This is a genomic window from Roseovarius aestuariivivens, from assembly GCF_004761875.1.
Classification (GTDB): domain Bacteria; phylum Pseudomonadota; class Alphaproteobacteria; order Rhodobacterales; family Rhodobacteraceae; genus Roseovarius; species Roseovarius aestuariivivens.
Genome location: NZ_SJEY01000011.1, coordinates 1 through 57671 on the forward strand (window position 1 = coordinate 1; position 57671 = coordinate 57671).

A 57671-nucleotide genomic window follows, 5' to 3' on the forward strand; every position below is an offset into this window, starting at 1 on the left:
GTACTCGTCCGAGCCGGGCCCGCCGCTGTAAAGATCAAGCCCAGCCCCGCCATCAAGCCGGTCATCCCCGCCTCCGCCCACAAGCGTGTCGTTGCCGGCTCCGCCAAACAAGACATCCCGGGCCTCGCCGCCGGTGATGCGATCGGCGGCGAGGCTGCCCGAGGAGGCGGCCGCCATGACCTCGGTCTGTTCCGGCCACACGGGCAGAAAGCGGTCGCCGTCCAGAAACCCGGCGGACAGGACCTCGTCGGCTGTCAGCGCATCGCCCGAGGCGCTCTGGACCCGCAGCACTTCGTTACGAAAGGCGATCTCGATCCTGTCGGGCCGGGCGTGGAAGGTCAACTGCCCGGCGTTGCGCAAAAACGTCCAGCCCGACAGGTCCAGCCGGTCGAGCCCGGGCTGGAAATCGGTGATGACGTCAGTCGCGCCATCCGCGGCGAAAACGAAGACATCCGCCCCGGCGCCGCCCGCAAGCGTATCCGCCCCGGCGCCGTCGGTCAGCACGTCGCCACCGGCGCCGGATATCAGCCGTTCGGACGCCGCGCCACCCGCGAGAATATCGTTGCGCGCGCTGCCCCGCAGCGCGCCGGAAGCGTCCGGGACCGTCACGACGACGCCGGCGGAACCCGGATTTGCTAGCAGCCAGGTCAGGCCCGGCTCTGTCGCGCTGGCCACTGCGAGGCCCAGCGCGCCGTCTACATCGCCGGCGGCCAGAGCCGAGGCATCGGCAAGGCCGGTGTCGGTCGTGTCGGCGAGCGTCGAGACATGCAAAAGCCGCCCCCCGGGCAGAAGTTGCAAAACGCTGACGCCGTCCTCATCCCCAGATGCGACGACATAGGCGGCATCGCCCACCTTGGCGACCTCTAACTGGCTGACCTGGCCGAAGCGCGTTCCGGGACCGTCGAGCAGGTGATCGACCGGGTCCAGCCGCCCGGTGTCGGTCACCCGGAACACGCTCAGCGAACTGCTGTCGCGGGCGGCGACGATGGCATAGGTCTCGCCCGCCATATCTATTGTGCGCAGCTCGACCGGCTGGCCAATGCCAAGCCCGTCGTCCTGTCGGTGGCGTCCCGCAAGGCTGAGCGAGCCATCGGACGACACGGCAAAGGAGGACAGGATATCGTCGCCGTCCGAGAGCGCGAGCACGAAGCTGCGCCCGCCGGCCTGCGCCTGACCGAGGGCGATGAGCGTATCCCCGGCGTCGGAAAGTCCCGCGGGCTGCGCGGCGAGGGCCGTCAGACGCCCGTCGGACGCGATCTGCCAGCGCTGAATCTGGGTCGCGGCAGCTGTGATGCCGAGAAGCTCGGACCCTGCGTCGGTATGACGGATCACGGTGTCGGTCAGGTCTTCGGGCAGGGCCGCGCCGGGCAGGGCCTGCCCGGCTGTCGCGAACCGGCCCTGCCCGTCTAACGCGTGCAGCCAGAGGCCCGCCTTGTTGATGCCTGTCACGCCCAGCGCCAGCGTGTCGCCGAGCCTGTCCAGCACGAGTTCGCTGGTCTGTCCGATCTGGATGGATCCCGGCAGTGTGATCGCGTCGACCCAAGTGAGCGCCGTTTCGGTGACGTGATAGGCGGACAGGCCGCCACCCTCGCCCCGCGTCGTGCCATAGAGCACGGGAATATCCCCCGAAACGTGAAGTTCGAGATCGCTCAGTCCGGTCAGCCGGAGGTCATCGGCCGCGTTCAGCCAGAGCGGCCGCGCCCATGTCACCTGCACCATGCCCACACTCCTTTCCCACGCGGGGAAAGATGCAGAAGGGCCGTGATCGGGATGGTGAGACTTTGTGGCGGAACCGGGGCTCTTGCCGAGATTTTATCTCAACTCTTTCCCGGATCCGCGCGGGGCATTGGCGCCGCTTAACAGGTCAGGCGCGACCGCTGGCCAGCGCCTGGAGATATTTGCCGTAAGCGTTCTTGGAGAATTTCTCGGACCGCCGCAGCATCTCTTCCTGGTCGATCCAGTGCATCTGAAAGGCGACTTCGTCCGGGCTGCCGACCTGCTGGCCCTGCCGTTCGGTCAGGGTGCGCACGAAATTTCCGGCATCCAGAAGCGAGCCGTGCGTGCCGGTGTCGAGCCACGCATAGCCCCGGCCCATACGCTTAACGCTGAGCAGACCGTCTTCGAGGTAGCTTTCCAGAAGCGTGGTGATCTCGAGCTCGCCGCGATCGGACGGTGCGACGAGCTTGGCCCGCTCGGGCGCGGAGCCGTCGAGAAAGTAAAGCCCGGTGACGGCGTAGTTCGACGGTGGGACCTCGGGTTTCTCGATGATCTGCGTCACGTTGCCGGCGGCGTCGAAAGCGACCACGCCATAGCGTTCGGGGTCGGCGACATGATAGCCGAACACGGTGCCGCCACCAGTTTGCCGGTCGGCCTCTTCCAGCATGCGGGGCAGGCCGTGGCCGTAAAAGATGTTGTCGCCCAGCACCATCGCCGAAGGCGCTCCGGCAAGATAGTCTTCGGCTAGGATATAGGCCTGGGCCAGCCCGTCCGGCGAGGGCTGCACGATATAGGTGAGCGAAATGCCCCACTGGCTGCCATCGCCCAGCGTGCGCTGGAACTGCGCCTGATCCTCGGGCGTTGTAATCATCGCGATCTCGCGGATCCCCGCGAGCATGAGCACCGAGAGCGGGTAGTAGATCATCGGCTTGTCATAGACCGGCAGAAGCTGTTTCGAGACACCCTGCGTGATCGGGTAGAGCCGCGTGCCCGAGCCACCGGCCAGGATGATGCCTTTGCGTTGTGTCATGCTTTCAATGCTCCAAGATCTGCAAGAATTTTGGCGAGGCCCACGCGCCAGTCGGGCCGCGCAAGGCCGAATGCCGTCTCCAGCCCGGTATTGTCCATACGCGAATTGAGCGGACGCGCCGCCGGGGTGGGAAAATCGGTGGTTAGGATATCCACCACCTCGGGAGAAAGACCGGCCTGCGCGAAGATTTCACGCGCGAAATCCGCCCAACTGACATCCGGCGCGCCGGAGAGGTGATAGGTGCCGGATTTTTCCGGCGTATCGCGCAGCTGTGCCGCGATTGCCAGGCAGGTCGCCGCGATATCGGCGGCGCAGGTCGGCCCGCCGATCTGGTCGGCCACGATGGTCAGCCGGTCGCGTTCCGCCCCAAGCCGCAGCATGGTCTTGACGAAATTGTTGCCATGCGCCGAGACGACCCAGGACGTGCGCAGGATGGCGTGCACACCGCCGGCGGCGCGCACGGCCTCTTCGCCCGCGAGCTTGGAGCGGCCATACGCATTTTGCGGCGCAACCGGATCGGACGGCCGCCACGGCAGAGTGCCGTCGCCGGCAAAGACGTAATCGGTGGAAATATGCAAAAATGGAATGGCCTTGGCGGCACAGGCCCGGGCCATGGCGCCGGGCGCGTCGCCGTTGATCACCGTCGCCTCTTCCTCGTGGTCTTCGGCCCTGTCGACGGCTGTCCAGGCGGCGGCGTTGATCACCATGTCGGCGTCGCTGTCGGCGATGCGCGCCGCGCAGGCCGCGGGATCCGACAGATCGGCGGTGTCCCGACCCAGCGCGGTGACACGCGCCTGGGCCTGCAATTCGGTGGCCACCTGGCCGGTCTGGCCGAAGACCAGCACGGTCGGCTCAGTATCTGGTCGGGGCGTCGCGGTCATAGCCGAACCTTTCATAGTCTTTTTTGTACATGTCATAGATGCGGGCGCGATCCGCCTCACCCACGCGAAACGCAGCTTCCGGCATTTCCTTTGCGGCGAAGCGCAGGCTGCGGGCCTGCTTGAGAGGTATCTGACGCGGGCCGTCGGACTGTCCCAGTTGCGCATCGAGCCACGGGACCAGCGTTTCAAGACCGTCCTCCAGCCGGAAGACCTTTGCCAGCCCCGCCTTCTGCGGGATGAAGTCGCTGATCGGGCGCACGTGATTGTCGTAGGCGAATGGACTGCGCGCGCGCAGCGTCTCGACGCGGTCCAACCATTCGGAAAAGGAGGTGCCGGGGTCGATCTCGCGCTCGACCTCGAGCTTGAAAAGATAGACCGAGGCCAGACGGTCGACCGGGTGCCGGGTGATCCCGAAGATGGCATCGAAGAGATGCAGCGGGAAGATACGCTTGAGCTGTTCCAGCGGGATGTGCTGCGGCGAGCTTTTGGACCACCGCTGACGCGCCGGTACGGAATAGAACTTGTTATCCAGGAACGCCAGGCGACCAAAGCGCGATTGCAGATAGGTCTCGACCGCGCTGCCCGCGCATTTCGGCACGTGGATAAAGTAGATCAGTCGGTTATGAGCGCGCAGGATCGGCATGGTCTACGGCATATCCTTCAACGTCGAACCGGCCCGGGGCGGCGATCACGCCTTGACCCCCAGGCGTTCACCGACACCGTGGCGCGCCTGTAGCGGACGCCACCAGGCTTCGTTGTCGAGATACCATTGCACAGTACGCTCCAGCCCCTCTTCCACCGTCACCGAGGGTCGCCAGCCCAGCTCGGTGCGGATGCGGCTGGGATCGATGGCGTACCGCGCGTCATGGCCGGGGCGGTCCGTCACGAAGGTGATCTGATCGGCGTATGAACCGTTGGGCTTGGGACGTTTCAGATCGAGAATCCGGCACAGGGTCTGCACCAGTTCGAGATTGGTGCGCTCGTTTTCGCCGCCGATATTGTAGCTGCGGCCCAGTTCACCCTTCTGGACCACGAGCAGAAGCGCGTCGGCGTGATCCTCGACGTAAAGCCAGTCGCGGATGTTGTCGCCCTTGCCATAGATCGGCAGCGGCTTGCCGGCCAGTGCATTGAGGATGACCACGGGGATCAGTTTTTCCGGGAAGTGGTAGGGCCCGTAATTATTCGAGCAATTGGTCAGCACGACCGGCAGTCCGTAGGTTTCGTGCCAGGCGCGCACGAGGTGATCAGAGGCGGCTTTCGAGGCGGAATAGGGACTGCGCGGGTCGTAGGGCGTTTCTTCCGTGAATTTCACCTCCGGGTCGGGCGGCAGGCTGCCGTAGACCTCGTCGGTCGAGATATGGTGAAACCGGAACGTGCCGGGCTTGCCCTGCGCCGCCCAGTATCCGCGCGCGGCCTCGAGCATGTTGTAGGTGCCGGTGATGTTGGTTTCGATGAAATCGCCGGGCCCGTCGATCGAGCGATCCACATGGCTTTCGGCGGCGAGATGCATGACGGCGTCGGGCGCGTGCGCCTCGAAAACCCGGTCAAGCGCCGCGCGGTCGCGGATATCGACATGTTCGAAGGCGTACCCGGGCGTCTCGGCCACCTCGGCCACGTTCTCGAGACAGGCGGCATAGGTCAGGGCATCCACGTTGACCACGCTGTGACCCTGCGCGATGGCGCGCCGCACCACGGCCGATCCGATGAATCCGGCCCCGCCGGTGACCAGCAGTTTCATGCCGTGCCCTCCAGCGTGAAGGGGCTGTCATACCCGGCGATGCCCGGCGCGGCGGCGTCCTTGTCCGAGATCACCGGTGTGATGCCCGAGAGCGGCCACTCGATCCCGATATCGGGATCGTCCCAGCGCAGGGCGCCCTCGGTTTCGGGGGCGTAATAGTCGCTGCATTTATAGATGATCTCGGTGTCGGGCATGAGGGTCATGAAGCCATGCGCGAAGCCGGCCGGAACCAGAAGTTGCCGCCCGTTGTCGAAGCTGAGTTCGTAGCCGACCCACTGCCCGTAGGTCGGACTGCCCTTGCGAATGTCAACGGCTACGTCGAACAGGCTTCCCTTGCCGCACCGCACCAGCTTGTCCTGGGCGTGGGGCGGGGCCTGAAAATGCAGGCCACGCACCGTCCCCTGCGTGGAGGACAGCGAATGATTGTCCTGCACGAACTCAATATCGATGCCCGCGTCCGCCAGTTTCGCGCGGCTGTAGCTTTCGGAGAAAAAGCCCCGATGGTCGCCGAAACGCGGCGGAGTGATCAGTTTGACGCCATCGAGCGGGGTGTCTTCAACCTGCATGGGAATGCCTTGGCTTTCTCAAAAAACATCGGGACCGGTCAGTCGGGATGCTCTTAGCATCGGTCCACACCGGTGTCACGCCTTGCAGGCGCAGTGTTCCGCCGCGAGTCGGAAAGGCGCGGCTGTCGGGTCGGAGTGGCGGGGTGTTGCGCGTCGCGCGGGGCCGGCGGACGGTCGTCTCAAGTCCGGTTAACCCTCAATCCGTAGCGTGGCCCGAAGTGATAACTCACCGGGAGGCCCCGCCGATGTCCGACACTTCACCCGTTCTGTCGCTGCCGCTGATACAGCCATCGCAGGCGCAGAAGCACGTGACCCACAATGAGGCGCTGCTGCTGCTCGACGCGGCAGTGCAACTGGCCGTGGCGGACCGGGACCGAACCTCACCGCCGGCGCTGCCGGAAGCCGGTCAGCGCCACATCGTGGCCCCCGGGGCCACGGCAGAATGGGCCGGACAGGATGGTTTACTTGCGCTTTGGGATGGCGGCGCGTGGCGCTTCGTGACACCGCTTGTGGGCTGGCGGGCCGAGGTTCTGTCCTAGAGTGTTGCCGTTCTGTTCGACGGGGCCGAATGGCAGGAACGGCAGATGGATCTCGACAACCTCGACGGGGTCGGGATCGGGGCCGCGTCTGACGCCGTCAACCGGCTGGCGGTGGCGTCCGACGCATCGCTGTTCAGTCATGCCGGGTCGGGACACCAGATCAAGATCAACAAGGCGGCAAGCGGCGACACGGCCGCGCTGCTCTACCAGTCGGGCTGGTCGGGCCGGGCCGAAATGGGCCTGAACGGATCGGACCAGTGGTCCATCAAGGTCAGCCCCGATGGCGCGGCATGGACGACCGCGCTTGCGCTTGATCCTGACACCGGTCTGGCCAGCGGCGCCGCCGTTCAAAGCGATCCGGAAGACGCGACGCCCGGACGGGTGATGACGGTGGGCGCCTTCGGGCTTGGCGATGCGCCGCTTGACGCCGGCGCGAAACCCGCCTTTTCCGAATATGGCACTGTCACGGGGTTCGTGCAGGCCGGGTCGGCCACGGGTGGCGCGGCGGACAGACCGGTGCCGGCGCAGGATCACTGGGGCTGGACCGCCAACGCCGATGCGCAGAACGGCGCGCAATTCCTGATCGAAGGGTCCAACCGGGCCTTTCTGCGGACCAAGACCGATGGCAGTGGCGGGGCCTATTCCGACTGGGTCGAGTTCTGCACGCGCGCCGATATTCTGGGCGTGGTCGGTCAGGCAGGGGGCGTGCCGACAGGGGCGATCATGGAATCCGGATCGAACACCAACGGCGAATACGTGCGGTTCGCGGACGGCACGCAGCTCGTGAAAATCGTCGAGCCGTCGTCGAACGGGCTTAACGCGACATCGGGGCTTGGCAGTCTTTTCGTGTCCAGCGCGCCCTATGACTGGGTTTTCCCGGCAGCCTTTCAAGCCGCGCCGACAGTCTTTGGCTGCGTGCGATCCAGTGATCCTTGCTGGATCTCCGCCCGGCCGGTCAGCCCGCTGGCGGCGGAAGCCCGGCTGATCTCGCCCACGACGCTGGGCACGCGCGGCTTTGATCTTGTCGCGTTCGGACGCTGGTTCTGAGGAAAGGAAGCCCCATGATCCTGAATTTCACACCACAGCGCGGCGATCACGATCTTTCTGTCGAGCGTCACGGCGATCGCCTTGTCCTGAACGGTCAGGAGATCGACCTGTCCGATCTGGCCGAGGGCGAGACGCGCAGCGCCGAAGAGATTGGCAACGCGTGGATCGCCGGCCGGGTGCAGCGGCAGAACGGGCAGCTGACGCTGACGCTGATCGTGCCGCATGGCGCAGGCGACCCGGTCGCGGATGCGCCGCCCGCGCCCCTTCAGGTGGCGCAGGATGGTCTCGTGCCGCTGCCTGCAAAACAGAGCCGGCCCGGGTCATACGCCGCCGCCCGCGCAGCCGCGAAAAGCCGGGCCGGATCGGTCAGTCCTTGCCGAAAAGATCGCGGGTGAAGACCTTGTCGGTGACATCCGCCAGTTCATCAGTGTGGCGGTTGGCGATGATCACGTCGGCACGGTCTTTGAAGGCGTCCAGGTCATGGGTGACCTCGGAGCCGAAAAAGTTGTCGTCGTGCAGGGCCGGCTCGAACACTAGCACCTCGATGCCCTTGGCCTTGATGCGCTTCATGATGCCCTGGATCGAGCTTTGCCGGAAATTATCCGAGCCTTGCTTCATCACCAGCCGGAAGATGCCGACGCATTTCGGGGCTTGCCGGATGATCACCTCGGAGATGAAATCCTTGCGCGTGCGGTTGGCATCGACGATGGCGCGGATGAGGTTCTGCGGCACCTCAGAATAGTTCGCCAGAAGCTGCTTTGTGTCCTTGGGCAGACAATAGCCGCCATAGCCGAAGGACGGGTTGTTGTAGTGGCTGCCGATGCGCGGATCGAGGCAGACGCCGTTGATGATTTGCCGGCTGTCGAGCCCGTGCGCCAGCGCATAGCTGTCGAGTTCGTTGAAATAGGCCACGCGCATCGCGAGATAGGTGTTGGCAAACAGCTTGATCGCCTCGGCCTCGGACGGGCTGGTGAAGAGCATTGGAACGTCCTCGGCCAGCGCGCCGTCCTTCAAGAGGTTTGCGAATTCGCGGGCCCGGTCGCTGTCTTCTCCGACGATGATCCGCGAGGGGTAGAGGTTGTCATAGAGCGCCTTGCCCTCGCGCAGGAATTCCGGGCTGAAGAGAATCTTGTCGCTGCGAATCTTGCTGCGCATGGCCTGGACGTAGCCCACCGGCACGGTCGACTTGATGACGATCACGGCCTCTGGCGCGATCCGCGACACGGTTTCGATCACGTGTTCGACCGAAGAGGTATCGAAGAAATTGGTTTCGGGATCGTAGTTGGTGGGTGTCGCCACCACCACGTAGTCGGCGCCTCGAAAGGCCTCGGCCGGGTCGGTGGTGGCGGTCAGATCAAGGGTCGCGGTGGCCAGATACTCTTCCAGCATGTCGTCGACGATCGGGCACTTGCGATCATTCAGCATGCGCACCCGGTCTTCGCTGACGTCCAGCGCGCGCACGCTGTTGTTCTGCGCCAGAAGTACGGCGTTCGACAGACCGACATACCCGATCCCGGCGACGGCAATCTTTCTTCCAGACATGATCTGCCCTCTATTCAGCGTAATCAAATGCGTCCGAGCCGATACCCCAGTCAGGCGGCTTGTTCCACAATGAAAAGGGTGGGATCAAGAGGCCAGACGCCGGCGCGCGGCGATCCGGTCGACCATCATGACGATTTCGGATGCCCGGTGATCAAAGGTGTGGGCCGCCATGACGATGTCATGGGCGCGCCGGGCCTTTTCGAGGAAGGGAGCGGGATCGGCCATGCATTGCGCGACGATGGCGGCGAAGTGTTCGGCATCGCCCGCCTCAGAAATCGCGTCGCCGAAAACATCGGCCAGCCCCGCGACCGGATCGGTCAGGATCGGTGTCGCCACGCCCGAGCCGTCGAAGAGCCGATTCGACAGGAACCCGTTGTCGCGCATGCTGTCCCAGTGGTCGTTCAGCAAGAGAAGATGACCGCGATAGAAATCAGGCAGATCGGCATTGGCGATCGACGTGCCGCGCACCATGCCGGGTGGCAAGATGCCCTCCCAGCCGCCGCCGTAGAGCGCCAGAGGCAGATCGCGTTCGATGCACCAGCGCACCATGGTGCGATATTCGCGCCGCGAATTGCCGACGAAGAGACAGGTCGGATCGCGCTCGGCCTCCGGATCGGGAAAGAACAGGCTCGAATCCGTCGCCTGATGCAGCACGCTGACCGATGGCAAGCCGCGCGCGCGCAGTTCGGCCGCGTAGATGTCAGAGGCGACGAACACGTGATCGTAATCGTCGTACTCGTCTTCCGGAATGCGGTCGGGATGCGAGATGATCCACATCAGGTTGATCTTTTCAGGATCGGTCTTGACCCGGTGGCGCCCGCGGATCGTCAACACCACGTCTTCCTGCGCCGCCTGTTTGTACCAGACATCGGCCGTGTCGACGCTGGCCTGCAGACCCTGGCCCTGGAACGAGGCGGTGAGCGAATTGGCGAAGTGGTAGTCGCCCCACATCGGCGCCTCTTTGAGGTTGGGCGTCGAGATCTTGATGCGAATGCTCAGGTCGTGCAGCGGACGTGGAAGAACGCTTTGGCCTCGCCCGCCTTCTGCACCGGCGCGAGACGGCATGACGGTGATCCGCCCACCATCGAGCCGGTAATCCGATCCCGCCACGCCCAGCGTCACGGCGACCGGGGCCGGTGCGCCGGTGATGTCGGGCGGCAGGCGCAGGACGAAGCGGCCACCCTCGGCGGCGCGGGCCGAAGCGACGGCGACGGTCCGGTTGCCACTGACCGCCACCACGGCGCAATCCGTGCCGGGCCTGCGCGTGTTGCGCGCCCAGCCCATGATCAGCCCCCCGCGCCTATCGACCACGCGCCCGGCCCAGCCGCCCGCCTGCACCGGCAGCGGCGCGCCGTCATCGGGCTGCAGGGTGAAGTCGCTTTCGGGGCGCGGTTCGATCAGGCGACGCCCGGTCCGGCCAATGGCGCTTAGCGTCGTGTCCTGGCCATCGGCGCAGACGACGCGAAGGCCCGGCCCCCCGCCGATCACGACGCCGTCATCCACCAAAGGCACCAAGGGGCGCTTATCCAAGAGCATCGATCACCTCCTGTTGCGGGTCCTCGTGCTGGATGCAGTAGAGCGCATGACACAGCCGTTGCTGAACCAGGTCGGGATGCCACGCGATGCTGTGCACGATCCGGCTGCGCTCGGCCAGCCGTTCCATTCCGGCGGCGTCCGACAGCAGCTTGCGCAGTTTCTCGGCAATCCATTTCGGCTCGTTGACCTGAATCTCATAAGCCGCGCGCGCCTCAATCCACTGGCGGGCAAAGCCGGTGGCGCGGGCGCGCCCCTTGTCATTGAGCACCGCCGCCGGCACACCACGCGCCTGCAGGGCATTCAGCAACCCGAGCGAGAAAGCGTCCAGTTCCGAAACCGGCGCAAGGCTCGCGGTGACGGAAACCTGGCCGACCGCCTCTGGCAGGCCGGTGCCGGGATCGATCGCGAGCGTGGTCTCGCCGCTTTTGTCGATCCGGAGCCAGCCGTGCCCCGCCCCGGGCGGCACCAGCAGGGTCAGGTCGCGCTTGAGCGCCTCACTACGCAGCTTGTCCTGAACTGCTGCGATTTCGGATTGCCGGCCTTCGGGCAAAAGCGCCAGAACGCAGAGATTCTCGGGTTCATGTGCGGGCTTGGGCAGGGAGATCGGCAGGGCACCCAGATCGTACTGAATCGCCGGCGCCGCCATCGCCTGCAATACGCTGCCCTCGCCGGAATTGCGCACCCGCCAGACCAGCGACGTGTCGAGGTCGGGCATGCTGCGCAGCTGGCTTGCGGACAACCCAATGGTCAGGATCGCGCGTCCTGTCAGAAGCCCGTCGAGCGCGCCCCCCAACCGGTGCGGCGCACGCTGCAAGGCTTCGGGGATGGCGTGGTGCTGGATCGCGGCGGGAAGGCTGCCGGGCGGCGGCGCGAGGTCCGGATCGCCGCCCAGCTCGACCAGATCGATATCGGCCACCGGGGCGATCAGATGCGCCAGAGCGCGCGTCACCGCAAGGTCGCGCAGGCTGGGCCTTTGGCCTTCCGGTCCGCCGCACAGCAAGGTCACGCGGGCCCGCCCGGGCCAGTCGATGGTGAGCCTTTCATGCGCGCCGTCCAGCCGGGCCTGGGTCTTTTCGTTCACGGTGTTCTGGGCATCGCCGCCCATGAACAGGTGCGTCACCTGCCCCCAGGCCACGTTGCGGCGATAAAAGACACCGATCCGATTCACGTAGATCGGGCGGAACACCGATGTGTAGCGCAAGGACAGGTCCCAGTCCTGCAGGCGGGGCAAATTGCCGTCGAACCCGCCCAGCCAATCGTAGATCCGACGATGATGCACGATGGTGTTGAGATCCATGAAGTTCTTGGACGACAGCGGAATGGGCCGGAAATTGGGTCTCGGAATGGCCTGCAGGCTGACATGCGCGCCGCTGATCTCGGTGTCCAGATAGGCGCAATAGGCAATGGCGCGCCCGGGCTGCGCCAAGAGCTGGCGCAGCATCATATCCAGGAAGAGCGGGTGCCAGATATTATCGCTGTCCAAATAGGCGATGTATTCGCCCCGCGCATGGTGCAGGCCCTTGTTGCGCGCGCCCGCGCCGTTTGACTTGATGAAGCGCATGTAGCGGATGCGCGGATCGTCGAAGCCGCGCACGACCTCTGCCGTGCGGTCCTCTGAGGCGTCGTCGCAGACGATCAGTTCCCAGTTCGGATAGCTTTGGTCCAGCACGCTCTGGATCGCCTCGCCGATGGTGAAGGCGCGATTCCAGCTGGGCATTATGATGCTGACGAGCGGTTGGCGGGTCAGCGCCACCGCGGCGATGTCGCGGCGCATGCGGTAGTCATCGTCCGCGATCTCGGCGCGCTGCGCGTCGCTGAGTTGCAGCCGCGAGACCCACGCGGCATAGATCGCATCTGACGGAGACTGCGCCGCCACGGCGGGCGGCAGGCGCGTGGGCAGCGGTGCCGGTGCCGCAGGCGGGATGGCGTCTTCGAAAAGACTTTCCTCCGCTTCTTCCCGGCCCATGGCCAGGCTACGGGCGGTCGCCGGGTCCGTGCCGTTCAGCGTATCCAGCGCGCCACGGCCCAGCGCAAGTTCCACGGCGAAAGCGCAGGGCAGATCGCCCTTTTCGATGGCCCCGGCCAGCGCCGGATAGCGCTGCCGGGCCGTTGCCTCGTCGAACCACGGTCCGGGCCCCCTGCCGGCGCGTGCGCCGATGTCGCGGTAATGCGCCAGCAAGGCTGCGTCGTCTTCCAGCCCATAGGTGCCGGGATGCGCCCAGCGATACCAAAGCGGATCGAACCGGTCATCGGGATCCGCGCAGAATGTGTCGAACGCCGCGCGGGCGGCGGCGCACCCCGCCTCGGACAGCGCATCTGCGGGCAGATCCCGGGCGGGATCTTCGACGAAGTCGCCACCGGTGACGCGGAAGCGAGCCAGCAACGTGCCGTCCGGCAATGCCGCCACCAGCCACTGCGCCGCGTTCGGCACGGTGAGAATATAATCTGCCCCCCGGCGCTCGGTCTCGACAAGCGCCCCGTCTGCAAAGACTTGCAACGCGCCCTCGGGGGTAACCGGGCTGTCCTCGGTCTGGCGTAGCCTGAGGGTGATCCTTGATCCCTGCTGCGCCACCAGCTCCACTACCGGCAGCGCCCGGTCCAGCGCAAACTCGATCGGCGCGCCGTCCAGCATCGTGTCTGTCTCACCGAAACTGACATGGGCCACGTGTGGCTGGCCGTCGCGCAGGGTCTCGGGGATGGGCAGCAGAAATCCAGGCCGCAGACCGCTGCCAAAGCCCGGAACCACCCGATCAAGCGTCAGGGTCTGCGGCACGCCGCCGTCGAAATACACCGAAACGCTGGCGCAGCCGGTGGCCCAGCCACTGAGCGCGCCGCGCGCCCTGTCGAAAAAGACGAGACCCTGGCTAGGCCCGGCCTCGCCGGCGACATCGCCGGGCGTGGCTCCGGCGGTGCCGGCTTCGCCGTCGTCGCGGGCCGGGATCTTGAGCCGTCCACCCGACAGCAACGGCCCGTCACTGCCCAGTCGAAGTTCGACGACATGCGCGCGGCCGTCCCGCAGGCGTCGGGGCAGCGCGGTCTCGAACCCGCAGCGCAGCGGCCCAAGCCCGGCGGCCTGCACGTCTTCACGGGGAATATCGGCGACGACGTTCACCTCGGGCCGGCCATCCACATGCAGGCTGAGCAAGGCCGGCGACGCACGATCCGAAGGATCATAGGCCCAGCCGGCAACGCGGTAGGTGTCGAAATGATCGATATAGCCGGGGGTTCGCTTCGACCGGACCAGACGCGCCAGATGGAACAGGATGGATTTAAGCGACATGATTTTCGGAAGACTCCGTTTCGGGCTTAATCAATCCGTCACTGAGGCCGGGATTGCTGCGACCAGATCTCAAGCTGCTCGCGCGCCACCTTGCGCAGGCCGCGCACGTGGCTTTGGTCGACGGCCTTGTAGGCGTCGATATACTCCTTGGGGACCTTACGCAGTTTGCGGGCCAGAACGAAGGCCGCGTGCCGGTTCAGGATACGTGTGAATTCAGGTTCAGGCGCCAGGCCGAGAAAGGCGAGGATCGCCGCCTCGGTCTGCCCGGGGTTTTCGTAGATTTTGTCATAATCGAGCAGCAGCACATGTTCGCGCAGCGACTTGTCGCGCATGAGGTCGTGCAGCACCTTGTGCTGTTCTTCCCAGCTTGCGCAGGCCACGGCGAAACCCTTGCCCGCGGGCCAGCTGTCGCGGGCGCGGTTGGCCCGCGCTTGCCAGGACAGCGCCACGTCCTTGAGATTGCGCAGCAGGCAGATAGCCTTGAAGTCCGGATTGGCGCGCATGAAGTCGCTGAGAACCGGCATCATGTCAGGCACCTTATCGCCGACGATAGTGGCGTTGTCCCATTTTTCGGCCATGCGATCGTAGACCGGTTGCCAGGCTGGACGCGCCTCGGGGTCGAGATTGGTGTCCTCGGGGCGGAAATCGAAAAAACGGTCCCGTTCGAAGAGGGACGGATCGAACACATTGGCGCGCAGAAACTGAAACTTGAAACGTTCGACGCCAAGGCAGATTTTCGAATGACTGTTGAGCAGTTCGCCCATGGCGGTTGTCCCGCTGCGGGCCACACCGGTGACGAGAAGATGGCTTTTGGGCTCGGGTTCACCGGTCATGAAAGGTCCTGCATGCTGTCACACCTGGGCGCGGTCGCGCGTCTCTATGTATACGCGTCTGCGAACGTTGTCAGGCTATCTGCCGCAGGGAGCACGCGGACGCAACTCTTTATGAACCATCGTCAGGTGGCGCGGTGCAGGCGGAAGGACCAAATATCGCCTTGCACTCCACTTTGAAAATCCGTTTGCTGAAGCGGCTTCAGCGGCGGAAAAGCACGAAGGACGGCCCCGAGATGATTTCGACCAAGGATGCGTTGCGCGCAAGCCGAGACAACCCGCATGATCGCTGGACCGGCGGCGAGGGATCGGCCGAGGAGCGCATCTCGCGCCGGATCGTCGTGCCGCAGGGCCGCCAGAGCTTTACCGCCGGGGCAGGCGACACGTTCTTCGCCATCGGGTCTTGCTTTGCGCGCAATGTCGAAGAGCGGCTCGAAGCGGCCGGCGCCACAGTGACCAGCCGGCACATCAATGTGCGCGACCTCGGCAATATGTCCGCGCGGGAAGGCGGCATGTTCAACAAGTATACCCCCGTCTCGATCCTGCAGGAACTGAAATGGGCCGCCGGTATTGAAAGCTATCCGGAAGAAGCGCTGCTGCAGGAAAGCCCGGGCGTCTATTACGATCCGTATCTGTCGGGCAAGGCCGGACGGGGCAGCATCGAGGAGTTGATGGAGCGGCGGGCAGAAGTCGGCGCCTATTTCGGACAGGCCTTCGACGCGGATGTCGTGGTGATCACGCTGGGCCTCATCGAAACTTGGATCGACCGGAAAACCGGCCTGAGCCTGAACGAGGCGCCGGCGCCGCGGCTTCTGGCGCGGGGCGGCGAGCGATTTGGATTCCAGACGCTCGACTTGGCGACCTGCGAGAACGCCATCAAGGACACGATCGCGATCCTCAAGGCACACGGCAAGAAAGGTCAGCGTATCATCATGACGGTGTCGCCCGTACCGCTGGGGCGCACGTTCACCGATCAGGACATCATCGTCGCGAACATGACTTCTAAGTCGACCTTGCGCGTGGCCGCCATGCGCTTGGCCGAGCAGACCGAGGGCCTTGATTACTTTCCCAGCTACGAAGCAGTCGTGACCAGCGATCCCAATCTGAGCTGGCAGAGGGACCGCCGTCATGTCAGCGATGCGGTGGTCGGGCAGATCATCGAGACATTTCTGCAGCGTTATGGCGTGTCTCAGCGCACGCAGGAAAATCTCGACGAAGCGCTGGAACAGCTGCGCAACGACCCGAGCTTCCAGAAGTGGTCCGAGCGGGCCGAGGATTCCGAGGCGCTGATGGCGCGGCTCAATCAGGAATTGAACAAGTACAAGAACATGACGATCAAGCTTCAGAAAGAGTTGCGTCACGTCCGCGGCTGACTCTCGAGCGCGCCGAAATTGACACGTGTGTTGCTGATCCGCGACAAATTTTAGTCAAAATATCCCGGTAGCCCGTTGACGGTACACAACTGGATTCCTTCTTTGCAGTGTCAGCCGCAACGGATCTGAGAGCAGTCGACCACTTCAGAAATTCCCAAAAATTTCTGTCCGATTGACCAAAAATTATCCGGATGCTGCTTTTGATCGAGCAGTAAACCAATCTTCGCAGGGGATAATAGACAGAGATGGCGACTTTCCGACTCACGACGAGCGACGACAACTTTACCGGGACGAGCGGCGCCGATACGCTTGAAGTGCCGAACAACAACGCCAATCTCGCCGCGACCGATACAGTTGATCTGGGCGCGGGACATGACACGGTCCTGTTTGAACGGACCTCGGACATCGCCTTTGCCTATCAGCGCATGATCGGCTTTGCCGGTATCGACGAACTGGACGCCACCGCCGGCAGCTCGGCGCTCTTCTCGATTGACGACTCGCTGTTGGCGCAATCCGATTTCAACACGTTGACGCTTACTTTCGACGGTGATCCGCTTTCGCTTGATTTGCGCGATCTGACACCGGGGTTCGGGACGATCCGGCTGAACGGGACCGGACCTGTCACGCTTTACGATGCCGACCAGGCGGTCGAGACCGCCAGCGGCGTCGCGGGCAATGTGACCGGCGGGGCGCTCAACGATACGATCACCGGCAATGGCGGTAACGATACCTTCGTGGGTGGCGCCGGGGCGGATGTGCTGACCGGCGGGGCCGGCACCAATCAGCTGACCGGCGGCGCCGACACGGACCGATTTGTCATCTCGCAGGGTGAAACGGTGATGATCACCGATTTCGAAGGGTCGTCGAATTACGAACTGATCGACCTGCGCGCCTTTACCGGCGTTGGATTCAGCGACCTGGCGATTACGGCCAACGGAGGCAACGCGCGCATTGTGCTGCCCGGCAGTGCGGCCACCATCACGCTCAACGGCATCTCGAGCAGCGCGCTGAAGGCGTCCGATTTCCTGTTCGACGGCCAGACTACGCCGCAGATCTTCACGCTTTCCGGCGGCGCGGATAATTTCACAGGCGGCGCGGGTAACGACCTTTTCGATCTGATGGGCCAGAACAACCAGCTCGACGCTTCGATGGATACTCTTGTCGGCGGTTCGGGGACCGATGTGCTGCGGGTTTTCGGCGCGAACGACCGAGATCTCGGCGAAGCGCGCCTTGACGCATTGAGCGGGATCGAGGTGCTTGACCTGACGAACGTGACCGGCAACCTCGCCGTCACGATCGACGACGAGATCGCGGCGCGCTCTGACACCGGGTCGATCCTGGTGCGGTTCGGATCCCAGGACCTCGATCTGAACACCCGAAGCCTCGACGGCAGCCGCGGGGTGACCTCGGCCAATCAGGTCGTGGTCGAAGGCACGGGGCTTGTAACGCTGGCCTCGGCCAATGCAGGGCAGATGGTGTCGGTGTCCGACGAGGTCGGCGGCCGGGTGCAGTCCGGCAACGACGCGACGCATATCATCGGCGGTGCGAAAAACGATCTGCTGATCGGCGATGCCGGGTTCGACACGCTTCAGGGCGGCGGCGGCAACGACACGTTGCGCGGCGGCGATGGCAATGACAGCCTGATCGCGGGCGCCGGCGACGACGAGCTGGACGGAGGAATCGGCAACGACATCCTGATTGCCGATGCCGGGGCCAATCGGTTGATCGGTGGCGCAGATTTCGACCAGTATATCGTGAAGACCGGGGCACTTGGCACCGTCATTGCGGATTACGACCCGAGCAATTTTGTAGAGCGGATCGACCTGACCGATCTCGACGCGCTTAGCAGTATCGCCGATGTCACGCTCACTAATGTCGGTGCACATGTGCGTGTGACAGCTCCCGGGTTGAACCTGACGATCGAAAACGTTCAGGCCAACCAGCTGAATGATAAAGACTTTCTCTTCAACGGCGAGGATCCGCTGCTCTTCAACGTTTCTCCCGGCGCGACTGGTGTCCAGCTTCAGCAGCTCTTCGACGGCGTGCCGGCGGGGGCTATCATCCGCATCGCGGCCGGCACTTACTCGATTACTGAAACCCTTGAGATCTCGCGCAGCGACATCACCGTCGAAGGCGCGGGTGAAGGTCTGACAATCTTCCGCACCGACATTCCATTGACCAATCCGGGACCAACGCTCATCGTGCATCCCGACAGCCTACAGGACCGCTATGGCAGCCTGACCGTCGATCTCGTTGAGGGGTCGAACCAGGTACAGTTGCCCGATGTCGCGGCGTTACGTCTGGCGAATCCAGGCCAGGAATTCGACGACTTTCAGGTCGGCGACCTCATCTTCCTGTTCAGGCCGAACGATGACGCCTACCTGACCTTAACCGGCGATCTTGGCAATGCCGACGGGATCGACTGGAACCAGCCGACCACAACGACCGAGCTCGAGGCCGAGCTCTACTACCTACGCGAGTTCCGGTCGCGCATCGTTTCGATCGACGCGAACGGCGTGGCCACTCTGGCCGAGGCCTCACCCTATACCTTCTCGGCAGGCGACACGAACGTCGCCCGGAATACCTTCCTGGAAAACGTGCATCTGTCGGATTTCTCGATCGTGGGTAATTTCGAGAGTATTACAGGTGGTGCGCCCGATCCGTTCCTGTTCGAGAACACCATGCCGAAATGGGCGTCGATCGCCGCCCTTGAATTCGACGGGGTGCGCGACAGTTCGATGGAACGGATCACGGTCACAGATCCTGCGTCCCATGCCTTCAAGTGGCAGCGCGCGCATGAAACGACCGCCGATCAACTGACCGCGATGGGCGCGCATAACAAGGACGGTTCTTCGGGCTATCATTTCCTGCTGCAGGAAAGCTTTGCCAATGATTTCACGAATCTCAGCAGTACCGATGCTCGCCACGCCGTGCTGTTCTCGTCCTACAATGCCGAGCATTATAACTCGCTGCATCTGACGTTCTCGAACCGCGACATCAACTTCCATGGCTCGATGGACGATGAAAACATCATCCAGGTAGACCGACTGGCGATGGATTATCCCGCTGACGGCTCGACAGAGCAGTGGCAGGCAGTACATCCGGGTGTGCGTGGGCTTCATCCCAACACCGATCTCAGCGCCAATACCGTGACCTTCACCATCGCCCAAACCGGCGACCGGTCGGACGTTGTGCTGGCCAACACTGGCGGCGCCGAAGTGCGTCTACGCGACGGCAGCGACGAGGGCATTGGCCAGCAGGGTAATGATTTCTTCGATGGTCAGGATGGCAACGACACGCTGCGCGGCAATGGCGGCAACGACACGCTGCGCGGTAGCGAGGGCAAGGACAGTCTCGAAGGCGGGGACGGCACCGATGTCCTCGATGGCGGCAACGGCAACGACACGCTGCGCGGTGGGCCAGGCGATGATCTGATCGTCGGCGGATTGTCCGGCGACAACCTCTTCGGCGGGTCGGGGCGCGATACGTTCCGCCGTGATTACGACGACCTGATCGACACTGTCTTTGATTTCCAAGCCGGGGCCGGGGGTGACGCGATCGAGGTGCGCGGCACCGCCTATGCCCGCTTTGCGGATGTCCGCCTGACCCAGGCCGGCGCAGATACCGTGGTGGAGTTCGGCACCGAAGGGCACATGGTGCTGCGCAACGTGACCGCAGGCACCCTGACGGCGGACAATTTCGCCTTTGGCGAGGATGGCGGAGGCGGTCAGACCATCGCGATGCGCGCCACAGAGTTCTTCGGCCTTGGCACCAACCGCTCAGACACGTTCACTGTCAGCCGGGTGCACATGGACAGCGCCGCCTTCGAAGTGCAGGCCGGGCGCGGCTACGATACGGTCGTGATCAACCAGTCCTCGCTGAATGCCAATCTGGGCGAAACCGGCCTATATTCCGGCGTCGAGGAATTCGATCTGTCCTTGATCGGCACGCTCGGGCTGGTCATCGAAAATCCGCTTGTCTCACAATCGAACAGCGGCAAGCTTTATCTCAGTATCGGCGACACTGGCACGCCGATCCTGCTCGATGTGGGTCCGCTTGGGCGGGGCAAGAACGTATTCATCGACGGCGCGAGAGAGGTTCGTCTGACTGGCGACCGGTCTCATACGGTGAAATCCGGGGACGATGTCGGCACCAATATTTTCGGCGACACGCAGCGCGACATCCTTTACGGCGGCCGCGCGAATGACGTGGTGCGCGGCGGCGACGGAAATGACAACGTCTTTGGATCGGCTGGCGACGACACGCTTTACGGCGATGCCGGCAGCGACACGATCAACGGCGGCCCGGGCTCGGACCTGATCTATGTGGAGGATGCCGGTGACCGGGTGGCCGAAAGCAACCGTTGGGCGGGTCACGACACGGTCATCTCCTCGGTCGATTTCCGCATGGGCCGCAGCCATATCGAGGATCTGGAACTGACCGGCACGGCCCGGGTGGGCGCGGGCAACGGCCTGACGAACCGCATCACCGGCAATGACGGCGACAACATCCTCGACGGCGGCAAGAACAACGACACGCTTGTGGGCGGTCTTGGCGATGACCGGTATCTGGTGCGCGCGCCGGGCGACACGGTGGTCGAACAAGCCGGCGAAGGCGTCGATGTGGTGCTTGCCTATCGCAGCTATGCGCTTGAGGCGAACGTGGAAAACCTCTTCATGCAGACCGTCTATACAAAGGATGGCGATCCGGCCATTTTCAACGGGATCGGCAACGATCTGGACAACGTGATCGTGGGCACGCCCTTCGCAAATTTCATGATCGGACGCGAAGGGCGGGACACGTTGCGCGGCCAAGCCGGGGCGGACAATTTCGTCTTCGATCGCGCGATCGGCCCCGACAACGTGGACCGGATCATCGATTTCAACACCAACGAGGCGAATGAGGGCGACAAGCTTTTGATGAAAGGCTCGGAATTCGGAAACATGGCGGCGGGTGTTCTGGCCGCGGGACAGTTTGCGCAAGGCACCGCCGCAGCAGACGCCAATGACCGGTTCATCTTCGACCAGGCCTCGGGGCAGCTCTGGTTCGACGCCGATGGCACGGGCGCGGATGACCAGGTTCTGATCGCCACTTTCGAACAGAATGCCACAGTGACCGCGGCGGATATCGAGATCTTCTGAGGAGGCGGCCCGGCATCCGCGCCGTATTCCGCGCACCCGTTTGACAGGGGCAAGCTGAGCCTTGCGCCGGTGACATTGCCATCGGCCCTTGTCGGGACAGGCCGGGTCACGCCTGCATTTCGGGGACTGGCACAACGATTTGCGGAAGCGGCTGATTTCACGGCGAAGCGACATGCCGGCCGGTCTTGGCAGAAGATCCAGTCCGCCGCGCCGGTGCCGTCGCGCGCCCTTTCCCCTTCAGACCCTTCATGCTAGAGGCGTAGCAATGGACTATTCAAGGCGGAGGCGGCGGTGAGCGGCGTCACGAAACCGAACCTCATCATTGTCGGGGCACAGAAATCGGGAACGACTTGGCTGCACAAGCAGCTGAGCCTTCATCCCGATTTTTTCATGAGCGAACCGAAGGAACTGAACTTCTTCAACAATGCCGACCAGGTTTCGAACGAAGAGAAGCAAGCGGAGTATTTCGCGCATTTCGACGCGGTCACAGATCAGACCTTCATCGGAGAGTCCACGCCGCATTACTTCTGGAAAAAGGTCGAAGGTTCGCCCTTCAGCAACCCGAGGCCAGGCCATGACACCGCCACCTGCCTGCATGCGGCGCTTGGGCCGGATCTGCGGATGATCGCGTCGCTGCGTGATCCGGTGTCCCGGGCGGTATCAGCCTATTATCACAACTTCGCCGTCGGCCGGAATCCGGAGAAGCGCGGCATTTTCTGGTGCGATCCGTCCATGGGGATCGTCGACCTTGGGTTTTACAAACGGCACTGGGAACACTTCGTCGAGGTCTTCAGCCCGGCCAATATGTGCATGGTGCTTTACGACGACATCTCGAAAAACCCGGTGGGCTATATCCGGCAGGTGCTGCGGTTTCTCAAGGCGCAGGAACCGGACGGTTACATGGACAGCCTCGATCTTGGCGAAAAGATCAACTACCGCGCCCGCCTGATGAAGCGACGGACCGCCGAGGAACGCGCGGATCCGCCGGTGATCCGACCGCAGGAAGTGGCCGCTTTGCTGGAGCTTTACCGCGAGGATATCCGGTTCGTCTCGGAGATGACCAAGCGGCCCCTGCCGCATTGGTCGGACCTGGATGGACTGATTGCCAAGCATTGCCCCGCGGACGTCAAGGACTGAGCGTCGGGAATGAAACGCCTTCTCCTGCACATCGGGCCGCACAAGACCGCCTCGACCTACCTGCAGGCGAACATGGTGGTCAACGACGAGGTGCTTCGCTCGGGTGGTGTCTGGTATCCCGATGTCCTGCGCGTGGGCCCCGGCCATCAGCGGGCGGTGCACACCTTGAAGGCCGCCGAGACCGCGCCGCTTGACGCCCTGCGCGATGCCGCCACGGATTTCGAAACGATGGTGCTGAGCGCCGAGAATTTCACAAAGCTCAATCCGCGCGAGATAGGCCGTCTTGCCGATGTCTTCGGCGACTGGGATATCCAGATTTTGTTCTACTACCGCGGATGCCACGAACTTTGGCCGTCGCATTGGCAGGAGACGATCAAGCAGGGGGCGTTCGACATCTGGCCGCATTACCTGATGGCGGTCATGGGCTTTACCGAGAAAGGCACGCTGGGCTTCGTCAATCCGGAAACGGTGCTTGGGCACTGGGCGCAGGTTTTTGGGTCTGAGCGGCTGCATCTTTATCCCTATGCCGCCATCGGAGAGGATCCTCGCGATGCGTTGCGGCCGGTCTGCCAGCTTGTCGGACTTGATCCCGACGAGTTGCGGGTCGAGGAAAAAGGGCGCAACGCGTCCTACCCGCCCGAACGGATCGAGGCGCTGCGCGTTCTCAACCTTCGTGCCGCCTTGCGTGGCCAGAAACCGGACTCTCGGTTGCGGCGCGCCTATATGAAGAATGTCGAGGCGATCGAGAAAAGCCAGGCGTTCAAGGATCTCGAAGCGCATTGCGCCGACCATGCCAGAACCAGCGTGCTGCGCCCGCAGCGCGGCTACCTCGCCCATCTGGAAGACGCGGTCGAGGCCACCTATGGTGCGCGCTTTATGGCGCCCCTGCCCAAAAAATCGGCATTGCGCAGTAAAACAATCTTGTATCTGGATCCGTCTTTCCCGGTGCCGGACCAGACCGTTGAAGAACTCGAAAATATGATATGATCGGTACCGAGGCATCGGCCAAGCGGTCAATTGTGCAGGATCCTGAAATGAACGAGAAGCGACGAAGCTTTCTCCATGTCGGCCATGGCAAGACCGGCTCCAGCGCGCTGCAGGACTTTTTGGAAGTTAATGCCCCGCTTCTGGAAGAGTTCGGCCTGAGCTATCCAACTGGTCGCGGCGGGGAGGCAGGCAAACTTGGCATGTCCGGCAACGGGATGTTGTTTCTGGACGTCGATGACCTGAACGGCGGAGAGATATTTTCCAGCGAACTTTTGTTCAAAGACGAATATATAGACGAGAAGTCCGTCCTGATCTCCAAGCTGATGCAGTTCCGGGATTCCTTGACGGTGATCATTTATACCCGGGATGTGTACGATCACTTTGTTTCAAGCTGGGGACAGTCGATCAAACGCGGCGGCGAGAGCCACAACATCGCGCAGTTCGCAAAAAAGTATCGGAACTTTCGAAAGCTCCGAACTTTCCTGGAAATCCTTTCCAAACGGGACATCGATTTCGTCATCAAGAACTACAGCAGGACGGGCGGTATCGAAGCGTCGTTCATGTCTTTGGTTCTGCCCGAAAACAGAGACGCGTTCATGGCCCGCGCCACACTTGCGACGAGCAAGGTGAACCGAAGCCTGACTTTGGCGGAGTTGGAGTTGCAACGACATATGAACAAGATATTCGGGAACAAACCCTCGGGCAGAATTTCGGAGCTTTTTGAAAAAAGGCTGCCGGATCTGCCGTCGGACAAGCTGACTGTGCCGCAAAGTGCGATCTCGGTCATTCAAAGATCCAACTCGGACGCGATCGCAAAGATCAACCAGTATCTAAACGCCGACGACCGGCTGTCTCTTGATCCTGATCCTTCGATCATTCTCGACGTCGAACAGACCGACTATGTGTTTTCGGCAGAGCATCTGGAGGCCATAGCGCGCTTCTGTTCAAATAAGGTACAAAGGGAAAGCTAATCGGGTGGCAAAAAAGTCAGAGAATGAAGCACGGTTTCATGTGGCGGACTTCATGTCTTGGGGACGTATCTGACAGGGGCCATATGCCTGAATTTTGAACAGCGGAAAGGTTCTATCATGAGCAACAATCCCTACAAAGGCCTGCCCGAGTCGGCCTTCTGGTCGGCAGGTGTTGCGCATCACTCGCCGTTCGAGTTCGAAGGGCTTTACAGCCGGAAGTGGCGCATCCAGAAGAAAACCCAGGTGGCCACGGCTGGCAGCTGTTTTGCCCAGCATATCGCGCGCAACCTGCGGGCGCGGAAATTCAGCGTGCTGGACATGGAGCCTGCCCCCCCCGGCCTGCCGGAAGAAGATCATCTGACCTACGGCTACGGCACCTATTCCTGTCGTTACGGAAATATCTACACCGCACGGCAGCTGCTTCAGCTGCTGCAAGAGGCGACAGGCGCCTTCGAGCCGCAGGATATCGTGTGGGAAAAGGACGGGCGTTTTTACGATGCACTTCGGCCCGCGGTGGAGCCAGAGGGCCTGCCAACCGCTGAAGAGGTGCGCGCCCAGCGGCGTGACCATCTGACCCGCGTCCGGGCGATGATCGAACAGATGGATCTTTTCGTTTTCACCCTTGGCCTGACGGAAGCCTGGGAGCATGTCGAAAGCGGCACGATCTATCCCACGGCCCCGGGCACAATCGCCGGATTCTTTGATCCTGATAAAGTCCGCTTCAAGAATTTCGGCTTTGCCGAAATCCGCCGTGATCTGGACGATTTTCTTGCGCTGGCGCGAGAGATGCGGGGCGGACGGAATTTCCGCGTGCTTCTCACCGTCTCGCCGGTACCACTTACCGCGACGGCCTCGGGCGGGCATGTGCTCAAGGCGACGACCTACTCAAAGTCGGTGCTGCGCGCGGTGGCCGGCCATTTCGAAAGCCGGCCCAATATCGATTATTTCCCGTCCTACGAGATCATCACCAATCCGGCGGCGCGTGGTCTGTTTTACGAAAGCAACCTGCGCTCGGTCCGAGCGACAGGAGTCGAGACCGTGATGAAGGTCTTTTTCGACGCCCATGGCACCGCCGCCAGCCCACAGTCGGAGGCCTCTACCAGGCCACGCACGACACCCGAGGCGGTCGCTCCGCAACTTGACGAAGACGTGCAGTGCGAAGACGCGCTTCTGGAGCAATTCGCACGATGAAAAAGATTCTTTGGTGTGGCGGATCGCATCTGGCCAATGCCCGCCCGCTGATCGAAGAGGCGCATGACACAGGCGCCCTTGGGGCATTCGACGCGGAGTTCTATGTCACCGGTGGGCCACGGAACCGCGACTGGAGCGGCGCGGGTGGCCGGTACACCGTCGAGGGGTCCGTGGTGAGCGGTAACGCCCACGAGCCCGAGCGCCGGATCGATCTTGCCGCGTTCGATGCAGCCGTGTTCATCGGCCAGTATATTCAGCCCTTCAAGGCCTTCATCGGCGATGTGCCGCATTCCTCTTCGGTGGTCGAGCGAACGCTTCGGGAACTGCCTATCGAGGGCCGTTTTCACGACCCAGAGCGCGGAATTCGGCACCGCTGGTACAACGAACCCCTGGTGCTTTTCCCGCCGCTCGTCTCCGGCCCGACGTTCCTGCTGCCGGATCCCGCACCTGTCGGCAAGCGTTATGGCGACGTTCCGCAACCGCTCAAGCAGGCCTATCATAACCGGATGACGGATTTCTGCGCAGAAGCAGGCATCACTTATGTCGACATGCCGCCGGAACTCTTTACCGAAGACGGCAGAACACGGCGTCGCTATGCCCTGCCCGGCGACGCGCTGCATATGAATGCAGAGTATTGGCACGTTGTATTCGACAAGGCCTTACTGCCCGCAATGACACAGATTTTGTGAGCGCGCATTTCTAACTTGATTGAGTATCTCAATGTGTTGGGCTCTTTTCGGTCCGGCGCCATTGATCCCAGTCACGCGCTCAGATTCGCCTCTATGTCATCCAGAAGAGACGACGCGCCAAACCGGAGGAGTGCGGGCGTAATCCATTCATCGCTTAGCTCGGCCCGCACAAGCGCCAGGTAATCTAGGGCCAGCGCGGCGGTCGAAATGCCACCCGCAGGTTTGAACCCGACGCGAAATCCGGTCGCGGCGTGATAGCCGCGGATTTCGCGCAGCATTATGAGGGCGGCGGGCAGCGTGGCGTTTACCTTTTCCTTGCCTGTCGAGGTCTTGATGAAATCCGCCCCGGCCTGCATCGCCACCTGAGACGCACAGGCCACGGTGGAGAGTGATCCCAGCTCTCCAGTGGCGAGGATCACTTTCATATGCGCCGTACCGCAAGCCTCGCGAAACGTGCGGATCTCTTCGTATAGCGCAGGCCAGTCTGCCGAGAGCGCGAGGTGGCGGGCAATGACAACATCGATCTCGGTGGCGCCTGCCGCGACGCTCGCCTCGATCTCGGCCACGCGGGCGGAAAGCGGCGAGAGGCCGTGCGGGAAGCCCGCCGCGACGGCGGAGACCGGAATGCCCGAGCCGTTCAACGCCGCAAGCGCCGGGGCGATCATGGCGTGATAAACACAGACGGCGGCGACGGTCAGATCTGCGGCCCCGAGCCGTTCAAGAAAGTCGGCGTGCATGGGCTGACGCGCGCGCGCGCAAAGCGCCCGCACACGCTGGGGCGTGTCGTCGCCTGAAAGCGTCGTGAGATCCATGCAGGCCACGGCCCGTAAAAGCCAGCGCGTGCGATCGTCCGGGGACGGATCAAAACGCGCGGCGATTTCCCGCGCCTCGGACCCGAGCCGCGTGTCGTCGAAGGCGCGGGCCTCTACCGCGTGAAGGTCGAGAGGTGTCCCGGGGTTGCGCGGCTGCTCTGCGTGCATGGCTCTGCCTCGAAGCTTCGTGTTCTCGATTGGTGTCACGCGCCGGGGCGATCGGCAAGCATGACAATTCACGCGATCTGCACATCTTGAACCAACAGGCTGCACATCCTCACGTCGACATGGAAGACCAAGGTGTTCGACGTCGCCACGGAGAAACCCTATGACGCCGCGCCGGATTCCACCTCGGCGCCTGCTGCATATCTTGGCGCTTTGTCTGGCGAGACTCTGGGCGGGCGCGATTGGAGGCGCGGCAGGCCGTGGTCCGGCTGGCCGAAAGCGACAAGTGCAGCTTTTTCGAAATTACTTCTCTGACGGCTTTTTTGCGAATGGTTCTCATTATCATTGACTTTTTGCGAATGACTCTCATATACAGTCATAATTATCCAACAGCAGTGGAGCTTCTATGATCACCGATCGCCGACATGTTCTTGGCCTTGCCATCGGGGCCGCCGTGATGGCGGGCACGCCTCTGCGAGCGGCGTCTGAGATTTCTGTGGTCGCTACCACCGGCATGATTGCCGACGCGGCACGGCAGGTGGGCGGTGATCTTGTCGATGTGCGTGCGCTTATGGGGCCGGGTGTGGACCCGCATGCCTATCGGCAGACGCGCACCGATATCCTTGCCGCGACGCGTGCCGACGTGGTGCTGTGGCATGGCCTTTATCTCGAGGCGCAGATGGAAGAATTCCTGCGCAAGCTGTCCGACCGCACGCGCGTGATCGCGGTCGGCGAAGCGGTGCCGCAAGACCGGCTGATCGGCCACGAGGATTATGACGGCAAGTTCGATCCGCATGTCTGGATGGTGCCGGAATTGTGGGTGCATGTGGTTGACGCAGTTCGCGACGCGCTGATCGACACCGCGCCGGAGCATGAGGCGGCGTTCCGCGCCAATGCGGCTGCACATCTGGAGGAGATCGAACGCTTGGGGCTCTACGCGCGTGACGTGCTGCAAACCGTGCCCGAAACGCGTCGTGTACTTCTGACCGCGCATGACGCCTTTGGATATTTCGGCAAAGCCTATGGGTTTGAGGTTGTCGGCATCCAGGGAATTTCCACCGAATCCGAGGCCGGTCTGAATCGCATTTCAACCCTCGCCGACATGCTTGTTGAGCGTGAGATCGGCGCAGTCTTCGTGGAAAGCTCGGTCAGTGACCGTAACATCCGCGCGCTGGTCGAAGGGGCCGCGGCGCAAGGCCATGACGTGAAAATCGGCGGAGAGCTTTTTTCCGACGCGATGGGCGAGCCGGGTCGCTACGAAGGCACGTATATCGGCATGATCGACCACAACGTGACCACCATCGCCGCCGCGCTTGGCGGCCGGGTGCCGGAGCGAGGCATGGACGGTAAACTCGGGCTGGAAAGCTGAGGATGGGCCTGACCCTTGCCAGAGACGCCGGCCGGGCGCCTGACGCCCAGAGCCCCCTCGAAATCCGGGGGCTGACCGTGACCTATGCAGAGAAACCGGCGGTTTTTTCTGTCGACGCACGGTTCGAGCCGGGAGTGATGACGGCCATCGTGGGCCCAAACGGCGCGGGCAAGTCCACGTTGCTGAAAGCAGCGCTGGGAATCGTGCGCCCCGTGTCGGGACAGGTCAGCGCCTGGGGCGCGCCGATCGACCGGATGCGCGGACGCATCGCCTATGTGCCGCAGCGCGCCAGTGTCGACTGGGACTTTCCGGCGCGTGTGATCGACGTTGTTCTGATGGGCCAGTATCGCCAGCTGGGCCTTTTGCGCCGGGTGCGCACGCGTCACATGGAGGCCGCGTTCGATTGTTTGCGCCGGGTTGGCATGGACGGCTTTGCCGAACGCCAGATCGGGCAGCTGTCCGGCGGACAGCAACAGCGGGTCTTTCTGGCCCGCGCGCTTGCGCAAGGCGCCGACCTTTACCTTCTGGACGAGCCTTTTGCCGGCGTGGACGCAGCCACGGAAAAGGCGATCATCTCCGTGCTGAAGGAGTTGCGCCAGCAAGGCAAAACCGTGGTCGCGGTACATCATGACCTGAGTACCGTTCCGGATTATTTCGACCGCGTCTTCCTGATCAATACCACGCGCATTGCCGAGGGCCCGGTCGATAAGGTCTTCACCCAGAGCAATCTGCAGGAAGCCTATGGCGGACGTCTGGCCACCGCGCAGATGAACGCGCTCGGCTGATGTTTTTCGAAGCAATCACGCTTCAGCTTGGCTACAACGCCACGCTGGTGACGATCGGTGCCGCCCTGCTGGGGCTCGCAGCCGGGGCAACCGGCACGTTTCTCTTCCTTGGCAAGCGCGCGCTGGTCAGCGACGCGATCAGCCATGCCACCCTGCCCGGTGTCGCGCTGGCGTTTATCACCATGGTCGCGTTGGGAGGAGACGGACGCGCTCTGCCGGGGCTGCTTTTGGGTTCGGCGCTCAGTTCCGCGGTCGGGCTTCTTTGCGTCTCGGCGCTTACCACGCGCACGCGGTTGTCCGAGGACGCGGCCATCGGGGCGGTGCTGTCTGTCTTTTTCGGGCTTGGGATCGTTCTTTTGACGGTGATCCAGACGATGAGCGCGGGACGGCAGGCCGGGCTCGAAAGCTTTCTTCTGGGCTCGACCGCCGGGATGCTTTGGAACGATGCGCTGGTAATCGCGCTTGGCGGTGCGATTGTTCTGGCCTTGGCGCTGCTTCTGCGTCGGCCCATGACCATCGTCGCCTTCGATCCGGAGTTTGCCGCCGGGGCGGGCATGAATGTTCGCCGGATCGAGCTTGCGATGATGGGGCTCGCGCTGGCGATCACGGTCGTCGGCCTCAAGATCGTCGGACTGATCCTGATCGTGGCGCTGCTTATCATTCCGGCGGTCGCTGCGCGTTTCTGGAGCGAACGGGTGACCGTCGTTGTCGGGTTGGCCGGGACCATCGGCGGCGTGTCCGGTTATGTCGGGGCCGCCGTTTCGGCCACGGCACCGGATTTACCGACAGGCCCGATCATCGTGCTTGTCGCTTTCGGGCTGTTCGCGATTTCGCTTTTGCTCGCGCCGGGGCGCGGGGTGCTGGCGGCGGTCTTGCGCCACCGCCGGTTCCAGGCGCGCGTGCACGTGCGGCAGGGCCTTCTGGCGTTGGCGCAGGGGCAACCGATCTATGAGCGCCTAACGCTGCGTTTGATGCGCGCGCGAGGATTGATCCGGGCCGACGGTGTGGCGACAGAGGCCGGACGTGCGCAAGCCGCGCAAGCGCTGCTGGACGAACGCCGCTGGCAACTTTTGCGGTCGGATCCCGCGCATGAAGAAGCGGCGGCGCATTACGACGGGCTGACCCCGCTGGAAACGGTCCTGACACCCGATCAGCTGCGCGCGCTTGACCGCGGCTTGCGACTTGAGGCGGCGCAATGATGGGCGAGGAGTTCGTTGCCCTGTCGCTTCCCCCGATCCTAATCGGGATCTTCGCCGCGGTGGCCTGCGCGTTGCCGGGCAATTTTCTTTTGCTGAGACGTCAGGCGCTGATCGGGGACGCAATCAGTCACGTGGTGTTGCCGGGGATCGTGGGGGCGTTTCTGGTCACAGGCGTTGTGGCCGCATGGCCGATGATGATCGGGGCGGGCGTCGCCGCCCTTGTCGCCGTCGGAATGATCGAGGCGATCCGGCGCTTGGGCGGAATCGAGCCGGGTGCGGCGATGGGGGTGGTGTTTACCACACTTTTCGCTGCCGGTGTGTTGCTGCTCGAGCAGTCGGATACATCGTCGGTTCACCTTGATGTCGAACATGCGCTTTACGGCAATCTCGAAAGCCTGATCTGGCTGGATGGGCTGGGCTGGGGGTCGTTGCTTGATCTTGCGGCCCTGCGCGGGCTGCCACCGGAACTGCCGCGGATGGCCATCACGCTGGCGCTCGTGACACTCCTGACCTGGATTTTTTGGCGGCCGCTGAAACTCTCGACGTTCGACGAAGGCTTTGCCCGCTCTCTTGGCTTACCCGTGGGCGCGATCGGACTGGGCCTTGTGATTGTTGCGGCCATCGCGGCGGTAGCGGCCTTCGACGCGGTCGGCTCGATCATTGTGATCGCGATGTTCATCTGCCCACCTGCGGCGGCGCGCATGATGACCAACCGCCTTGAGACGCAAATCAGCTGGTCGGTGCTCTTCGCCACGGTCTCGGCGGTTCTGGGTTACGTCCTGGCCGGCTATGGCCCACTTTGGCTTGGCTTCGACAACGCGGTCAGCGCGGCGGGCATGATCGCGACAGTATCGGGATTGATCCTGGCAGGAGCGGCGGTATTCGGTCCGTGTCGGTCGCGCGTGGGTGCATCCGGCTTGGCAGGTTGAACACGCAGGTCTATTGGGAATAGCCGATCCAAAGTTCGCCTCAGATATCAGTCGGAAAGCCTAAGCGCCCTGCCAAGTGCGACAAGCCCGGGGCGCAGCAGGGTTTCCGGATCATGCGCCGTGACCGGCACGCCTTGATCCGACAGGGACGCGACATGGGGCTCGGGGTTGTCGGCGATCACGGCGACCTCCTGCCCCAGCCAATAGGGGCGCGTCGCAGCCAATTCGGCTCCCAGAAGGTGCCCGGTGATCGCCTTCGGCCTGCCCGCGACCTCTGCCGCGCGCAGATGGGCAGCGAGCCGTTCCGGGCGAGAGAGCGTTTCCGACAAAGCTTTGGCATCTGCGGTCGGCGCACCGTCTAGTGCTGCAACGAGGCGCGGCGTCAGCAAGCTTTGGGAGCTTACGGCTTCGTTCGCGCTAAGATGGATCCAGTGGGTCACATCGGCCTGACTGGCGCAGATCACGCCATCCCAGTTCGGCCGCGCCGCAAGAAACCCGGCGATCCAGAGCCGGACCCAAGCACCAATGATATCCGGAGGCGAGTCCTGATCCCAAACGGGGAGGCTTTTGCCTGTCTCGGGCAGAACCGACGCGGGAAGGCGCGATGCCGGCCCGTCGCCGATGCGTACGAACGGCGCGTCTGGCATGTCCTGCAGCGCGGTTGCCTCGTCCGGGCCTTGCCCCTCGGCAACGATGCGGTCTGCGGTCATGGCAAACGCGCGCACGCCCTGACCGGTTGGGCCGCACGCGATCCAGAGAGTCATCGCCCCTGCAACTGCCGCAAAAGACCGGACATATCATAACCGGCCTGCGCGGTACGGGCCTGCAATTCGGTATCTGGTAGCGTGCCGTGCCGCGCAATTGTCCAGAGCATCGTGCAGCGCGTGCCCGAGCGGCAATAGGCGAGGATCGGTTTTGGCATGTCCTCAAGTGCGGAGGCGAAATCGGTAAGCGCCTCTGGCGTGACCATTCCAGACACGATGGGAACCCACGCCACCTCCAGCCCTTCGGCCTTGGCCGCCGCTTCTATCGTCGCAAAATTGGGCTGACCGGGTTCTTCGCCATCAGGGCGATTGCACAGGATCGAGGCATATCCCGCGGCCTTGATCTGCGGCAGTTCGGACGGGTCGATCTGAGGCGCGACGGCGAAGTCGTCTGTCAGCGGGCGGATATCCATGGCGCGGGCTCCTTGCTCTGGGCGGTGCGAGCGTTATGGGCGCAAACGCATCGGGATTTCAATGGCCGGGCGCGTTGACATTCCCCGGTATGCGCCGGAACGTGACGAGGTATCAGGAAGGGGCAACGCATGCAGGGCACGTGGGAATTCTGGATCGACCGCGGCGGCACGTTTACCGATATCGTTGCAGTGGATCCGACCGGTGCGGTGCATACGCACAAGCTTTTGTCCGAGAACCCGGAGCGGTATCGCGACGCCGCGGTGCAGGGCATCCGCGAGGTCATGGGCGTAACCGGCGATTTTCCTGAGAATGGCATCAGCGCGGTGAAGATGGGTACCACCGTGGCCACGAATGCGTTGCTTGAGCGCAAGGGGGAGCGAGTTCTGCTGGTCATCACCAAGGGGTTCCGGGATCTCTTGAAGATCGGCTACCAGACGCGGCCGCGCCTGTTCGACCTTGAGATCCGGCGGCCCGATCTTCTTTATGACGACGTGGTCGAAATGGACGAGCGGTTGGATGCGGAAGGCGGCGTCGTGCGCGCCCTGGACGAGGGGCCGCTGCGCGCCGCGTTGCAAGCCGCGTATGACAGTGGCATCCGGGCGATCGCGATTGCCGGACTGCACGCCTATCTCAACCCCGCCCACGAGGACCGCGTGGCGCAGATGGCGCGCGAGATCGGATTCACGCAGATCTCGACAAGCGCAGAGGTGTCGAAGCTTGCCAAATTGGTGGGTCGCGGGGACACGACCGTGGTGGATGCCTATCTTTCGCCAATTCTGCGGCGCTATGTGGATCAGGTCGCCGATGCTCTCGATCTGGGTCGCGCCTGTGAGCGGCTTCTCTTCATGCAGTCCAATGGCGGGCTGACAGAGGCGCACCGGTTCCAAGGGCGCGATGCGATCCTGTCTGGTCCCGCTGGCGGGATCGTAGGGATGGTCGAGACCGGGGAGCAGGCCGGGTTCGACCGGCTGATCGGGTTCGATATGGGAGGCACCAGCACGGATGTGAGCCACTATGCCGGGACCTATGAGCGATCCTTCGAGACCGAGGTGGCAGGCGTACGGATGCGCGCGCCGATGATGGATATCCATACGGTTGCGGCTGGTGGCGGAAGCATCTGCAAATTCGAAGATGGGCGGTTCCAGGTCGGCCCGGAAAGTGCCGGCGCGGATCCGGGCCCAGCGTGTTACCGGCGCGGCGGGCCGCTGGCGGTCACGGATTGCAACGTCATGCTGGGCAAGCTGAATCCGGATCATTTTCCCGCCGTCTTCGGAGTGGGCGGCGACGCGCCTCTGGATGCCAAGGTCGTGCGCGCGAAATTCGCCGATCTTTCCGACACTGTTGCGCAAGAGACGGGCGAGACGCCCCGCAGCCCCGAGGAAATGGCGGAAGGCTTCTTGCGGATCGCCGTCGACAACATGGCGAATGCGATCAAGAAAATCTCGGTCCAACGGGGCCATGACGTCACGGGCTATACGCTGCAGTGCTTTGGCGGCGCCGGTGGGCAGCATGCCTGCCTTGTGGCCGACGCGTTGGGGATGCGACGGGTACTCATCCATCCATACGCAGGCGTCTTGTCAGCTTACGGTATGGGACTTGCCCAGATCACGGCGATGCGCGAGGCACAATATGATGCCCCGTTGAGCCGCCTTGATGGCGCGCAAGAGCTGGCAGACAGGCTAACCCGCGATGCGCGGTCAGAGGTCGAGGCGCAGGGCGGCACCGGCATCACTACGCGAGAGCGGGTCCATCTGCGCTACGAGGGCTCACATCAGACGCTGCCAGTGGAGCTTGCCGACAGCGAGAGCGCTCGGGACGCTTTTGAAACACTGCACAAGGCGCGGTTCGGCTTCGCCTCGCCCGAGCGGGCAATCTTCATCGAGATGATCGACGTGGAGGCGATGGGCGAGGTCGGCGAGGTCGCGCAACCCGAAGTGCCAAAGGGCGACGGAGCGTCGGTAGCCAAGGTGCCGGTCTATTGCGAGGGCGATTGGCGGGATGTGCCGATTTACGGCCGGGAGCATCTTGATCCTGCGCAGACCCTCAAAGGGCCGGCGATCATTACCGAACCCACAGGCACGAACATGGTCGAACCCGGCTGGTCCGCACGGGTGGATTTGCATGCCAACCTGATCCTTGAACGTCACGCGGAGAAGCGGCGCGACCTGGCCGCGGGGACCGAGGCCGATCCGGTGCTGCTGGAGGTGTTCAACAACCTCTTCATGTCGGTCGCGGACCAGATGGGTGCAACGCTCGCCAACACGTCGATGTCGGTCAATATCAAGGAGCGGCTCGATTTTTCCTGCGCGATTTTCGACGAGGCGGGCGATCTGGTGGCCAATGCTCCGCACGTGCCGGTGCATCTGGGCTCCATGTCGGACTCGATCAAGACGATGATGCGGCTGAACCCCGAGGTACGGCCCGGCGACGCCTTCATGCTCAATTCACCCTATCGCGGCGGGACGCATCTTCCGGATGTAACGGTGGTCACGCCGGTCTTCGTGGATGGAAAGCCGGCGTTCTGGCTGGGCTCGCGCGGGCATCACGCCGACATTGGCGGTCGCACGCCCGGTAGTGCCCCGCCTGACAGCCGGCACATCGAGGAAGAGGGCGTTCTGATCGACAATGTTCAATTGGTTGATCAGGGCACCTTTCTGGAGGCCGAAGCCGAGGCGGTGCTGCGCTCTGGCCGGTATCCATGCCGCAACGTGGGCCAGAACATGGCCGATCTGAAGGCGCAGGTGGCCGCAAACGAGACCGGGCGACAGGCATTGATGAAGGTGGTCGAGACCTATGGCGCCGATGTCGTGCACGCCTATATGGGCCACGTGCAGGACAATGCCGAGGAAAGCGTGCGCCGGGTGATCGACCGGCTCCGCGATGGGCGGTTCAGCTATCCGATGGATCACGGCGCGACGATCGAGGTCGCCGTGACCGTGGACCAAAGCGCGCGCGAGGCTACGATCGATTTCACGGGCACGAGCGGACAGCAAGAGGGCAATTACAATGCCCCCAGGTCGATATGCCGGGCTGTCGTGCTCTATGTGTTCCGCACAATGGTGGGGGCGGATATTCCGCTGAACGAAGGGTGTCTTAAACCTTTGAACATCGTGATTCCCGAAGGCTCGATGCTGAATCCGGTATACCCGGCGGCGGTGATTTCCGGGAATACGGAGGTCAGCCAGGCCACCTGCAATGCGCTTTATGGCGCGCTGCACGTGATTGCCGGAAGTCAGGCGACAATGAACAATTTCGTCTGGGGGAATGACCATTTCCAGAATTACGAGACCATCGCTGGCGGCACCGGCGCCGGGCCGGATTTCGACGGTTGCGACGCGGTACAGAGCCATATGACGAACACCCGCATGACCGATCCCGAGGTTTTGGAACTGCGGTTTCCGGTCCGGCTCGAGACGTTTGCCGTGCGGCCCGGATCGGGTGGGGCGGGCGCGCATCGCGGTGGCGATGGTCTTGTCCGGCGGCTACGGTTTCTCGAGCCTGTGACGGTTACGACCCTGAGCAATCACCGGCGCATCCCGCCTTTTGGCGTGGATGGCGGCGAGCCGGGGGCAGTGGGGCGCAACTGGGCCGAACTGCCGGATGGCGAGATCCGGACCATGGCGGGTAACGACGAAATCGATCTGCCTGCCGGCAGCGTTTTCGGCATGGAGACGCCGGGCGGCGGCGGCTGGGGTACGCCAAACGGATAGGTCCGGCAGACGGCGGCGCGCATCGCTTGGCAAAACGCCTGCCAAGGCTTAGATGGGGATCATGGCAAAGAACAAATTCCACGATGGTCCCGGCCCGTCGCAACGGCAGTTGCGGGTGGGTGAACAGATCCGGCGGACGCTGTCGGATGTGCTGATGCGCGGCGATATCCACGACCCCGAACTGAACCGCCTGTCGGTGACGGTGGGCGAGGTGCGCACATCGCCCGACCTGAAGATCGCGACGGCCTTTGTGCTACCGCTTGGTGGAGAAGGCCAGGATGAGATCATCGGCCTGCTGTCGCGCAACAAGGGCGAGCTGCGCCGGATCCTTGGAAAAAAGCTGGCGCTCAAATTCGCGCCGGATCTGCGGTTCCGGCTGGATGAAACCTTCGACCAGCTAGACGAGACGCGGCGGCTTTTCGAGGACGAGCGCGTGAAGCGGGATGTTGAGAAGTAGCCCCCTGCGCCGGTTCTTGCCCGCGCTCGTCATTCTTGCCGCGGGCACCGTGCAGGGCCATGCCGATGCCATCGACTGCCAGAGGATCGAATTCGAGGGCGACCGGTATTCCGTCTGCCAGGTCGATGCGAGCCAGCAAGAAATTCGCCTTTTTCTCAATGACGACCGCAAGGACCGGCCGTTCGGCAGCTTCGATAACGTAGCCGAGCAGCTTCACGCCGAGGGCAAGGTCCTTCGCTTTGGCATGAATGCCGGCATGTACCACCAAGATCGCAGCCCGGTGGGTCTTTACGTTGAGAACGGCAAGCAGATCGCACCGCTGATCACGCGCGACGGACCCGGAAATTTCGGCCTGCTTCCCAATGGTGTCTTCTGTATCCGCGAGACCCGCGCCGACGTGATCGAAACCCTTCGCTTCCAACGCGAGGCGCCCGAGTGCCGGTTTGCGACGCAGTCCGGGCCAATGCTCGTGATCGACAGCGAACTGCATCCGCGCTTTTTGCCCAAAAGCGACAGCCGTTACATTCGCAATGGGGTTGGCACGGATAAGGACGGGCGCAACATCTGGTTCGCGATTTCCGAGGCGCCTGTAACCTTTCATGCTTTCGGGAGACTGTTTCGCGATGTTCTGCGCCTGCCGCAGGCGCTTTATTTCGACGGGAATATCTCGAAGTTGTTTGCGCCGGGGCTTGGGCGCCATGACGGCGGTCTGCCCATGGGACCGATCGTGGGCGTGGTCGGCGATGGGTCATAGCGCCGCGTAACACGTGGCATTCATGGACTTGGACGGCGGCCGCACTATCACTCGGGAATGCCGATGCAAGGACCCTGCCCATGAGCCGCGACCGCAATTTGAATGAAGGACCTGTCTGGAGGGCGTTGATCGCCACCAGCGCGCCGATGACACTTGGAATCCTTGGCGTGCTCTCGGTGGGAATCGCCGATGCATTTTTCCTTGCACGGTCAAGCGAGGCTGCGCTGGCGGCTATTGCCTTTATCTTTCCGGTGATCACGACCCTCACCTCGCTCTCTATCGGGCTTGCGGCGGGAACGAACACCGTCGTCTCGCAGGCCATCGGCGAAGGCGAAAGCGACGCCGGGCGATATCGCATGACCCTGCACGCGATGGCGCTTGCGGCGCTCCTGTCGACGGCGGCGGCGCTTGTCTTCTACCTGATCGCGCCAGGGTTTTTTGCGCTGATGGGCGCGAAAGACAAGGTTCTGCAAGAGGCGATTTCTTACGTACCGTACTGGTGCCTCGGTTTTCCCTTTCTTGTCACGGGCATGTCGCTCAACGCGGTTTTCCGTGCGGCGGGCCGCGCAGAGGTCGCCGCGACGGTGATGGTCATCCAGTCCGTGATGAACGTCGTGCTGGACCCGATCTTTATATTCGGCTGGGGCATTGTGCCGGAGATGAGCACGCAGGGCGCAGGCGTTGCAACGGGGCTGGCGCGGATCCTCGGGTTTCTCGGACTGCTGATCTATGCCGTCAAAACAGGTGCGATCCGTCTCGATTGCAACCCGCTGCGCAACGTGATGTCGTCATTCAAGCATATCGCACGTATCGGCGCGCCGGCGTCTATCTCAAATGCCATCAATCCCGCGGGCATGGCCATCGTCACCGCGGCGGTCGCCGTTGTCGGCGATGCCGCCGTGGCCGGTTTCGGTGCGGCAGGCCGGGTCCAGAGCCTCGTGATCGTGCCGCTGCTGGCGCTGTCCTCGGGCATTGGCCCTGTTATCGGTCAGGCCTGGGGCGCGCAGGACACGACACGCGCCTGCAAGGCGCTGCGAGTCGTGTTCCTGTGGTGTCTCTGCATCGGGCTGAGCCTGTCGGCGCTGGTGGCGCTCTTTGCCAACCCCATCGCGAACGTCATGACCAACGGGGACAGTGCGGCGGACTATGCCGCGCTTTATTTACGCATCGCCGGGTGGGGCTTTTTTGCCTATGGCATCGTGATTACAGCCAACGCGGCCATGAACGCGCGGGACAAGGCGCTGTATTCGATGGGGGTGAGCGTGTTTCGGGTCTTTGCCCTGACCGTGCCGTTTGTCTGGGTTGGCGTTTGGACCGCGGGATATACCGGGGTTCTGCTGGGTGTGCTTTCCGCCAATATCCTTGGGGCTTTCTGCGCCATCGTGGTCTGCCGTCTGGTCGGGCTGAATGCCGTGGACTGGGCGCCATTTCGCCGCGTTGCGGGCTGGATCGACTGGCGCGGGCCCGCGTCAGCGAATTGACAGGCGTCCGCGCCTACGCTACGCCGCCGTCTTCAGCGACACGGATCAGGATGGACGCGCCATGGCACGCAAGCGCAAGGGCAGGGATATTTCCGGCTGGCTGGTGATCGACAAACCTGCAGGCATTACATCGACCGCGGTGGTCAACAAGGTTCGTTGGGCGCTGCGGGCGAAGAAAGCCGGTCACGCTGGCACACTTGATCCCGAAGCGACCGGTGTGCTGGCGGTGGCGCTGGGTGAGGCGACGAAAACTGTGCCCTACATTACCGATGCGTTGAAGGCCTACAGGTTTACCGTGCGGCTTGGTCAATCCACCAATACGGACGATGCCGAGGGCGAGGTGATCGCGACGAGCCCGGCGCGCCCTGAGGACGAGGACATCAAGGCTGCGCTTGGGCGGTTCGTGGGCGACATCCAACAGGTCCCGCCGAAATTCTCCGCCGTGAAAATCGACGGCGAGCGGGCGTACAAGCGGGCGCGCGATGGCGAGGAGTTCGATGTCGAGGCACGGCCACTTTGGGTGGAGGAACTGGTTCTGATCGACCGACCAGACCCGGATCACGTCGAGCTTGAGATGATCTGCGGCAAAGGCGGATACGTGCGGTCTATTGCGCGAGATTTGGGAGAGGCACTGGGATGCCATGGCCACGTTGTCACGCTACGCCGGATCTGGTCGGGACCGTTCGAGGTCGAAAGCGCCCTGAGCATAGACGAAATCGAGAGTCTGGCGCAGGATCCCGCGCTTGATGCGCATGTTCTGCCGCTGGAGCAAGGGCTGGCAGATTTGCCTCGCGTGGACTGCGCCGACGTGGCCGCGGCTCAGCTGCGAAATGGCAATCCGGGGCCTGTGATCGCGTCGGACGTGGCCTATGGCGAGGAATGCTGGGCCGCGCATCAGGGCCGTGCAGTGGCGGTGGGCCGGTATAAAGGCGGCGAATTGCACCCGAGCCGTGTGTTCAATACTGCCCCGGCAGGTGCCTGATCGATATGGCCGGGGAAGATGCGCATGATCCGGGCGGCAAGGTTCGGCTGCGCTTGCCCGAGGGCGTGACCGGAGAGGCAGTCTTCTCCGATTGCGGGCGGTACCGGCAGGTTTTGCGCCGCGACTGGACGCCGAAAGGCGCGGCCCCGCGGGCCGTTCTGTTCGTGGGCATGAACCCTTCAGTTGCCGATGCCGAGGCCTCTGACCCGACCTGTCACCGCGAATTGGTATTCTCCCGTGACTGGGGCTTTACCCGCTATCTCAAAGGCAATGTGCTGGATTGGCGGGCAACGTCGCCGCGCGATCTTCCCGCGCCGGAGTTGGCGGCAAGCCGTTCAAATATTCCTGCGCTGGTCGAGATGGCGGAGGAAGCAGAACTGGTTGTGATGGCTTACGGACGATTGCACAAACGATATGGCGGGATCGTGCGTGAGACGGTTGCAGCGGTAGCAGCAACCGGCACAGCCCTCAAATGCTTTGGCCTCAATAAGGACGGGTCGGCCAAGCACCCGCTCTACCTGCGCAAGGATGCTGGGCTGATTTCCTACCCCCTTCAGACATGAAACGGGCGCCCCTGTCGCCAGAGACGCCCGCCGAGGTAAGGGCCTTGGGTTGGACGGCCCTTTATTCGTCGCTTTTTTCTTCCAGAGACAGGGCGACGAAACGCGGCTCGCCGGCACGGCGCACCAGAAGCAGAAGCGACTTGCGCCCGGCTTCCTTCGCGTCCGCGATGCGATCTTCAAGATCCGAGATGCCCGTGACCTTTTGCTGGCCGGCCTCGGTGATCACGTCTCCGGCGCGCATACCTTTTTCGTAAGCTTCCGACAGTTGGTCGATATCCGTGACCACAAGACCGGTGGAGTCAGCTCCCATGTCGAGCTGCCCCCGCAATTCGTCATTGAGCTGCGACAAGGTCATGCCGAGAATGGTTGCCTCCGACTGATCCTCGGTCTCTTCCTCGATCTGCGCGGCCGGCACGACACCTTCGGCAGCTTCGCGGCGGCCAAGCGTTACCTGCAGGGTCTTGGTTTTGCCTTCGCGGAAAACCACCACGCGCACTGTCTTGCCCACCGTCGTGTTGCCGACGCGGCGCACGAGACCGCGGGTGTCCTCCACGTCGAAGCCATCGAACTTCATGATGACATCACCGGATTCCATACCCGCCTCTGCCGCAGGTCCTTCGGGGACGTCGGTTACGAGCGCGCCGGCGACCTTCTCAAGACCGATGGCCTCTGCCACATCCTCTGTCACGTCCTGAATACGAACGCCCAGCCAGCCACGGCGCGTCTCACCGAATTCCTGGAGCTGGTCGACCACGCGCGTGACAACGTTCGAGGCCATGGAAAAGCCGATGCCGATGGAGCCGCCGTTGGGCGACAGGATGGCAGTGTTCACGCCGATCACCTGACCGTCCATGTTGAAAAGCGGACCGCCCGAGTTGCCTCGGTTGATGGCCGCGTCGGTCTGAATGTAGTCGTCATAGGTGCCGCTAAGTTCGCGGTTGCGCGCAGACACGATCCCGGCGGAGACCGAAAAGCCCTGGCCGAGCGGGTTGCCCATGGCCATGACCCAGTCGCCGACGCGGGCGGTATTGCTGTCGCCAAAGCTGACGAACGGCAAAGGCTCATCGGCCTCGACTTTCAGAAGTGCGATGTCCGTCTTGGGGTCGGTGCCTATCACCTCTGCGACAAGCTCCTGCCCCGAGAAGAACTCGATCACGATTTCATCTGCGGATTCGATCACGTGATTGTTGGTCACGACGAAACCGTCTTCGGAAATCACGAAGCCCGAGCCAAGAGCAGAGCTGCGTCGCGGCCGGTCGCCGTCGCGGTTGCGATCCTGGAACTCGCGGAAGAAATCTTCGAACGGCGAGCCTTCAGGCACAATTGGCGAAGGGCCGGTGCCTTGGGCCACCACTGTCGAAGTGGTGATGTTGACAACCGCCGGACTGATCTTTTCAGCCAGGTCGGCGAAACTTTCGGGCCGGGCCTGTGCCGCGATCGCCTGTGCGATCACGAGGGCCATGGCCAAGGCCGTGAGCCAGACCGCGCGCAGCGCTTGTGTTTGGCCTCGGGCAAGGGTGAGGGTCTTTACAGTCACGCCTTACTACTCCTTGAAAAGTTGAAAACCGTCTCGCGGTCGGATTGGTCTGAACCGCGAAGTCTAGACTCAATGTAGGTGCTCTAAACAGTATCGCAAAACTCGCAACAACTTGTCACGCCCATGTGATCGTTTCGCGAGGCAATCAGACCCCCAGCATCTTTGCGCACCAAACCAGGACCACGCCCGCCGCAATGCAGGCCAGCCCGATCAGACAAATCTGATCCTCGCGGAGGCTGCGTAGAAGGGCGAGTATCTGCTCTAACGAGGAAGGGGCCAGTGCGTACACCAGCCCCTCCACGATCAGAACCAGCCCAAGGGCCAGAAAAAACGTGCCGATCATCGGCCCGCCGGCGCGCCCATATCGGAGCGCAGGTAGTCGAAGAATTCGCTGTCGGGTGACAGGACCATCGACGAATTGTCCCCGCGCAAAGCCTGACGATAGGCATTGAGCGAGCGGTAGAATTCGAAGAACTCCTCATCTTCGCCAAACGCCTGCGCAAAGATGTTGTTTCGCTCGGCATCGGCCTCGCCTCGGGTCACCTCGGCATCACGCTGAGCCTCCGACACGATTTCGACCTGCGTCCGGTCGGCCTGCGCGCGGACACGCTGTGCAGCCTCGTTACCGCGGGCGCGTTCGTCAGCAGCCTCGCGTTCCCGTTCGGCCCGCATCCGGGCGAAGGTCGCATCGAGGTTCTGGCGCGGCAGGTCGGTCCGCTTGAGGCGGACATCGACGATCTCGACGCCAAGCTCCGTGGCTTCTTCAATCGCCGCGTTGCGGATCCGCAGCATCAGCGCGGCCCGGTCCGAACTCAGGATGTCGTTCGAAGAGACCGAACCTAGGATTTCGCGGGTCTGCGAGCGCAGGATCGAATCCAGGCGATCCTCGGCGAAGGCGATGCCGCCGGCACCAACGGCCTGACGGAACCGTTCCACGTCGGTGATCCGGAAGCGCGCGAATGCGTCCACGACAAGACGGCGGTCGTCGAGCGGCGTGACTTCGAGCGGATCGATGTCGCGGCTGAGGATCCGGTCGTCATAGCGCACGACTTCCTGGATGAGCGGGATCTTGAAGCCCAGACCGGGATCTTCCTGAACTTTCACGACACGGCCGAATTGCAGGACGAGGGCGCGTTCGCGTTCGTCCACGATGAACACAGCCGACAGCGCGGTGACGATGACCACTGCGAGGATGGGCAGAAGAAAGGCTCGTTTCCGCATATCAGTTGCCTCCGGTGGAATTGCTGTTGCGACGAAGTTCATTCAACGGAAGGTAAGGCACCACGCCCTGACCGCCGCCGCCGGTGTCATTGTCGAGAATGATCAGGTCGATATCGCCAAGAACTTCCTCCATCGTTTCAAGATAAAGACGCTTGCGCGTGACTTCGGGCGCCTTCTGGTATTCCTGCAGAACGGCGGTGAAACGGCTAGCCTCACCACGCGCCTCGTTGACCACGCGGGCGCGGTAGCCTTCGGCTTCTTCGAGGGTTTGCGCAGCTTCACCGCGCGCCTCGGCGAGGATCCGTGCGGCATAGGCGTCGGCCTCTTTCTCAAGGCGGTCACGCTCCTGCTCGGCGGCCTGCACTTCGCGGAAGGCGTCGATCACTTCGCGCGGCGGGTCGGCCTTGTCGAAGTTGACGCGGATGATGTTCACGCCGCTGTCATAGCTGTCGAGCGTCGACTGGATCAATTCCTCCAGCCGGTTGGCGATGGCGCCCCGGTCACGGTTGAGGATCGGTGCAAGGCGCGACTGCGCGATGATCTCACGCATGGCCGATTCCGACACGGCGCGAATAGTCGGGCGCGGGTCGCGCAGGTTGAAGAGGTATTTCGCCGGATCGTTGATGTTCCAGACCACCTGGAAGTCGATATCGACGATGTTCTCGTCTCCGGTCAGCATGAGGCCCGCATCCGAGCCGCTACCACCGACGCCGATGTCTTCGTTGCGTTCGCTGGTCACCGCAAGCTTTTCGTAGGTCACAAGCGGCCAAGGCGCGAAGTTCAGGCCCGGATCGGTCGTGCGGTGGAAATCGCCGAGAAATAGTTCGACCGCGCGTTCTTCGGGCCGCACGGTGTAGAAGCTGGCTGCGCCCCAGAGTACTGCGGCGATAAGAAGGCCGATCAGAACTGTACCGCGTCCAAAGCTCGGGCCGCCGTCGCCACCCGATCCACCGGTGGCGCCACCGCCGCCGCGCCCACCCATGAGAACGCGCAATTGATCCTGTCCTTTGCGGACGAGTTCATCAATCTCCGGAATCTGAGGGCCGCCGCCTTCGGGAGGTCTGCGCCCGCCGTTGCCGCGATTGCCACGGTCGTCGCCGTTACCGCCGCTTCCGCCTCGGTTGCCGCCACCGCCGCCCCAGGGGCCGCCAGATTGTCCTGCCATTGGCTCTTTTTCCTTCCTCTTCGCGCCCGCACGGCGCCAGTCTGATGTGTAACCTGTGCAGCACAGGTGAAAATTCAAGCGTTGCGCAAGGGCTCGCGCATGGTAACCATTTCCTCGGCCATGGTGGGATGCACCGCCACAGTGCGGTCGAAATCCGCCTTGGTCGCGCCCATCTTGACCGCGATCCCCGCCATCTGAATCATTTCGCCCGCGCCGGGTGCGACGATATGGCAGCCCAGAACCTTGTCGGTTTCCTGGGACACGATGAGCTTCATCAGTACGCGGTTCGGCTTCCCGGCAAAGGCGGTTTTCATCGGGCGGAACGAGGTGCAGTAGATATCGACCGGCTCTTGGTCGCGGGCTGCTTCCTCGGTCAGGCCGACAGTGCCGAACTCGGGCTGGGTGAAAACCGCCGACGGAATGAGATCGTGGTCCACGGGCGTGGGAGTGCCCTTGAAGACCGTATCAACAAAGGCCATGCCTTCACGGATCGCGACCGGGGTTAGGTTCACTCGGTCGGTGACGTCACCAATGGCATAGATCGACGGCACAGATGTTTGGCTGTACTCGTCCACCTCGATCTGGCCGTTGCGGCCCAGTTTCACGCCGACCTCCTCAAGCCCCATATCGTCGGTGTTGGGCTTGCGACCGGTGGCGAATAGCACCGCATCGAACTCGTGTTCGGCGCCGTTGGTGGCCTTGACCCAGATCGGCCCGCCCTTGGCGTCGTCCTCGTTCAAAAGATCTGTGGACTCGCGTGCCGGTGCGCCCATCGCGGCGTCCGACTGGGTGCCCGCCTCGCTGGCGCTGCGATCATCAGAAGCCGCGGCCATCTCGACGATATTGGTGCCGACATGCAGGTCGATCCCCTGCTCTTTCATCGCGTCGGCGATCAGGCCGCGCGCCTCTTCGTCGAAGCCACGCAGGATTTGCGCGCCACGATAATATTGCGTCACCTTCACACCAAGACCATTGAGAATGCAGGCGAATTCACAAGCAATATAGCCGCCGCCGATGATCAGGATCGATTTGGGCAACTCTTTGAGATTGAAGATGTCGTCAGACACGATGCCAAGATGGGCGTTCGTCATGTCCGGCCGAACCGGATGGCCGCCGGTTGCGACAAGGATATGCTTGGCGGTCACCGTGTCGCCGGACGAGAGGGTGGCAGTATGGGCATCCTTGAGCGTCGCACGGGCGTCGAACCGCGTGACGCCCGAGCCGTCGAGAAGCTTGCGGTAGACATCTTCGAGCCGGTCAAGCTCGGTATGAAGCTTTTCGGAAAAGCCGCTCCAGTCGAATCCGCCGGCATGAATGGTCCAGCCATAGGCCTGCGCATCGCTGACCGTGGGGGTGAATTCGGACGCGAAGACCATGATCTTTTTCGGCACGCAGCCCCGGATCACGCAGGTACCGCCATAGCGGCTTTCTTCGGCAAGCGCGACTTTTGCACCGGTCTGCGCGGCCATGCGTGCTGCGCGCACGCCGCCAGATCCGCCGCCAATCACGAAAAGATCAAAATCGAATGCCATGCCGCCGTGCCTTTAGTCCTGCAGGTCAGTGAAAAGATTATCCGTCTCGACGAAATCTATCCGATCCTCTTCGACCGTGCCTTCGTTGATGTCGCGCGTTTCGACCCGACCATCGCCATAGCCGAGGATCACCACATCGCAGATATCTATGAAAAGCCCGTTTTCAACCACACCCGGCATCTGATTAAGAACCATCGCCATCTGATGCGGGTTGCCGATCCGGCCGAGATGCAGATCGAGAATGTAATTGCCTTCATCCGTGATGAAGGGGCGGTCCCCGTTCATCCGCAAACTGGCATCGCGCCCCAGCACGTCCATCGAGATGAGCAGTTCCTCGATCAGGGACTTGGTGGTCTGCCAGCCGAAGGGAATGACCTCGACCGGAAGAGGAAACGCGCCAAGCTTTTCGACCTCCTTGCCGACATCGGCGATGACGACCATCTGGTCCGACGCGGTCGCGACGATCTTTTCCTGCAGCAGCGCACCGCCGCCGCCCTTGATCAGGTTGAGATTACCGTCGAACTCGTCCGCGCCGTCGATCGTGACATCGATCCAGCGTGCCTCATCGAGGCTGATGACCTCGATCCCAACCTCGCGGGCCAATTCCGCGGTACGGGTCGACGTCGGCACGCCACGGATCTTCAATCCGTCTTCCCGGACCAATTCGCCGAGACAGCGCACCATCCACGCGGCCGTCGAGCCGGTGCCGAGCCCCACGCGCATGCCATCCTCGACATAGTCGACAGAGCGTTTCGCGGCGACGAATTTTGCCTTGTCGATGGGCGACAATTCTCCTGCCATAGCGCATTCTCCCCAGGTATCCGGCGACATCTGGCAGGGTTATAGGGAGTTTGCCGCCGGGGGGCGAGGGGTCAATTGATGTCTATGCCTGCGAAGGCATGGCCAAGGAGGTCGCTGGCTCAGTGCACCAGCAGGCCGGCCTGACGCGGGGCAATCGACAGGGGCGAATCCACCGCGCTCGGCTGCGGCCCGCCGAACAGCATGATGACACCCGCAGCGAGCAAAAGAATGAAACCGGCGGTTTGCATGGTGATCCCTTTCCGAGGCCCAATTGATCTATTCAGGTCAATCTGACGCGAGTCGGTTAAACGCCGGTTAAGCATGGCCGGAAAAAGAAATGCCGGTGTCCCGCAATGTCGCGAACGGGCGGTTTTTGCCCCCGTACACGTCTGTATTTGGGATGCATGACGCCCGATTACATATTGCACTACGCGCCTGATAACGCCTCTCTTATCGTCCGGCTGGCGCTGGAGGAGCTCGGAGTGGCATTCAAGACCCGGCTGGTCGACCGCGGCGCGCGGGCGCAGGCGTCCGCGGCTTACCTACAGCTTAATCCACACGGCTTGATTCCAGTGTTGGAAACACCGGACGGCCCCATCTTCGAAACCGGTGCGATACTCCTCTGGTTGGCGGACCGGCACGGGCGGCTGGCGCCGTCGCCCGATGACCACGCGCGCGCGGCCTTTCTGAAATGGTTGTTCTTCGTGGCCAATACGTTGCATCCGGCGTTGCGCATGATGTTTTACGCCGAGAAATATGCCGGCCCGGATGAGGCGGTACAAATCAGCTTGCGCACCCAGATGCAGGGTGAAATCTCACGCCACCTGGACAGAATAGAAACAGCCGCAGGTCAAGGTCACGGCTGGCTCAATGGCAAGACGCCCTCGATTCTCGATCTTTATCTCGGGCCCTGCCTGCGCTGGCTGGTTCTTTATCCTTTGCCCGAGGGCGGTGCGTCCTGGTTCCGGCTGGCGGATCGACAGAACCTGCTAAACCTCTGCGCGCGGCTCGAGACGCGTGCATGTGTGAAGCGCGCGAGCGAGGCCGAAGGGCTGGGGCTCCGCCCCTTTACCGCGCCGGATTACGCCGACCCGCCCGAGGGTAGCGCGACATGAGAGCCTCTTATATACGATCGCCGGAAATGCCCGGCGCAGGTCGTTTTTGCGCCAGGGTTCGCCGAAGGTATGGGGCATAAGGCCGAAAACGGCGCGTCGGGCTTGCGGTGCACCGATGCAGATGCCACGAAGGGTGCCATGTTTCTTTCCGTCTTCGACATGTTCAAGGTGGGCATCGGCCCATCCTCGTCTCACACGATGGGGCCTATGGTGGCCGCCGGGCGTTTCCTCGACGCGATGCGCGCGGCGCCGTTTTCCTGTGCCGGACTGAAAGGTTCTTTGCACGGATCTCTGGCTTTTACCGGGGTTGGCCACGCCACCGACCGCGCAACCATCCTTGGGCTCGCGGGCTTTCGCCCGGAAGACTATGACCCCGAGGCCGCCGAAACTGCTCTTGCGCAAATTCGCGACACGCACAGGATTACGCCGCCGGGCCTGCCCGAGATGCAGTTCAATCCCAAGGATGATCTGACCTTCGATTTCGGTCCCAACCTGCCGGGCCACGCCAACGGCATGATCCTGATGGCGACCGACGCTCAGGGCGACGTAATCCTGCAAGAGACCTATTATTCAATCGGGGGCGGCTTCGTGTTGACCGCCGATGAACTGGCCGAGGGCCGCGACAAGGACGAAGGCGCACCAATACCCTACCCGTTCAAATCCGCTGCCGAGATGCTTGCCATGGCGGAAACCAGCGGCAAGAGCATCGCCGAGATGAAGAAAGCCAATGAGATTGCGCGCGGCGGGTCAGAGAATCTGCGCGCCGGCGTCGCCCGGATCTGGCAGGTGATGAACGGCTGCATCGAGCGCGGCCTGAGCGAAGAGGGCATTCTGCCTGGTGGATTGCGGGTACGGCGCCGTGCGCACGCCATTCACGAAGCGCTGCTGGCCGAGCGGGGGACGAATCTTCATGCGCCGCACAAGATCAACGACTGGATCGGCGCCTACGCCATGGCGGTCAATGAAGAAAACGCCGCTGGCGGTCAGGTCGTGACCGCGCCCACAAACGGCGCTGCGGGCGTGGTGCCTGCGGTGATCAAATACTGGCAGGAACATGTCCCGGGCGCGCGAGAAGCGGATATCGAAACCTTCCTTTTGACCGCCGCCGCTATTGGCGGGCTGGTCAAATTCAACGCGTCGATCAGTGGAGCCGAGGCCGGATGCCAGGCAGAAGTTGGAAGTGCGGCGGCAATGGGCGCTGCGGGGCTTGCGGCCGTTCTCGGGGGCACGCCTGCACAAATCGAAAATGCCGCAGAGATCGCGCTGGAACACCATCTCGGCATGACCTGCGACCCGGTAAAGGGCCTCGTGCAGGTGCCCTGCATCGAGCGCAACGGCCTTGGCGCGATCAAGGCGGTGAGCGCGGCGAGCCTTGCGCTGCGCGGCGACGGCAACCACCTTGTCCCGCTCGACGCCTGCATCGAGACGATGCGCCAGACCGGCGCGGACATGAGTGAGAAGTACAAGGAAACCTCGCTTGGCGGTCTGGCCGTGAACATTCCCAATTGCTGAATCTGAAAACCCAGTGCAAGAATTTGCCCTGTGACGGTCAGAATTTCCCCTCATTGCTGTGGTCGTTAGGACCCCATGACAGAGGTCTTCGATATCGCCGCGCGCGCCGCATTTGAAAACACCGCCGAGTTTGCGGAGCCAGTGAACACGTATGCTGTGCAGGGTCTGCCCTTTGGTTTGCACGCGATCCTGATCTCAATGGTCTGTGCCGCGCTGGCTGCAATGGTGCTCAAGCGGCGCCTGCCCGGGCTACCGCTTAAGGTTTGCCTGTCGCTGCTGATCGCCTTCGGCACGGTTCTGGCCGCCCGTCAGACGGGCCAACGCGAAATCGCCATTGGCGGTTTTTGCGTGATCGTGGCGATCTACGTGATCGAGTACTTCTCCCGCGTCATGACGTCTTTGGAAGAAGACGACGCATCGGACAAGTCGAAGACAGATCCCGACTGCGCCCCCTCACAAGGCTAAGCGCATCGGGCTGGCACCGGGATCGGAAATCAGTCACACCAAAGTGTGAGCCATCCGCCGGAGCCGCACAGTGACGCATCCCAACCCCACGACCAAGGACACAACCGCCGCCGGTATCGTGCTGATGACGGCGTTTTCCCTGCTGGCCCCGGCGATGGATGCCTGTGCGAAGCTAATCGGCGACGCCGTCGCGGTCGGCCAGGTCGTCGGCACGCGGTTCGCGGTACAGGCCACCCTGCTCGTGCCGCTTGCGTTTCTGATGGGATGGCTGCACCGACCCGGTCTGCGCGAGGCCGCACTGCACGCGGTTCGAGGCGCATTGATCATCGTGGCAACCGGCTTCTTCTTTTCGGCCTTGCGGGTTATGCCAATTGCCGATGCCATCGCGATATTCTTCGTCGAGCCCTTCATCCTCACGCTTCTTGGCGGGCTCCTGTTGGGCGAGCCGATCGGACCGCGCCGTTACATCGCCTGTGCGGTCGGTTTTGTCGGGGCGCTTCTGATCATTCAACCAAGCTTTAGCGAGGTTGGTCCCGCGGCACTCATGCCGCTCGTCACCGCGGTCTGCTTTGCGTTCTACATGATCCTCACTCGCCGTATGGCGACGCGTATGCATCCTATCACTCTTCAGGCTTATACCGGGCTTGCTGCCTCGGCGCTTGTCTTGCCTTTGCTATGGGTCTTTGATGGGTCGGGCATCGCACCGCTGGATCCGGTCTGGCCGGGACAACGTGAATTATGGCTGCTGGCCGGCGTCGGACTGATCGCGACGCTCAGCCATATCTGCATCAGTTTCGCGCTGGCGCTGGCCCCTGCTTCGGTTCTTGCCCCGATTCAGTATCTCGAAATCGTCGGTGCTACCTTTCTGGGCTACCTGATCTTCAACGATCTGCCTGACGCGCTCACTTTCGTTGGGATCATCCTGATCGTGGGCGCGGGACTTTTTGTCTTCATCCGGGAACGGCGCATGGGCCGCAGGCCGACGCCCGCGCCATGATCCTTTTCAGCGGGACCAGCTTGGCCGGGTGTCCTGCAGGGCGCGGACCGCGAGTTCAAAGCAGGTCTGCGGCAACAGCAAAAGCATCTTCGGCGTGGTAAAATTGAGCGACACATCCCCGGTGGCCATGTTCGACGTACCGATCTGCCCGTCCGGCGTGAAGTTCAGCCCGGCGATCGGCCAATGTAACCCGTCCGACACCCCTTCGACCGCCGCCATCGGAAATAATGAGACCGGCGTGCCTGCCTCGAGCGGCAAATGAAGTGCCGGGGGCGCGAGAAATGCAATGTTGTCCTGACCCAGAAGCAGGCAGCGCCTTTCCGGTCGGCGGACCAGCGTGTTGAACGCCGCAAGTTCGTGATCCAGGCGCGCACCGCCAAAGCCCAACCCTATGACAAGCGGCGCATCGATGTTTCTCAGGCATTTGTCGAAATCTGTGCTGTCCTGTTCTGCGATAGCGTGCAAGCGATCCTGCGGAATAGCCGCTCGTGCTGTATCCGAAATCGAATCGAAATCGCCGATCACCGCATCGGGCATGATATCGCCAGACATCAAGGCCTCTGCCCCGCCATCCGCGGCGACTGCCACGTCGCAGAATGATTGCGCCCTGCGAAGCTGCGCTGGGGTGACAACGCCGCCGCCGACCAGCAAAACAGGTTCCGAATGACGAACAATCACGGTGATCTTTCCGGATTAATCACTATTTTGGAAACAAGACACATTCTGGCCTCCAAATGATACGGTAAAATTCTAAGAATCGGGCCGCTTTGGTCTCGGGCAACATGGTAAACCTCAATGTTGCAGGCAATGCAAAGCGAGCAAAAAACATGGTGAGTGCAAGTAAAATCCTGACGGTCTCCTACGGCACGTTCTCGTGTACGCTAGAGGGCTTCGACGACTCCTTCGAGACGATGAAGGCGATCGCGGAATATTTCCGCGACCTGGCGGCGGATGACCGGTATTTCGGAGCCGAGCCGCCCACGCCGGATGCAGAAATGCTGGCGCGGATCGCAGAGCGCGAGATCTCTCGCCGTGTTCAGGCTCATGAAGAGCGCGGCAAGATCGTGCTGCGCGCCGAAGAAGCGGCAGCGCCGGATCTTGCACAGACGACGCCAGAGCCTGCCAAAGATGAACCTTCGGAGGCCCTGCATAAGGCCGACCCGGACTCGCAGCAGCAAGAATCCGGTGAGCAAACGATACCCGAGCTTGCTTCGGACGCGATGCCAGAAACTGACGCCGGATCGGACCAGGCTGACGATACCACCCCACAGCTTGCCGCTTTCCTTGAGGATGCCAAGGCTGACGCCGAAACGGCCGAGTCCATGAAGGCACCCGCTGAATCGAGCGAAACAGAGCCCGTGTTGCCTGAGGAGCGCGCCGAGTTTGGCGAGACATTGCCCGAGGTGGCGCCGGAAACTTCCGAAGAAGATACGCACGAACCCATCGGCGAAGACATCGCGGAAAACGTTCCAGACTCAGTTGCAGACCAAAGCGCAGAAAATATCGCGGGCGAAACTGGCGAACCAGAAGTGGAAGACCCCTCCGAGGTGTTGTCTGACGAAACCGACACCGATCTCGCCGAAGATACCACGGATATCCCGCCGGAGGAGACCGCCCCTTTAGCGGCAGAAGACACTGGTTCAGAAGACGAAGTCGAATACTCGGACGCGTCTGACGGCGAAAACCTTGAAGAACTGGCCGCCGAGCCGGTTGCGAAGGAAAGCGCCGAGAAGCTTGCGGAAGATACCGCGTCCGAGGCGGAGACGGCTGCCGAAACACCCGAACAGATTCTCGCCGAAGCCGAAAGCGTGGCCGCCAAGCTGCGCCGGATCCGATCGGTCGTGGTTCAGAAAGAACTCGACTACGAGGTAAGCGAGTATAGCGAAGACGAGCATGCGCAGGGCGTACTCAACGATGCGTCGGCAGAGCTCGATGCGCTTCTGGCCGCTGCGCGCGACGAGGATGACGAGATCGAAGCAGACGAGCCTGAAGAAGCTTTCGATCTGCAAGGCTTCATGGCCGATGAAACCGACGCGGACACCCAAGACGACCTGACCCGTGCCTTCGAAGACGAGGGCGAGGACGCTACGGAAGCCGAAACTGATTTCGACGAAATCCTTGAAGAGGATGAGCCCGAGGACATCCTTGCCCAAGACGGCGTCGGCACGTCCGAAACCGAAGAAGATGGTCTTGAAACCGCCGAGTGGGAGATTTCCGACTTCGACGATGAGACCGACGAGGACACCGGAACGGCCAGCCCCGAACTCGACGAAGACTCATTCGCGCAGCTTCTTTCGGATGCCTTGCCCGATAGCGCAGAGGCGTCTTCCAAGACGCAGGCCGCGCCAGCTGACCCGTTCGTTCTGGGCACCTCTGCGCGTGTCGATGACAGCGCACCCGATACGACAGACACGGCCGCGGCTGAGCCCGAAATGACCGAGGCAGAGGATGAGCCTACACCGGCCGAGAACCCGCTTCGGGCGCGCTTGATAAAGATGAAGCGCAGTGTTTTCGAAGAGGCGGTCAAAACCGGAAAGCTGGAAGAAGAGCCGGACGAGGATGAGACGGCAGAGCTCGACGACAGCGATCTGACGCCTGAAGAAGAAGCCGAACTTCAACGCGAACTGGCCGAAGTCGAAGCAGAGATGGGCCAGGACAACTACGAGGACGACGTCGCCGACGCGGAAATCAACGAGAGCGCCTCGGACGAGGCCGACACGGAAGAGAGCGTCGAGGTCGTCGAAGAAATCGCGACAAGTGAGATCGAGGAACCCGAGAGCGAGGTGGCCGAGGCCGCCGACGCCGACGAACCGTCCGCCGAGGAGCAAAGGGAAAAAGAACCCGTTGTGACAGACGAGGGCGAACCGGCAACGCCAGAACCGAAAGCCAAGCCTCGACGTGGTCTGGCCCGGCTGATCGGTGGCGTCAAGCGCTCGTCCGAGGATGTCGAGCGGATCTTCCACGAGGCTGACAGCCAGATGGACAGCAAGGAAAACAGCATGCGTCGCAATGCGATCCAGCATCTGCGCGCCGCTGTTGCCGCGACCCGGGCCGAGAAAAAGGCCGGCGGCCAGATCGACAAAGGTGTCGACGACGCACCTTACCGGTCGGATCTCGCCGAGGTCGTGCGTCCCCGCCGCCCAAGCGCCATAAGCGGTGCCGAGGGACAATCACAGGCCCGGTCCACGCGCCCCACCGATCAGCGTCCCGCACCGCTCAAGCTGGTGGCCGAGCAACGTGTCGACCGCGAGCGCGCACCCGTGCGTCCCCGCCGTGTGGCCGCGTCGCACGAGAGCCCGGCCACGTCCGGCGACGGCTCGGGGGGCTTTTCAGCTTTCGCCGCTGATCTCGGTGCGACGGATCTGTCGGATTTGCTCGAAGCCGCCGCAGCCTATCTTTCCGATGTAGAGGGTCAGCCGGAATTCTCGCGGCCCATGCTCATGAGCAAGCTTAAAGAAGCCGCGCCAAGAGAGTTTTCCCGTGAGGACGGATTGCGGTCCTTCGGGCAGCTCCTACGCGAAGGCAAGTTGCGCAAGCTAAAGGGAGGCCGGTTCGCGGCCACCGAAGACACGGAGTTCCGGGAGGAGGCTCGCAACGCGGGCTAAACCACCCGAACGATCCCCAAACGCCCTTGGATCACTGCATCCGAGGGCGTTTTCATTTGACCTGTCCTAGGCGCTTTGCCCCCCGGCGAAAGCATGTTGGCGAATGTCCTGCGGCATCTGACCGTATTTTTGATGAAACCAACGTTTCATCAAGGTCACGTTGGAAAACCCGCACGCGACAGACACCTCCCCAAGAGGCAGCGCGGTCTGCGCCAGCAGTCGGTACGCCCGGTCCAACCTCAAGTCCCGGTAGACCTTGAGCGGCGAACGCCCCAGGCGGTCGGAAAAGCAACGCTCCAGCTTGCGCGGTGAAATGCCCAGAAGTCCGGCCACTTGCGCGACGCTCAGCGTATCCTCCAGATGATCCTCCATGATCTGAAGGGCCTGGCCGATCACCTCGTCACCTTGCGCCATACGCTGAAAACGCCAGTGCTCGCCGGTGCCACAGGTCTCTTCAGGGTCGGTCAAGCCCAGATCACGCGCCAGCGTCGTGCTTGTGAAATCGCCATCGCGCGCCCCGACCAGTTCGACCATCATCCGCATGGCTGCCGCCGGGCCCGTGGCGCTGCTCAGTGCCTTGTGGTGGCATGTGGCGCCGGGATGGAGATCCACACCGCCACCCGCTTCAGCGACAGCGGGCTGAAAAACAGGATGCACCGCCAAGCGCTTGGCACTCAGCACCCCCGCCGCCATTGGCACGAATACCGCCGCGCCGACGACGCAGACGCGTCGCGCGCTTCGAATGGCCGAGCGCAAAAGGCGCAGATGCGTTCCTCTCGGCAGCCACGCACGTTCCGTCCCTCCTATCAGTACCAGCGTCTGGTCCGGCCCGCATAGGGACCCTTCGCACCGCTCGAGTTCACGCTCAGTAAGATGGGTCCATCCATAGCTGTCACGCTCCAAAAGGCGGTTGGCGCTGCGCAGGACGTGAATGCAGGCTTCGGCGGTGAACCCGACGCTGTCATCCTGGCTAATGAAAAGAAATTCCCCCGAAAGAGAGCGCCGCGCCTGCAAAGGGGCGGCCGGGGCGACCCGCGCGGGGTCGAAACTGTCAAGATACATGCCTTGGCGTCCTTTCCCTGGTGGCCGGATCCCTGAATCCGAGGTGACAGATGTCTAGATGACGTTTTTGATCGATGTCTCGATCGCGTGTAGAAAGGAGTCCGCCGACGACGAGGCGGACAAAAGAAGATAGGTGTCATCGTCCGTGCGCAGGATGATTGTGCCCAAATGCTCCATCACCGTGCGCGCGCCATCGTTCAATGCAAACGCATCTGTATAAAGATCGAGTGGACAGATGCGTTCCAGTGCCGCTCGGGCCATCGGACCGCTAAGTTCCAGCGCCGTCCAGACATCGGTCTGGTCAGTTAGATAAGCTTTGTCCTTAAGCTTATCCGCGACGATGGTCTCAGCGTCTGCACCGGCGTGGGTGAAAAACACGAAAGCCAGATCGGGCGCAAGACGAAGGATGCGCTCTTTCCCTTTGGCAACAACAGATTTGCCGGGCGCGGGCAGCTCGACGCCATAGGCGGTTTTTATCGCCTTTTTCGCCGCGGTTTCGCCGCCAAGCGGCAAAGCGACCGAGACGATTGCAAAATCTTGGGGCGCATGCAGGCGCGTATCGCCGAAAGTCTCGTCATGGCCCGCAAGCGGTGGGGCCGCGGTAAGGGTGAATTCAGCCACGCAGACGCTCTCCTTCGGGGTCAATGAAATGGGGCGATACGACCTCGACCTCCATTTCGGTGTTATGGATGGGGCTGACGGCGCGGACGATCTCACCCATGCGATTCTGCCCTTCTTTCAAAAAGCCCAGCCCGATCGAGTAGCCCAAGTTGGGCGAGTAGGCGACCGAGGTCATCCAGCCCTGATCGTTGGCCATGCTGGCAGTGTCGCCTTTGGTGATGAAATGCGACCCGGCGATCAGTTTGCGGCTGCGATCCACGGGGCGGAAACCGACGAGGCGCACCGCATCCTCGCGGATCATCTCGGGGCGTTGGGACAGGACGTTGCCGATGCATGCTTTCTTCTGGCTGACCATCTTGCCGAGGCCGATATTGTGCGCGGTGGTCTGACCGTTCAATTCGTTGCCGGTGCAATGGCCCTTCTCGATGCGCATGACGCCCAGGGCTTCGGTTCCATACGGCACCGCATCGAACTCTTTACCGGCCTCGTTCAGAACCGCCATCATGGAGTTGCCATACCGCGCGGGCACGGCGATCTCGAAGGCCAGCTCGCCCGAGAAGGAGATGCGGAAGAGACGCGCGGGCGTGCCACCGCAGACCGTGACATGACCGCAGGCCATGAAGGGGAAGGCGTCGTTCGAGATGTCGTGGTCTCTGTCGATGACCTTGCGCAGAAGGTCGCGCGATTTCGGACCGGCGACGGCAAACTGCGCCCAGCCATCGGTTGTCGAGATCAGGTGCACGTCCATGTCCGGGCAAAGGCATTGGCGAACGAATTCCATCCGGCGGAAAACCAGCACGGCATTGGCCGTGGTCGTCGTCATTACGTAATGATCTTCGCCCATCCGCGCGGTGGTGCCATCATCGTAACAGATCCCATCCTCGCGCAGCATCAGGCCGTAGCGCACGCGGCCAACCTTGAGCGTCGAGAAGGTATTGGCATAGACCATGTCCAGAAACGCACCCGCATCCTTGCCCTGAATGTCGATCTTACCCAGCGTGGTCACGTCGCAGATGCCGACGCTCTTGCGGGTCTGAAGCACCTCGCGATCCACGCTGTCGCGCCAGCCTTTTTCACCCGGCTGGGTGTACCATTCGGCGCGCAGCCAGTTGCCGACGGTCACGAAACTCGCGCCGTTCTCCTCGGTCCATTTGTGCGAGGGCGTCAGACGGTAGGGGCGGAAATCCTTGCCGCGGGCCCGACCCGCCAGTGCACCCAGCGGCACGGGTGTGTAGGGCGGGCGGAAGATGGTGGTGCCGACCTCTGGTATGGTCTTGCCCGCTTCTTCGGCGAGAATGGCAAGGCCCGCGATGTTCGACGTCTTGCCCTGATCGGTGGCCATGCCCATCGTGGTATAGCGCTTCAGCAGTTCGACCGAGCGGAAGCCTTCGGTATTTGCGAGCTTCACGTCCTTCACGGTCACGTCGTTTTGCAGATCGACCCAGGCGCGGTTCTTGGAC

At 62.7% G+C, this 57671-nt stretch carries 49 protein-coding genes (1 of these 49 running past the window's edge); 25 read left to right on the plus strand and 24 right to left on the minus strand.

The features are described 5' to 3' along the window. From EZV60_RS19485 to rfbC, 6 genes are all read right to left on the minus strand, one after another. On the minus strand, positions 1-1719 hold a 1719-nt coding region (locus tag EZV60_RS19485; RefSeq protein ID WP_135506794.1), incomplete at its 3' end, for a M10 family metallopeptidase C-terminal domain-containing protein. 145 nt (positions 1720-1864) lie between these two features. After that, positions 1865-2746, minus strand: a complete 882-nt coding sequence (gene rfbA / locus EZV60_RS16090) for a glucose-1-phosphate thymidylyltransferase RfbA (RefSeq protein WP_135506638.1) — start codon at positions 2744-2746, stop codon at positions 1865-1867. Continuing rightward, the gene (gene rfbD / locus EZV60_RS16095) at positions 2743-3627 is read right to left on the minus strand and encodes a dTDP-4-dehydrorhamnose reductase (RefSeq protein ID WP_135506639.1); all 885 of its coding nucleotides are present in this window, start codon (positions 3625-3627) and stop codon (positions 2743-2745) included. Before rfbD ends, rfbA begins: the two co-directional genes overlap by 4 nt. After that, positions 3599-4270, minus strand: a complete 672-nt coding sequence (locus EZV60_RS16100) for a sulfotransferase family 2 domain-containing protein (protein ID WP_135506640.1) — start codon at positions 4268-4270, stop codon at positions 3599-3601. Before EZV60_RS16100 ends, rfbD begins: the two co-directional genes overlap by 29 nt. A gap of 45 nt (positions 4271-4315) precedes the next feature. After that, positions 4316-5365: a dTDP-glucose 4,6-dehydratase gene (rfbB, locus tag EZV60_RS16105; RefSeq protein ID WP_135506641.1), complete on the minus strand. Its 1050-nt coding sequence runs from the start codon at positions 5363-5365 to the stop codon at positions 4316-4318. Further along, entirely contained in the window at positions 5362-5931 is a 570-nt protein-coding gene (rfbC, locus tag EZV60_RS16110; protein WP_135506642.1) for a dTDP-4-dehydrorhamnose 3,5-epimerase, read from the minus strand. Before rfbC ends, rfbB begins: the two co-directional genes overlap by 4 nt. Positions 5932-6176: 245 nt before the next feature. Between rfbC and EZV60_RS16115 the strand changes: the two genes are divergently transcribed. From EZV60_RS16115 to EZV60_RS16125, 3 genes are read left to right on the plus strand one after another with little or no spacing between them, the layout of a single operon-like run. Then, entirely contained in the window at positions 6177-6470 is a 294-nt protein-coding gene (locus EZV60_RS16115; RefSeq protein WP_135506643.1) for a DUF2793 domain-containing protein, read from the plus strand. Positions 6471-6515: 45 nt separating this feature from the next. Further along, positions 6516-7517 (plus strand): hypothetical protein, encoded by a 1002-nt coding sequence (locus tag EZV60_RS16120; protein ID WP_135506644.1) that lies wholly within the window; start codon positions 6516-6518, stop codon positions 7515-7517. 14 nt (positions 7518-7531) lie between these two features. Further along, complete coding sequence (locus tag EZV60_RS16125) at positions 7532-7912, plus strand: hypothetical protein (protein ID WP_135506645.1); 381 nt, start codon at positions 7532-7534, stop codon at positions 7910-7912. Here the strand turns inward: EZV60_RS16125 and EZV60_RS16130 are convergent. From EZV60_RS16130 to EZV60_RS16145, 4 genes are all read right to left on the minus strand, one after another. Next, entirely contained in the window at positions 7884-9059 is a 1176-nt protein-coding gene (locus EZV60_RS16130) for a nucleotide sugar dehydrogenase (protein WP_135506646.1), read from the minus strand. The two genes, EZV60_RS16125 and EZV60_RS16130, sit on opposite strands and share 29 nt — an antisense overlap. An 84-nt stretch (positions 9060-9143) precedes the next feature. Beyond that, positions 9144-10595 carry a CgeB family protein gene (locus EZV60_RS16135; protein WP_135506647.1) on the minus strand — a complete coding sequence of 484 codons (1452 nt, stop codon included), beginning with the start codon at positions 10593-10595 and terminating at the stop codon, positions 9144-9146. Then, entirely contained in the window at positions 10582-13875 is a 3294-nt protein-coding gene (locus EZV60_RS16140) for a glycosyltransferase family 2 protein (protein WP_135506648.1), read from the minus strand. Before EZV60_RS16140 ends, EZV60_RS16135 begins: the two co-directional genes overlap by 14 nt. Positions 13876-13913: 38 nt before the next feature. Continuing rightward, positions 13914-14708, minus strand: coding sequence for a sulfotransferase (locus EZV60_RS16145; RefSeq protein ID WP_135506649.1), 795 nt, complete (start codon positions 14706-14708; stop codon positions 13914-13916). Between the two features lie 233 nt (positions 14709-14941). Here EZV60_RS16145 and EZV60_RS16150 point away from each other — a divergent pair, with 233 nt between their 5' ends. The 7 genes from EZV60_RS16150 (at position 14942) to EZV60_RS16180 (ending at position 26194) form a co-directional block, all read left to right on the plus strand. Continuing rightward, on the plus strand, positions 14942-16078 hold the full coding sequence (locus EZV60_RS16150) for a GSCFA domain-containing protein (RefSeq protein WP_135506650.1): 1137 nt from the start codon (positions 14942-14944) through the stop codon (positions 16076-16078). 245 nt (positions 16079-16323) lie between these two features. Beyond that, positions 16324-21219 carry a calcium-binding protein gene (locus EZV60_RS16155; protein WP_135506651.1) on the plus strand — a complete coding sequence of 1632 codons (4896 nt, stop codon included), beginning with the start codon at positions 16324-16326 and terminating at the stop codon, positions 21217-21219. Positions 21220-21510: 291 nt separating this feature from the next. Further along, the gene (locus EZV60_RS16160) at positions 21511-22356 is read left to right on the plus strand and encodes a sulfotransferase family protein (protein WP_135506652.1); all 846 of its coding nucleotides are present in this window, start codon (positions 21511-21513) and stop codon (positions 22354-22356) included. 9 nt (positions 22357-22365) lie between these two features. Continuing rightward, positions 22366-23343, plus strand: a complete 978-nt coding sequence (locus EZV60_RS16165; protein WP_135506653.1) for a hypothetical protein — start codon at positions 22366-22368, stop codon at positions 23341-23343. Then, a complete protein-coding gene (locus EZV60_RS16170) occupies positions 23340-24314 on the plus strand; it encodes a hypothetical protein (protein ID WP_135506654.1) in 975 nt (324 codons plus the stop codon). The genes EZV60_RS16165 and EZV60_RS16170 overlap by 4 nt, the downstream gene beginning before the upstream one ends. A gap of 117 nt (positions 24315-24431) precedes the next feature. Beyond that, positions 24432-25505 carry a GSCFA domain-containing protein gene (locus tag EZV60_RS16175; RefSeq protein WP_135506655.1) on the plus strand — a complete coding sequence of 358 codons (1074 nt, stop codon included), beginning with the start codon at positions 24432-24434 and terminating at the stop codon, positions 25503-25505. Continuing rightward, the gene (locus EZV60_RS16180; protein WP_135506656.1) at positions 25502-26194 is read left to right on the plus strand and encodes an SGNH/GDSL hydrolase family protein; all 693 of its coding nucleotides are present in this window, start codon (positions 25502-25504) and stop codon (positions 26192-26194) included. The genes EZV60_RS16175 and EZV60_RS16180 overlap by 4 nt, the downstream gene beginning before the upstream one ends. A 71-nt stretch (positions 26195-26265) precedes the next feature. Here EZV60_RS16180 and deoC read toward each other — a convergent pair whose 3' ends face one another. Then, positions 26266-27174 carry a deoxyribose-phosphate aldolase gene (gene deoC, locus EZV60_RS16185; RefSeq protein WP_135506657.1) on the minus strand — a complete coding sequence of 303 codons (909 nt, stop codon included), beginning with the start codon at positions 27172-27174 and terminating at the stop codon, positions 26266-26268. 403 nt (positions 27175-27577) lie between these two features. On the opposite strand from deoC, the gene EZV60_RS16190 reads away from it, so the two are divergent. Genes EZV60_RS16190 through EZV60_RS16205 form a run of 4 tightly spaced genes read left to right on the plus strand, consistent with a single transcriptional unit; the run spans position 27578 to position 31453 of the window. Next, positions 27578-28540, plus strand: coding sequence for a metal ABC transporter solute-binding protein, Zn/Mn family (locus tag EZV60_RS16190; RefSeq protein WP_135506658.1), 963 nt, complete (start codon positions 27578-27580; stop codon positions 28538-28540). 2 nt (positions 28541-28542) lie between these two features. Next, positions 28543-29325 carry a metal ABC transporter ATP-binding protein gene (locus tag EZV60_RS16195; RefSeq protein ID WP_135506659.1) on the plus strand — a complete coding sequence of 261 codons (783 nt, stop codon included), beginning with the start codon at positions 28543-28545 and terminating at the stop codon, positions 29323-29325. After that, positions 29325-30524, plus strand: a complete 1200-nt coding sequence (locus EZV60_RS16200) for a metal ABC transporter permease (RefSeq protein ID WP_135506660.1) — start codon at positions 29325-29327, stop codon at positions 30522-30524. Before EZV60_RS16195 ends, EZV60_RS16200 begins: the two co-directional genes overlap by 1 nt. Then, positions 30521-31453 carry a metal ABC transporter permease gene (locus EZV60_RS16205; RefSeq protein ID WP_135506661.1) on the plus strand — a complete coding sequence of 311 codons (933 nt, stop codon included), beginning with the start codon at positions 30521-30523 and terminating at the stop codon, positions 31451-31453. Before EZV60_RS16200 ends, EZV60_RS16205 begins: the two co-directional genes overlap by 4 nt. A 47-nt stretch (positions 31454-31500) precedes the next feature. Here EZV60_RS16205 and EZV60_RS16210 read toward each other — a convergent pair whose 3' ends face one another. Then, the gene (locus tag EZV60_RS16210; protein ID WP_135506662.1) at positions 31501-32217 is read right to left on the minus strand and encodes a 2-dehydro-3-deoxygalactonokinase; all 717 of its coding nucleotides are present in this window, start codon (positions 32215-32217) and stop codon (positions 31501-31503) included. After that, complete coding sequence (locus EZV60_RS16215; protein WP_135506663.1) at positions 32214-32630, minus strand: protein tyrosine phosphatase family protein; 417 nt, start codon at positions 32628-32630, stop codon at positions 32214-32216. Before EZV60_RS16215 ends, EZV60_RS16210 begins: the two co-directional genes overlap by 4 nt. Before the next feature lie 129 nt (positions 32631-32759). Here EZV60_RS16215 and EZV60_RS16220 point away from each other — a divergent pair, with 129 nt between their 5' ends. The 6 genes from EZV60_RS16220 (at position 32760) to EZV60_RS16245 (ending at position 40578) form a co-directional block, all read left to right on the plus strand. Next, a complete protein-coding gene (locus EZV60_RS16220; RefSeq protein ID WP_135506664.1) occupies positions 32760-36341 on the plus strand; it encodes a hydantoinase B/oxoprolinase family protein in 3582 nt (1193 codons plus the stop codon). A 61-nt stretch (positions 36342-36402) separates the two neighbouring features. Beyond that, a complete protein-coding gene (gene rbfA / locus EZV60_RS16225; RefSeq protein WP_135506665.1) occupies positions 36403-36798 on the plus strand; it encodes a 30S ribosome-binding factor RbfA in 396 nt (131 codons plus the stop codon). Then, positions 36785-37552: a phosphodiester glycosidase family protein gene (locus EZV60_RS16230; protein WP_135506666.1), complete on the plus strand. Its 768-nt coding sequence runs from the start codon at positions 36785-36787 to the stop codon at positions 37550-37552. The genes rbfA and EZV60_RS16230 overlap by 14 nt, the downstream gene beginning before the upstream one ends. 80 nt (positions 37553-37632) lie before the next feature. Beyond that, on the plus strand, positions 37633-39033 hold the full coding sequence (locus EZV60_RS16235) for an MATE family efflux transporter (protein WP_135506667.1): 1401 nt from the start codon (positions 37633-37635) through the stop codon (positions 39031-39033). Between the two features lie 61 nt (positions 39034-39094). Beyond that, positions 39095-40015 (plus strand): tRNA pseudouridine(55) synthase TruB, encoded by a 921-nt coding sequence (truB, locus tag EZV60_RS16240; protein ID WP_135506668.1) that lies wholly within the window; start codon positions 39095-39097, stop codon positions 40013-40015. A gap of 5 nt (positions 40016-40020) precedes the next feature. Then, positions 40021-40578, plus strand: a complete 558-nt coding sequence (locus EZV60_RS16245; RefSeq protein WP_135506669.1) for a DUF1643 domain-containing protein — start codon at positions 40021-40023, stop codon at positions 40576-40578. Positions 40579-40639: 61 nt separating this feature from the next. On the opposite strand, the gene EZV60_RS16250 is transcribed toward EZV60_RS16245, so the two are convergent. The 7 genes from EZV60_RS16250 to EZV60_RS19490 all read right to left on the minus strand — a co-directional run bounded on the left by EZV60_RS16250 (position 40640) and on the right by EZV60_RS19490 (position 47082). Beyond that, a complete protein-coding gene (locus EZV60_RS16250) occupies positions 40640-42040 on the minus strand; it encodes a Do family serine endopeptidase (RefSeq protein ID WP_135506796.1) in 1401 nt (466 codons plus the stop codon). A gap of 220 nt (positions 42041-42260) precedes the next feature. Beyond that, on the minus strand, positions 42261-42458 hold the full coding sequence (locus tag EZV60_RS16255; RefSeq protein WP_210115116.1) for a DUF2065 domain-containing protein: 198 nt from the start codon (positions 42456-42458) through the stop codon (positions 42261-42263). Beyond that, positions 42455-43336, minus strand: coding sequence for a protease modulator HflC (gene hflC / locus EZV60_RS16260; protein WP_135506670.1), 882 nt, complete (start codon positions 43334-43336; stop codon positions 42455-42457). Before hflC ends, EZV60_RS16255 begins: the two co-directional genes overlap by 4 nt. Before the next feature lies 1 nt (position 43337). Then, positions 43338-44501, minus strand: coding sequence for an FtsH protease activity modulator HflK (gene hflK / locus EZV60_RS16265; protein WP_135506671.1), 1164 nt, complete (start codon positions 44499-44501; stop codon positions 43338-43340). Positions 44502-44575: 74 nt separating this feature from the next. After that, entirely contained in the window at positions 44576-46033 is a 1458-nt protein-coding gene (locus tag EZV60_RS16270) for an FAD-dependent oxidoreductase (RefSeq protein ID WP_135506672.1), read from the minus strand. Positions 46034-46045: 12 nt separating this feature from the next. Beyond that, positions 46046-46834 carry a ribose-5-phosphate isomerase RpiA gene (rpiA, locus tag EZV60_RS16275; protein WP_135506673.1) on the minus strand — a complete coding sequence of 263 codons (789 nt, stop codon included), beginning with the start codon at positions 46832-46834 and terminating at the stop codon, positions 46046-46048. A gap of 119 nt (positions 46835-46953) precedes the next feature. After that, positions 46954-47082: a hypothetical protein gene (locus EZV60_RS19490; protein WP_280952602.1), complete on the minus strand. Its 129-nt coding sequence runs from the start codon at positions 47080-47082 to the stop codon at positions 46954-46956. 156 nt (positions 47083-47238) lie between these two features. Between EZV60_RS19490 and EZV60_RS16280 the strand changes: the two genes are divergently transcribed. The 4 genes from EZV60_RS16280 (at position 47239) to EZV60_RS16295 (ending at position 50923) form a co-directional block, all read left to right on the plus strand. Beyond that, positions 47239-47949 carry a glutathione S-transferase family protein gene (locus EZV60_RS16280; RefSeq protein WP_135506674.1) on the plus strand — a complete coding sequence of 237 codons (711 nt, stop codon included), beginning with the start codon at positions 47239-47241 and terminating at the stop codon, positions 47947-47949. A 138-nt stretch (positions 47950-48087) separates the two neighbouring features. Further along, complete coding sequence (locus EZV60_RS16285; RefSeq protein WP_135506675.1) at positions 48088-49461, plus strand: L-serine ammonia-lyase; 1374 nt, start codon at positions 48088-48090, stop codon at positions 49459-49461. Positions 49462-49536: 75 nt separating this feature from the next. Further along, the gene (locus EZV60_RS16290) at positions 49537-49926 is read left to right on the plus strand and encodes a hypothetical protein (protein WP_135506676.1); all 390 of its coding nucleotides are present in this window, start codon (positions 49537-49539) and stop codon (positions 49924-49926) included. A gap of 70 nt (positions 49927-49996) precedes the next feature. After that, positions 49997-50923 (plus strand): DMT family transporter, encoded by a 927-nt coding sequence (locus EZV60_RS16295; protein WP_245306331.1) that lies wholly within the window; start codon positions 49997-49999, stop codon positions 50921-50923. Between the two features lie 6 nt (positions 50924-50929). Here EZV60_RS16295 and EZV60_RS16300 read toward each other — a convergent pair whose 3' ends face one another. Then, on the minus strand, positions 50930-51601 hold the full coding sequence (locus tag EZV60_RS16300; protein WP_135506677.1) for a thiamine diphosphokinase: 672 nt from the start codon (positions 51599-51601) through the stop codon (positions 50930-50932). Between the two features lie 149 nt (positions 51602-51750). On the opposite strand from EZV60_RS16300, the gene EZV60_RS16305 reads away from it, so the two are divergent. Beyond that, on the plus strand, positions 51751-54528 hold the full coding sequence (locus EZV60_RS16305; RefSeq protein ID WP_135506678.1) for a midas domain-containing protein: 2778 nt from the start codon (positions 51751-51753) through the stop codon (positions 54526-54528). Positions 54529-54594: 66 nt separating this feature from the next. On the opposite strand, the gene EZV60_RS16310 is transcribed toward EZV60_RS16305, so the two are convergent. The 3 genes in view from EZV60_RS16310 to EZV60_RS16320 are tightly spaced (at most 54 nt apart) and all read right to left on the minus strand, a layout consistent with a single transcriptional unit that may run on beyond the window. After that, on the minus strand, positions 54595-55590 hold the full coding sequence (locus EZV60_RS16310; RefSeq protein WP_135506679.1) for a helix-turn-helix domain-containing protein: 996 nt from the start codon (positions 55588-55590) through the stop codon (positions 54595-54597). A gap of 54 nt (positions 55591-55644) precedes the next feature. Further along, complete coding sequence (locus EZV60_RS16315) at positions 55645-56211, minus strand: sarcosine oxidase subunit gamma (RefSeq protein WP_135506680.1); 567 nt, start codon at positions 56209-56211, stop codon at positions 55645-55647. Next, positions 56204-57671, minus strand: the 3' end of a protein-coding gene (locus tag EZV60_RS16320) for a sarcosine oxidase subunit alpha family protein (RefSeq protein ID WP_135506681.1). The gene runs 1481 nt beyond the window's last position; only the last 1468 of its 2949 coding nucleotides appear in the window; its start codon lies beyond the right edge, outside the window — the gene reads right to left on this strand; it ends in the stop codon at positions 56204-56206. Before EZV60_RS16320 ends, EZV60_RS16315 begins: the two co-directional genes overlap by 8 nt.

What these genes read in the sequence shown, in the direction of transcription:
- EZV60_RS16230 (WP_135506666.1), top strand. Translation starts at nt 36,785, where the DNA reads ATGTTGAGAAGTAGCCCCCTGCGCCGGTTCTTGCCCGCGCTCGTCATT.
- EZV60_RS16250 (WP_135506796.1), bottom strand. Translation starts at nt 42,040, where the DNA reads ATGGCCCTCGTGATCGCACAGGCGATCGCGGCACAGGCCCGGCCCGAA.
- EZV60_RS16170 (WP_135506654.1), top strand. Translation starts at nt 23,340, where the DNA reads ATGATCGGTACCGAGGCATCGGCCAAGCGGTCAATTGTGCAGGATCCT.
- EZV60_RS16130 (WP_135506646.1), bottom strand. Translation starts at nt 9,059, where the DNA reads ATGTCTGGAAGAAAGATTGCCGTCGCCGGGATCGGGTATGTCGGTCTG.
- EZV60_RS16305 (WP_135506678.1), top strand. Translation starts at nt 51,751, where the DNA reads ATGGTGAGTGCAAGTAAAATCCTGACGGTCTCCTACGGCACGTTCTCG.
- EZV60_RS19490 (WP_280952602.1), bottom strand. Translation starts at nt 47,082, where the DNA reads ATGCAAACCGCCGGTTTCATTCTTTTGCTCGCTGCGGGTGTCATCATG.
- hflC (WP_135506670.1), bottom strand. Translation starts at nt 43,336, where the DNA reads ATGCGGAAACGAGCCTTTCTTCTGCCCATCCTCGCAGTGGTCATCGTC.
- deoC (WP_135506657.1), bottom strand. Translation starts at nt 27,174, where the DNA reads ATGCACGCAGAGCAGCCGCGCAACCCCGGGACACCTCTCGACCTTCAC.
- rfbD (WP_135506639.1), bottom strand. Translation starts at nt 3,627, where the DNA reads ATGACCGCGACGCCCCGACCAGATACTGAGCCGACCGTGCTGGTCTTC.
- rfbC (WP_135506642.1), bottom strand. Translation starts at nt 5,931, where the DNA reads ATGCAGGTTGAAGACACCCCGCTCGATGGCGTCAAACTGATCACTCCG.
- EZV60_RS16120 (WP_135506644.1), top strand. Translation starts at nt 6,516, where the DNA reads ATGGATCTCGACAACCTCGACGGGGTCGGGATCGGGGCCGCGTCTGAC.
- rpiA (WP_135506673.1), bottom strand. Translation starts at nt 46,834, where the DNA reads ATGGCAGGAGAATTGTCGCCCATCGACAAGGCAAAATTCGTCGCCGCG.
- EZV60_RS16140 (WP_135506648.1), bottom strand. Translation starts at nt 13,875, where the DNA reads ATGTCGCTTAAATCCATCCTGTTCCATCTGGCGCGTCTGGTCCGGTCG.
- EZV60_RS16155 (WP_135506651.1), top strand. Translation starts at nt 16,324, where the DNA reads ATGGCGACTTTCCGACTCACGACGAGCGACGACAACTTTACCGGGACG.
- EZV60_RS16115 (WP_135506643.1), top strand. Translation starts at nt 6,177, where the DNA reads ATGTCCGACACTTCACCCGTTCTGTCGCTGCCGCTGATACAGCCATCG.
- rfbB (WP_135506641.1), bottom strand. Translation starts at nt 5,365, where the DNA reads ATGAAACTGCTGGTCACCGGCGGGGCCGGATTCATCGGATCGGCCGTG.
- EZV60_RS16210 (WP_135506662.1), bottom strand. Translation starts at nt 32,217, where the DNA reads ATGACTCTCTGGATCGCGTGCGGCCCAACCGGTCAGGGCGTGCGCGCG.
- EZV60_RS16180 (WP_135506656.1), top strand. Translation starts at nt 25,502, where the DNA reads ATGAAAAAGATTCTTTGGTGTGGCGGATCGCATCTGGCCAATGCCCGC.
- EZV60_RS16135 (WP_135506647.1), bottom strand. Translation starts at nt 10,595, where the DNA reads ATGCTCTTGGATAAGCGCCCCTTGGTGCCTTTGGTGGATGACGGCGTC.
- EZV60_RS16200 (WP_135506660.1), top strand. Translation starts at nt 29,325, where the DNA reads ATGTTTTTCGAAGCAATCACGCTTCAGCTTGGCTACAACGCCACGCTG.
- EZV60_RS16310 (WP_135506679.1), bottom strand. Translation starts at nt 55,590, where the DNA reads ATGTATCTTGACAGTTTCGACCCCGCGCGGGTCGCCCCGGCCGCCCCT.
- EZV60_RS16205 (WP_135506661.1), top strand. Translation starts at nt 30,521, where the DNA reads ATGATGGGCGAGGAGTTCGTTGCCCTGTCGCTTCCCCCGATCCTAATC.
- EZV60_RS16145 (WP_135506649.1), bottom strand. Translation starts at nt 14,708, where the DNA reads ATGACCGGTGAACCCGAGCCCAAAAGCCATCTTCTCGTCACCGGTGTG.
- EZV60_RS16100 (WP_135506640.1), bottom strand. Translation starts at nt 4,270, where the DNA reads ATGCCGATCCTGCGCGCTCATAACCGACTGATCTACTTTATCCACGTG.
- EZV60_RS16125 (WP_135506645.1), top strand. Translation starts at nt 7,532, where the DNA reads ATGATCCTGAATTTCACACCACAGCGCGGCGATCACGATCTTTCTGTC.
- EZV60_RS16235 (WP_135506667.1), top strand. Translation starts at nt 37,633, where the DNA reads ATGAGCCGCGACCGCAATTTGAATGAAGGACCTGTCTGGAGGGCGTTG.
- EZV60_RS16280 (WP_135506674.1), top strand. Translation starts at nt 47,239, where the DNA reads ATGACGCCCGATTACATATTGCACTACGCGCCTGATAACGCCTCTCTT.
- EZV60_RS16175 (WP_135506655.1), top strand. Translation starts at nt 24,432, where the DNA reads ATGAGCAACAATCCCTACAAAGGCCTGCCCGAGTCGGCCTTCTGGTCG.
- EZV60_RS16190 (WP_135506658.1), top strand. Translation starts at nt 27,578, where the DNA reads ATGATCACCGATCGCCGACATGTTCTTGGCCTTGCCATCGGGGCCGCC.
- truB (WP_135506668.1), top strand. Translation starts at nt 39,095, where the DNA reads ATGGCACGCAAGCGCAAGGGCAGGGATATTTCCGGCTGGCTGGTGATC.
- EZV60_RS16285 (WP_135506675.1), top strand. Translation starts at nt 48,088, where the DNA reads ATGTTTCTTTCCGTCTTCGACATGTTCAAGGTGGGCATCGGCCCATCC.
- EZV60_RS16245 (WP_135506669.1), top strand. Translation starts at nt 40,021, where the DNA reads ATGGCCGGGGAAGATGCGCATGATCCGGGCGGCAAGGTTCGGCTGCGC.
- EZV60_RS16150 (WP_135506650.1), top strand. Translation starts at nt 14,942, where the DNA reads ATGATTTCGACCAAGGATGCGTTGCGCGCAAGCCGAGACAACCCGCAT.
- rbfA (WP_135506665.1), top strand. Translation starts at nt 36,403, where the DNA reads ATGGCAAAGAACAAATTCCACGATGGTCCCGGCCCGTCGCAACGGCAG.
- EZV60_RS16195 (WP_135506659.1), top strand. Translation starts at nt 28,543, where the DNA reads ATGGGCCTGACCCTTGCCAGAGACGCCGGCCGGGCGCCTGACGCCCAG.
- EZV60_RS16215 (WP_135506663.1), bottom strand. Translation starts at nt 32,630, where the DNA reads ATGGATATCCGCCCGCTGACAGACGACTTCGCCGTCGCGCCTCAGATC.
- rfbA (WP_135506638.1), bottom strand. Translation starts at nt 2,746, where the DNA reads ATGACACAACGCAAAGGCATCATCCTGGCCGGTGGCTCGGGCACGCGG.
- hflK (WP_135506671.1), bottom strand. Translation starts at nt 44,501, where the DNA reads ATGGCAGGACAATCTGGCGGCCCCTGGGGCGGCGGTGGCGGCAACCGA.
- EZV60_RS16165 (WP_135506653.1), top strand. Translation starts at nt 22,366, where the DNA reads ATGAAACGCCTTCTCCTGCACATCGGGCCGCACAAGACCGCCTCGACC.
- EZV60_RS16255 (WP_210115116.1), bottom strand. Translation starts at nt 42,458, where the DNA reads ATGATCGGCACGTTTTTTCTGGCCCTTGGGCTGGTTCTGATCGTGGAG.
- EZV60_RS16220 (WP_135506664.1), top strand. Translation starts at nt 32,760, where the DNA reads ATGCAGGGCACGTGGGAATTCTGGATCGACCGCGGCGGCACGTTTACC.
- EZV60_RS16290 (WP_135506676.1), top strand. Translation starts at nt 49,537, where the DNA reads ATGACAGAGGTCTTCGATATCGCCGCGCGCGCCGCATTTGAAAACACC.
- EZV60_RS16270 (WP_135506672.1), bottom strand. Translation starts at nt 46,033, where the DNA reads ATGGCATTCGATTTTGATCTTTTCGTGATTGGCGGCGGATCTGGCGGC.